The organism is Gammaproteobacteria bacterium, from assembly GCA_037388465.1.
Taxonomy (GTDB): domain Bacteria; phylum Pseudomonadota; class Gammaproteobacteria; order SpSt-1174; family SpSt-1174; genus JARRKE01.
The window spans coordinates 1-54,876 of the sequence record JARRKE010000013.1 but is presented as its reverse complement, the minus strand read 5'-3'; the positions used below and the strand labels follow the sequence as shown (position 1 = coordinate 54,876).

The following is a 54,876-nucleotide window of genomic DNA, read 5'->3' as shown; positions in this document are numbered from 1 at the left end:
GTCCAGCCCGGTGGTGGGCTCGTCCATGAACAGGATGCACGGATCGTTGATCAACGCCACGGCTAGCAGCACGCGCTGGCGTTGGCCGCCGGATACCCGGTGCGTGTCGCGATCCAGGAATTCCTGCAGGTCGCAGACCTCGACCAGCTCTTCCAGCGGCATGGTGCGCGGATACAGGCTGGCGAACATGTGCAGCACCTCGCGCACCGTAACGTGTTCCTGCAGGGCGGTGTGCTGGAACATGATGCCTGCCTCGTTGCGGAATGCCCGCCCCGGCGGAGCGCCGCGATACAGGATCTGCCCGCTGTCGTAGGGCGTGATGCCTTCGAGGATCTCGACGGTGGTGGTCTTACCGGCCCCGTTGGGGCCGAGCAGCCCGAAGCAGTTCCCTTCGGGGATGCGGAAGCTGATCCCGTCCACGGCCCGTACGCCGCGGTAGGTCTTTACCAGGTCATGGACTTCGAGCAGTGATGTCATGCGGCGGGCCGGGACAATGGTGCCGTTGCGCCGAACAGCCGGCGGCGTGCGCTAGCAGTGTAGAGGGCGCATCCATGCGCTGCAATCGAGCCATTCAAGGCATGAGTTTGCGGATCATCGCCATCGACGCCGGCGAGTTCCAGTCGCGGGCACCGAAATGGGCGTAGCGAATCCTGCCGTCGGGGCCGATCAGGAAGTTCGTGGGATAGGCGTAGACACTCCAGGTGCGTACGGCGTGTCCGTCCGTGTCGTGCAGGACGGGGAAGTTGATGCCTTCCTGGTCCACGAAGTCGCGGACCACATCGGCCTTGCCGCCCACTTCCACCGACACGATGGTGAAGTTCTCGCCGCTCAGTTGCTGGTAGAGATTGATCAGGGTGGGCAGTTCCTCGCGACACGGCGGACACCATTTGGCCCAGAAACTGACCAGCACCACCTTGCCGCGCAGTGCCGCGAGGTCCACGGGCTGTCCCTGCAGGTCCTTGAGTTTAAGCGGCGGGGCGGGCTGGCCGGCTGTATTGAGGTCGTCGGCGTGGGCCTGCTGTTCGCCTGTGGGCCTCACCATCGGGCGCAGCTGCGGCGGATGGGCCGATCGCGGGGTGTGCTCGAGCAGGAATGCCGCCTGATGGATCACGGTCGGGAAGTCCTTGCGCGCCTGGCGGTCCCCGGTCGTGAGCATGCCGTCGGGGCGGGAGATGAAGCCGTCCTCGATTCCCGGGATGACCTTGGTATACACCGCGGCGCCTCCCTGGCGCAGGCTGGCCTGCAGTGAGGACAGGCGCCAGTAACGCGAGGAGTTTTCCGGCTGGATCAGGAATACCGGCAGGTTGGTGGCATAGGTGGCCGGCACGTAGGCCACTTCGGTACCGGGGGCCGGCCGGTGCACGTACAGGTAGGGGTGCAGGAGGATGACCCCCTGGAGCGCGCCCGCCTGGTCGGGGTGTTTCACCTGCCAGGCATGCGCCGCCTCCAGGGTGGCGCGTGCGCCCCGTCCGGCGCTGATCAGCAGCAGGCGTTTGGCTCCGGCGTCCAGCGCATCCTGCATCAGGGCCAGGATGTCTCCGGTCTTGTAGGCCTTCACGCTGTCGCGGTCGGCCGGAACGAAATAACCCGTCTGCAGGTCCGCCAGCCAGGTGGTGAAGCCCTGTTTCGCGATGCCCGTCGCGGCCTGTTCCATGCCCGTGCGCAGGCCGTGTTCGGAGGGAATCCACAGCAGCGTGGTCCGGCTTTTGGCAGCCGCGGCGACATGGACCGGGATGCTGGCGCCGCTGGGGACGGTGAGATCGTGTTCGACGAGGTCGGCATGGGCATACAGCGGTAGGCAGACCATGCCCAGGAGCAGGGTGAGGCGTAGCAGCGTCATTGGGATGCGTTATTTGGGGTGAGCCGGGTGATGAATCGTTACGAATACGGTCAGAAAGTTTGACCTTGGCGGTCAGGAACCTTGTCTATCATACATATGACTGTCTGGGGCATGATTTATTCCACCTACCACTGAGGAAGCATAAGGAGAAAATTGATGAATACCTATTATTTGCTGGTCAGCCGGATTTTACTGTCCCAACTGTTTCTGATCGCCGGTATCGGCAAGATCAGCGGTTATGCGGCCACCCAGGGTTACATGCAGGCCTTCGGCGTCCCCGGCATGCTGCTGCCGCTGGTGATCCTGCTCGAGGTCGGCGGCGGGCTGGCGCTGCTCGTCGGCTGGCAGACCCGGTGGATCTCCTGGGCCCTGGCGATCTTCAGCGTGGTGGCCGCAGCGATTTTTCATCATAACTTCTCCCAGCAGATGGATATGATCAATTTCATGAAGGACTTCGCCATCGCGGGCGGCCTGATGGCGCTGGCGGTGCACGGTCCGGGTGCTTGGAGCTTCGACCGCCGTCCGGCCTGACACCTTTGTGCCTGTTCGTTGTCAATCGTTCAGGCAAGGTTAAGCAATTAGCGGTTAGGATAGGCCCGGCGTCCCCTTTGGGGGCGCCGGGTTTCTGAATAACCAATAACATCTTGCGAGCGAAAGGAGTTGAACATGCGGGCAACCAATACCGCCACCGAATACGGTTGGGTCACACGCGTTTTGCACTGGCTGATGGCCCTGTTGATTCTCGGCATGATCGCGCTGGGGGCCTTTATGGGTGACGTGCCCAAGACCGACAGCTCGAGGCTCGTCCTGTTCACGCTCCATATGTCGACCGGCGTGGTGCTGCTGGTCCTGATTCTGTTGCGCTCCGGCTGGCATCTGTACACCAAACCGCCCAAAGAGGCCGAAAACCTCTGGCCCTGGGAACACCGACTCGCCTGGGTGATCCAGCGCCTGATGTACCTGTGTATGCTGCTGGTGCCGATTGCGGGATACCTGATGGTTTCCAGCGCGGGGCACAAGATTCCCTTCTATGGCCTGCTGCAGCTGCCGGAGGCGCTGCCGAAGGTCGGCTGGGTGCACGAGTTTTTCGAGGGGGCGCACAGCTTCCTGGCGTACAGTCTGCTGGTGTTGGTGATCGTGCACGTGGCCGGCGCGATCAAGCACCGCTATATCGACGGCAACGACGTAGTGGAGCGTATCAAGCTCTGGTAGTCGTGCATCCGGGGCCGCCCGGTCGGTCCCCGGCGTTTGAAAAAACAGCCCCGCCTTGGCGGGGCTGTTTTTTTATGGGGCTGGTGGGTGTCAGCGCCGGGTTCTGGCCTCCCATTGTTCGATGGGTTCCTGGCTGCCGTCGGGGGAGCGGCGGATGATGCGCTGGAAGAACAGGTTGTTGGGGATGGCGAGGATGTTGCCGTCGTCTTCCCTGACCTCGGTGAACATCATGTTGCGGTCCACCGCCCGGCCCTTGAAGCCCTCGGGCAGGATTTCGATCTGCTGGCCGAGTTCGTAGGGACGCCAGATCCAGATGAACAGGCTGGCAGTGATGTTGCTGATCATGGTCCAGACTGCCAGCAGGCCGACCCCGATCACGGCCAGCACGCTGACCAGCATGGCCCACAGCCCGCTGACGTTGATGCCCCACAGGTGCAGCAGAAACAGCAGCAGTACCGTCCACAGCACGCCGGCGCTCAGGCGCTGCAGGACGAGTACGGTATCCAGCGAGAGCGGGATGCGCCGTTGCAGCCGCGCCAGCGATTGGCGTACCAGACGCTGAATCACCGCAATGCCCAGGCTCCCGCCGACGAGCAGGATGATGGTGGGAATACTGGCGCGGATGAAATCGGGGAGGGCGTCGTACAAGCTGCTCAGGCTTTCCATCGCGAATCCTCCAGAGACGTGGGTTGGCTTCAGGTGTCCTGCCCGTCACCCTCGAAACGCAGCGCGGCAGAATTGATGCAGTAGCGCAGGCCGGTGGGCTGTGGACCGTCTTCGAAGACGTGTCCGAGATGGGCGTCGCAGCGGGCGCAGCGCACCTCGGTGCGGGTCATGCCGTGGCTGTGGTCGGTATGCCGGATGACGGCGTCCTCCGTCACCGGTTGCCAGTAACTGGGCCAGCCGCTGCCGGAGTCGAATTTTTCCACGGAGCGGAATAACGGTGCGTTGCAGCAGATGCAGCGATACAGGCCGGGTTCGTGATGGTCGTAGTAGACGCCGGTGAACGGCGGTTCGGTGCCCGCCTTGCGGGTGACCTGGAATTGTTCCGGTGTGAGTTCGGCACGCCATTCCTCGTCGGATTTGCGGATCTTGTCGCTCATGGGGTAGAGCCCTCCGACCAGTAACGTTCGGTGGTGATGTGTCCGGGGTCGCGGCGGCGGTTTTTGCGAAAGCCGCGTTCGCCGAGGACCGCGGTGGTGTCCTTCAGCATGCCCGGATTGCCGCACAGCATGAATTGCGCGTCCGGCGTGAATTCGAGTCCGGCGCGTTGCTCCAGCTGTCCCTCGCGGATCGCGTCCGGGATGTGGCCGGACAGGGCGAAATCGGTTTGCTCACGGCTTACGAAAGGAATGTACTGAAACCGGTCGGCATGGCGTTCGGCAATCCGGTCGATGATATCGCGATAGACGAGGTCCTGGACGCGGCGTACGGCATGCACCAGGACCAGCCTGTCGAAGCGACGCCAGGGTTCCTCGGTGCGCAGGATGGACAGGAAGACGCCCAGCGCGGTCCCGGTGGAGAGCATCCACAACTGGGACCCGTCCGGTACTTCGCCGAGGGTGAAAAATCCCTGCGCCCTGGAGGCGACGAACAGGGTATCGTCCGGTTCAAGCGCCGGCAGGCGGTTGCTCAGCGGGCCTTCGGGAATGATGTCGTAGTAGATCTCGAGCACGGGGTCCTGCGGCGGGTTCACGCAGGAGTAGGGACGGGCGATGCGTTGGCCGTCGATATCCAGGGCGACGCGCACGAACTGGCCCGCCTCGAAGGGTTCTATGGGGGCTTCGAAGCGCAGCGAATAATGGTGCTCCGTCCATTGCTTTTGTTCGATGACCTTGCCTTCCACCCAGTCAGTCATGTTCGTCTCAGGGTTGCCGATAGGGATGCGTTGACGGTCCGGCCTTAACCGGACGCCGCGGCACATTCCTAATGCTTCAGGCTCGGCGGGCGGAAATCAAGCCCAGGCCGTGTAGGCTTATCTCCGTTCAGCCCTGGGCGAGCAGGTGCGCGCGCCAGGCCGCGAACAGGCCTGCATCGCGTGCGGCGATGACCGAGCGCGGTGCCAGCGTGGGTTTGAAGACGGGTTCGCCGTCCAGCGTGCAGCATGAACCGCCGGCGCGATTCAGGATCAGGGTGCCGGCGGCATGGTCCCAGAGCTTCATGCCGCCGTGCAGGTAGAGATGTCCGCGCCCGGCCGCGATCCAGCACCATTCGAGGGCGCAGGAGCCGAAATTGCGTTGCGAGCTGTAGGGCGGTTCGGCGGCAAGCCGGCCCGTCAGGGCTTTCGGCAGGCGCTTGAAGTCGACCAGCGCCGTGCAGCGCGACAGCTCGGCCCGCCGCGGCGTGGCCTGCAGCGGCTTGCCGTTCAACGCGGCGGGGCCGTCGGCGGTGGCGGTGAAACATTCGTCACGCAGGGGGTCGTAGGTGACCGCCACGGTGGGCGCGCCCGCCTCGATGAGGGCGAGCGAAACCGCGAACAGCGGCAGGCCGGCGGCGAAGTTGCTGGTGCCGTCCAGGGGGTCGAGACACCAGAGCGGGCCGCCCGCCTCGAGCAGCCGTGCCTGTTGCGCGGCTTCCATTTCCTCGCCCAGGAAGGCGATATCGGGCCAGTGGGCCTTGAGCGTCTCCTCCAGGGCCGCCTGGGTGGCGAGGTCGGCCTCGGTCAGCAGGCTGCCGTCCGCCTTCACGTCGTGGCCGACGCGCATGAAGCGTGGCAGGATGTGCTCGCGTGCCGCTTCCCGGATGATCGGTACGAGTTGTTCGGGGGGCGGTCGCATGGTGCTATGGAGATTCGATGGGGTTGTCACGTTTTCAGTATACCGGGGTGATCGTTGGCGGGCAGTGAGACGACCTTGCTGCTAGTCGTGCTGGCGCTGGCCGCCGTGGGCTGGTTCTGGTACGACAGCCTGCGTGCGCGCGAACACGCCATCACGGCCAGCCTGCGCCTGTGCCGCGACATGGACTTGCAGTTCCTGGACGAGACGGTGGGCCTGGTGGGCCTGCGTTTGCGGCGCGACCCGGCGGGGACGGTGAGGTGGCAGCGCGTGTACGGCTTCGAGTTCTGCCTGCCGGACGGGCGCCAGCGGTTTCCCGGCCGCGTGGTCATGCTGGGTCCCTGGGTCGAACGGTTGTGGCTGGATCATCCCGCCGGCGAGGTGATCGTGCCCAGCCGCGGGCCGCGCGCATGATGTCCCTACAGGCATTGCGGTAGCATTCCGGTCCGGCTTGGTGAAATAATGAAAAAAACCGAGTCCTGTACTCGGAGATACCATGTCCGCATCCATATTCGAACAATCACTGGCCGCCGCGCCGGCCGTTGTCATTCCCTCCGCGACGCGGGTGGTGCGTCTGCCCGACCCCTTGCCCATGAAGCTTGGCGGGGTGCTGGAGGCGGTCGACATGGCCTACGAGTCGTGGGGCGAGCCGAACGGCGCCAATACCGTTCTCCTGTTCACCGGGCTTTCGCCGAGCGCCCATGCCGCCTCGTCGCCCGAGGATCCGGAGCCCGGCTGGTGGGAGGACATGATCGGCCCGGGGCGGGCGCTGGATACCGGGCGCTTTCATGTGGTGTGCGTGAATTCGCTGGGGAGCTGCTTCGGCTCCTCGGGTCCCGCGTCTCCGGATCCGGCGACCGGCCGGGTCTACGGGACGGATTTCCCCGAGCTTTCCCTGGAGGATGTCGCGCTGGCCGCGCGCCGGCTGCTGGACGTGCTCGGCATCGAACATCTGCATACCGTCATGGGCGCCTCCATGGGGGGTATGAGCGCGCTGGCCTTTGCGCGCGCCAACCCTGAAAGGTTCGACAATCTGTCGCTGATCTCCACGGCCGCCGTGCCTTCGGCCTACGCCATTGCCCTGCGCTCCCTGCAACGCGAGATCGTGCGCAGCGACCCGGCCTGGCAGAAAGGGGCCTACCCGCCGGGTGCCGGCCCGCGCCAGGGCATGTGCCTGGCGCGCAAGCTGGGTATGACGACCTACCGCGCCGCCGAGGAGTGGGAGCAGCGGTTCGGGCACAAGCGCATCGATGCCCTGCGGCGCCGCGCCGTACCCTTCGCCATGGAGTTCGAGGTGGAATCCTATCTCGAACATCAGGCGCAGAAGTTCTGCGACCAGTTCGATGCCAACTGCTACCTGTATCTGTCGCGTGCGGTGGACCGTTTCGATCTGTGCGAGGACGGTTGCGACGTCACCGAGTTGTTCGCCGGGGCCGCGCCGCGTCATGTACAGATCATCGGCGTGCATACCGACACACTGTTTCCGCCGTCACAGCAGGCATGGCTGAGCGAGGCCTTCGGGCGCGCCGGGGCGCAGGTCGATGTCAGGGTCCTGGACTGCCTGCAGGGCCACGATGCCTTTCTGGTGGATACCGAGCAATTCGGACGCATAATCGGCGAGTTCTTTGCCGCGCTTTAGGGCGCGGGCAACGCCGTTTCCCCGATCACGTTATAATTCCCCCCGATCTTGGGCCGGTATGCCGACCTGAAGGATCCTGACTTGTCCGACGCAAAACAATCTGCACACAAACTGCTGGCCGATTCCGTGATCTACTACCAGGGTGAACCGGTAGGAACGGTCGCGAGTCTGGACCGTAACGCCCCCGCGGAGAATTACGCCGAATGCTTCGTGCGTGATTTCGTTCCTTCCGCCCTGTTTTACCTCCAGGACGGGAAACCGGACATCGTCCGCAACTTTCTGAGCCTCACGCTCCAGACCCGCGATATGCAGGAGGAGCTGGAAGGGCACCGGCATCTGCCGCGCGTCATGCCCGCGAGTTTCAAGGTCACCGAGGACGAAAACGGCAACGAAACGCTGTCGGTGGATTTCGGCGACCGCGCCATCGGCCGCGTCGCACCGGTGGACTCCATGATGTGGTGGCTGTTGCTGCTGCAGGCCTATGTCAGCAAGACCGGCGATACCGAGTTCATGGTGCAGGACCAGGTGCAGCGCGGTATCCGCATGATCGTCAACATCTTCCTGCAGGACCGTTTCGAGGTCTTCCCGACGCTGCTGGTGCCGGATGGCTCGTTCATGATCGACCGGCGCATGGGCGTCTACGGCCACCCGCTCGAGATCCAGGCCTTGTTCTTCGGCGCCCTCAACGCGGCCCGGTTCCTGCTGGACAAGGACAACGAACATCACCGCTATCTGTCCGATGCGCTGGACAAACGTCTCCAAGCGCTTGTCGAGTACGTACGCCACTACTATTGGGTGGATTTTGCGCGGCTTAACGAAATACATCGCTACGAGACCGAAATCTTCGGCCACGAGAGCGAGAACATCCTGAATATCTATCCGGACAGCGTGCCCACCTGGGTGCTGGAATGGCTGCCCGAGGATGCGGGCTATCTGGTCGGTAACCTGGGTCCCGGGCGGATGGATTTTCGCTTCTTTTCCTTCGGCAACCTGCTCGCGATCATTTTCGGGCTGGCCACGCCGGAGCAGTCGGACCGTATTCTGGACGTCTTCGAGGGACGCTGGGACGACCTGATCGGGCGTATGCCGGTGAAGATTCTGTACCCCGCCCTGGAAGGTCCCGAATGGAGCCTGCTTACCGGCTCCGACCCCAAGAACGTGCCGTGGTCCTATCACAACGGCGGCAACTGGCCGGCGCTGCTGTGGGCCTTCGTCGCGGCGGCGCTGCGCAGGGGGCGGCGGAGTCTGGCCGGGAAGGCCTTTGAGCTCGCCGAGCACCGTTTGTCCTATAACAGTTGGCCGGAGTATTTCGACGGCATCAACGGCCGTCTCATCGGGCGGCGTGCGAATTTTCAGCAGGTCTGGTCGGCCACCTCATTTCTGCTGGCCGATATGGTGCTGAAGAACCCGGACTCCATGATGGAGCTCGGCTGGAGTCGACAACAAGAAGAATAAAGACGTCATGCATGTATCAAGGTTGAAACGACGGGAGAAGGAGTGAGCGCAAAGAAATCCGGCAGTAGAGGCGGTTTATACATCGTATTGATCAGTGTTCATGGCCTGATTCGAGGCCGTGAACCCGAACTCGGTCGGGATGCCGATACCGGCGGGCAGGTGACCTATGTGGTCGAACTCGCCCGGGCACTGGCCGCTCTCCCCGATGTCTGGCGGGTCGACCTGCTGACCCGTCAGATCTTTGATGCCAAGGTCGGCACGGATTACGCGCAGCCCGTTGAGGCTATCTCCGAAAACGCCAACATCGTCCGCATCCCTTTCGGCCCGCGCCGCTACCTGCGCAAGGAAACGCTCTGGCCCTACCTGGACTGTTTCGTCGACAACACGCTTAAGCATTTCCGCAGCGTCGGCAGGTTGCCCGACCTGATTCATACCCACTACGCCGACGCTGGTTACGTCGGCGCGCATTTGTCCAGCCTGCTGGGCGTGCCGCTGATGCACACCGGTCATTCGCTGGGGCGCGTCAAGCGCGAACGGCTGCGGGAAAAGGGGTTGGATGACCAAGCCATCGAGTCGCGCTACAACATCGGCCGGCGCGTCGAGGCGGAGGAAGCAGTGCTGGCGGCGGCGAATCTCGTCCTGGCCAGCACCCGACAGGAAGTCGAGGAACAATACGCCATGTACGAACATTACCGTCCGGAACGCATGTTCGTGAACCCGCCGGGAACGGACATAGAGCGTTTTCATCCACCGCAGCGCGGCGAACGCTTTGATGATTTGCAGGCGATGCTGTCGCGCTTCCTGGCCAATCCCAAAAAACCGATCGTGTTGGCCATCTCGCGGCCGGACGAGCGCAAGAACATCACCAGCCTGGTGCGCGCCTTTGGCGAAAACCGCCGCCTGCGCGAAATGAGCAACCTGGTCATCGTCGCCGGCACCCGTCACGACATCGTCAACATGGACAAGGGCTCGCGCGAGGTGCTCAACGATGTCCTGTTGCTGATCGATTATTACGACCTGTACGGCCAGGTCGCCTACCCCAAGCATGTCGACAGCGAGGATGTACCGCGTGTGTATCGGTTGGCCGCCAGTACCCGCGGTGTATTCATCAATCCGGCCCTGACCGAACCGTTCGGGCTCACGCTGATCGAAGCGGCCTCCAGCGGACTGCCCATCGTCGCCACACATGACGGCGGCCCCCAGGATATCGTGCATTTCTGCAAGAACGGCGAGCTCATCGACCCGCTCGACATTCCCCGTATGGGCGAGGTGCTGGTGGAGATGCTGAGCGACAGGGAGCGCTGGAAGAAACTTTCGGACAACGGGGTCAAGGGCGCCCGCCAGTATTTTTCATGGCGGGGACATGCCGAGAACTATGTCTCCCACATCAAGAAGCTGATCGGGCCGCGCCGCAGCGGGCGCAGCACGGCCGAACTCTGGCGCCGTCTCCCGTTCAACGACCGCGCGCTGATCTCCGATATCGACAATACCCTGATCGGGGATCGTGCCTCGTTGCGCGAACTGCTGTCGGTTCTCAAGGCGCATCGCGACAAGGTGTCCTTCGGTGTGGCGACGGGCAGGCGTGTGGAACTGACCCTCGAGGCGTTGCGGGAATGGTCGGTGCCGGTGCCCGACGTCATGATCACGTCGGTGGGCACCGAGATCTACTATGGTCCCAATCTGACCCCGGACAAGGGGTGGGCGCAGCACATCGACTACCGCTGGGAGCCCGAACGACTGCGCCAGTTACTGGATGAGTTGCCCGGCCTGGATCTGCAGCCGCAGGTCGACCAGCGTCGTTTCAAGGTGAGTTACTTCGTCGATGTCGGCCGCGCCCCGCCCATGGATGAGATTCGTGGTTTGCTGCGCAAGCACGACCTGTACGCGAACGTGATCTTTTCACATAACGCCTTCCTGGACCTGCTGCCCGAACGGGCCACCAAGGGGCACGCGGTACGTTATTTCGCTTCCAAGTGGGGCATCCCCATCGAACATGTGATGGTCGCCGGCGATTCGGGCAACGACGAAGACATGCTGCGGGGCAGCACGCTCGGGGTGGTGGTAGGCAATCATTCCGGCGAGCTCGATCACCTGCGTCGCTACAAGCGGGTGTTCTTCGCGGGGCGCTCCTATGCCGGCGGTATCGTCGAGGCCTTCAAGCACTACGACTTTCTGGGGCGCTGCAACCTGCCCGAGCGGAGCCGGCGGGAGGGCGACAGGAACGAGGATTGATTAACGGGTTTCGTTTTTGACGGCCCCGCAGCGCTCGCAGCGGTAGATCGTCACCAGCTTCCCTGCCTTCACGTCGAAGACGTTGTCCTTTTCGACCCGCCATTTGTGAAAGCCGCTGCGGCACAAGGTCTTGCCCTTGTGTTTTTCGGCGGCGGTCTTGCGCCTGAAGGGCAGGACCTCGCCCACTATTGTCCCTTGCCGCCGCCCAGGCAGGGCGGGGAGTCGGGTGCGCGACCGGCCTTGTCGAAGTATTCGTCGGGCGTCATGGTATGCAGGGCGAGGGCATGGACCCCGCCGGCAAGCTCCTCCGCCAGCAGGGCATTCACCATGCGATGACGCTGGACAAGCCGCTTGCCTTCGAACTCACCGCTGACCACCACGACCTTGAAGTGCGATTCCGAGCCGGGCGGCACGTTGTGCATGTGGCTTTCGTTGGTGACTTCCAGCACCTCGGGGGCGAGGCCGCTGGAGAGCTTTTGCTCGATCTGCTGCTGCGTGTTCATGGTGCTGTCGTCGATATTTTCTTACCGGTAAGCATACAACAGCCGTGAGGCAACGGAACCCGGGACGGATTGGGGGTATTCATTCCTCGGATTCCAGGCCGTAGAAGGCCTCGCTGGTCGCACGCGTGGCCGCGGCGACCTCGGCCTCGGGGCGGCCGATGGCGGCGGCCACGGTTTTCAGTATGTGCGGCAGGTACATCGGTTCGTTGCGGCGTGTCGAGGGCTTGGGATCGAGGTCGCGCGGTAAAAGGTAGGGTGCATCGGTTTCGATCATCAGGCGATCGGGCGGCACCTTGTGCAGAAACTCCTTGAGGTGATGACCGCGCCGCTCGTCGCAGATCCAGCCGGTGATGCCGATGTGCAGGTCGAGGTCGAGATAGGCCTCGAGTTCCGCCTCGGTGCCGGTAAAGCAGTGGACCACGCCCTGCGAGAAATCGCTGCGGTAGCGGCGTATGGTTTCGATGAAGGTCTGATGCGCGTCGCGTTCGTGCATGAAAAGCGGCAGCCCCAGTTCGCAGGCCAGTTCGAGCTGCGTCTCGAAAGCGCGCTGCTGCTGTTCGGGCGCGGAATAGTTGCGGTTGAAATCCAGCCCGGCTTCGCCGATCGCGCGGACCTTGGGGTGGGCGGCGAGTTCGCGCAAACGTGACGTGGTGTGAGCGTCCCAGGTGCGCGCCAGATGGGGATGCACGCCGACCGTGGCGTAAAGGTTTTCCGGATAGCGTTCGGCGAGTTCCACCGCAAACTCGCTGTCTTCCAGGTCGGAGCCGGTGACCAGCATGCGCGTCACACCGCTGAGCACGGCTCGCTGCAGGGTGCGGATCTCGTCCTGTCGGTACGAGCTGTGGGTGAAGTTGAAACAGATGTCGATCAGTCGGTGCATGACGGATTCATGGTGCGGACGCAGGAAAGCGATTGTCCGGACTCAGGCGTCGGGCGCAAGGGGTGACGATATAATTCGCCCGGTAATGACGGGAAGACTATGGAATACAACTTCAAATCCATCGGTGTCGTGCGTTCGTGCTTCGACGAGAAATTCGGCATTCCGCGCCAGAGCGGGCTGGTGCCGGCGGCACAGGCGCGGATCGAACTGGACCCGCCCTACGGTTGCGCCGAGGCGCTCGGCGGACTGGAGACCTTTTCGCACGTCTGGATCCTGTTCGTGTTTCACGCCAATCGCGATACGGCCTGGCGTGCCACGGTGCGCCCGCCGCGCCTGGGTGGCAACAAGCGGGTCGGGGTGTTCGCCTCCCGCTCCGGTTATCGTCCCAATCCCATCGGTCTGACCCGGGCGCGTCTGGAGGCTATCGGCCATGCCGGGCGCCGCTGGTGGATCGATGTCAGCGGTGTCGACCTGCTGGACGGCACCCCGGTGCTGGATATCAAGCCCTACCTGCCTTATGCCGACGCCGTGGCCGATGCGCACGGCGGCTTCGCTGAGGACCGTCCCGAGGGTTATCTGGAGGTGCGGTTCACACCCCAGGCCCGGCGTGCCTGTGAAAGCGATCCCGGCCTGGCCGAACTGGTGACCCAGGTGCTGGCGCAGGACCCGCGCCCCGCATACCGCGAGGGCCGTGAGCCGTCGGGGAGCGAATACGGCATGCGGCTGGCCGGACATGAAGTGCGTTGGCGGGTCGAGGGTGAGGTGGTGGAGGTAATTGGGGTTGAGGTGGTTGGTGAGGGGTGAGGGGTGAGATGTGCGTGGATGGAACTGATTCTGCGTTTCTCTGCTACGTTTGACGGGTTTTGATTAGAGATGTGGATGCTGGGGTTTCGCGCTCTTTAGGTTTTCAGTATTTATCTAACGCGTTCGTACAGCGCGAGGTACTTTCTCTTGCGTGCCCAAGAGAAAGTACCCAAAGAGAAGGGCACCCCAACCGCCTTGGCCTTCGGCTGCCCTCGCAACCAATGACTTGGCCGACGCGCTACCTCCCTGGCGCGTCGGCATACTGTCCATCCCTGGACATACTCCGGGTCGGTTCGACACGACGTCCTCGGCAACTGCTCCTGCGTTGCTCTACCTCCTGCATCCATGCAGTCGTGTCGCGGCGAACCTCAGCCCGGCGTCCGTGCCGGGCTGACCCTGCAAGCCCTCGGCTGCTCGGCAAGGCGGAACGGGGGAATGTGGTAAGGCGCAAGAAGTGAGGGGCGAGGCGATAAAACATGATTCCCCCTCACGCCTCACGTTTCTAAAACTGTGTATTCGACCCCGCGTAATACTTGACCTCCTTCTGTCCCGGCGCCCAGGCGATATCCAGCCGCAGGTCGGTGTTGACCAGGAAGCGGATGCGCCAGCGGGCACCGACCCCGACGCCGTATTTGAGTTCGTCCAGCTTGGTTTTGCCGTATCGCCAGGCGTTGCCGATGTCGGCGAACAACGCCCAGCGGAATTCCGGGAACCGGTTGATGGGGATCAGCAGGTTGGTGTTGTAGAGCATATACCAGTCACCCTCGATGCTGGCTTTGTCGTAGCCGCGCAGGCTGTCCGCACCGCCGATGGCGTAGCTGGTGCCCTTCAGGTCGGGGCCCGAAGCGGCGCCGAGCTGGAACCGGGAGTTCCAGTTGATCGCCGGGTAAGCGCCGATCGGGTAGTAGCGGATGTACTGCAGGTTGACGGTCTGGCTGTTGTAGCGGGAGCCGAGCGGCTGGATGCCGAGCCCCAGGTTGATGCCGTAATAACCACCCTGGCGCGAATAGCCGGTGTCATCCACGGTGGTGAAGGTCAGCCCGGTGCTGTAGGTGATGTTGGTTTTGTCTTCGGCGAGGCCGGGGGTGCCGGACACGTAGTTGTATTCCGTGCGCCCCCAGTTGACGCCGCCCGACCATTGCAGGCCCTGGTTGGGCCTGATTTCCCTGATCCAGCGCGAGGTACCGAGACTCCAGCCCAGGCTGCGGTATTTGTAGACGCCGCTCTGGGTGTCGTTCTCGCTGGTAACGGTCTCCTTGGAGCTGTCCTGGTGGATGGAGAGGTTCATGCCCCAGGTGGTGCCGACGAAGCGCGGCACGTTGTATTCGAACTGTGTGCGGGTGACGGTGCGATTGTCCGCTTCCTCCTTATTCTCCACCTTGAACCGCAGGCGCTGATTGAGCCCGGCGACGTTGTCCCAGGTGAATTCGCCGCCGTAGCTGAACAGGCCGTCCGGACTGCGTGAAGCCGTCGGCAGCGGCAGGATGTAGATTTTTTCCTTGACGCGGATTTCGAGAATCGGGCCCTTGGGATCCGGGAGCAGCTGCGTCTTCACCGATTCGAACAGCCCCAGATTCATCAGGGTCTGCTGGCATTGCGCGATGGCGCTTTCGTCGACGGGGTCGCCGGCGACGGGACAGCCCTGGTCCTCCAGCAGCTTGAGGCTGGTGACAGCGTTGCCGACGAAGCGGACCTCGCTCAGTTTCTGGCCACTGAAGTCCGGCTTTTTGTCTGCCGCATGTCCGGGCAACACCCAGCACAGGGCCAGGAGCAGTGCGGGCAGGTGGGTGCGCATTCGCCGCACTCAGCGGACCCAGATCGTCTTCGCGTTGACGAACTCCCGAATTCCATGATGGGAAAGTTCACGTCCGTAACCGGAGGCCTTGACGCCGCCGAAGGGCAGACGAGGGTCGCTTTTCACCAGCCCATTGACGAACGCGCAGCCGCATTCCAGGGCGCGGGCCAGGTGTTCGCCGCGCGCAGGGTCTGCGGTCCACACGCTGCCTCCCAGGCCGAAGCGGGTGTCGTTCGCAAGACGCAGCGCCTCTGTCTCGTTGCGTGCCCGTAGCACGATGGCCACGGGGCCGAACAGTTCTTCCTCGTAGGCGCGCATTCCCGGCTGCACCCCATCCAGGATCGAAGGGGCGTAGAACGCGCCGGGGCGGTCCAGCGGCGCGCAGCCGGTTACGGCCTGGGCGCCGGCCTGGACGGAATCCTGCACCTGCCGGTGCAGTTCATCGCGCAGGTCGAGGCGCGCCATGGGTGCCAGCGTCGTGTCGTCGGCTTCCGGATCGCCGGGCACGAGTGCTTCTACACCCTCGCGGAAACGGGACAGGAAATCCTCGGCGACGGCCTCCACGACCACGAACCGTTTGGCCGCGATGCAGCTCTGCCCGGCGTTCATGTAGCGGGAGGTCACAGCCTGTTCCACCACCAGGTCCAGGTCGGCGTCCTCGAGAATCACGAACGGGTCGGAGCCACCCAGTTCCAGCACGCTTTTTTTCAGGCAGGCGGCGGCCGCCGAGGCGACGGCCCGGCCGGCCGGTTCGCTGCCGGTGAGGGTGACCGCGTGGACGCGATCATCCTCGATGACCGCCTTGACCTGGGAGGCGGAGATCATGAGGGTCTGGAAAACCCCGGCGGGGAAGCCCGCTTCGGTGAAGACCTCCTCGATGGCAAGCGCGCACTGCGGGACGTTGGAAGCGTGTTTCAGCAGGCCGCTATTGCCCGCCATAAGGGCCGGTGCGGCGAAGCGGAACACCTGCCAGAAGGGGAAGTTCCAGGGCATGACGGCGAGTACCGTGCCGAGCGGCTGGTAGGCGACCAGGCTGCGGTCGGCGTCGGTCTCGATGAACTCATCAGCCAGGAAGGCAGCGGCCTGTTCGGCGTAGTAGTCGCAGACCCAGGCGCATTTTTCCACCTCGGCCTGGGCCTCGCGTTTGAGCTTGCCCATCTCCTGCGTGATAAGGCGCCCGTAGCGGGCCTTGTTGTCCCGCAATACAGCGGCAGCGCGTTTCATGAGCGTCCCGCGTTCCTCCAGCGAGGTGCGGCACCATGCGCTGCGGCTGCCGGCTGTCTGATTCAGGGCCTGATCGATGCGTGCTTCGTCCCATGCCGGGTAAGTGGCCTGGGTTTCACCGGTGTAGGGGTTGATCGATTCGAAGGCCATGCGTGATCTCCGTTGGGTAGCGGGCAGGACTTTGCGGCAAGGTACATCCTGCATCGCGTTGCAGGTCCTTGTCATCCGTTTGCCGCATATCCGCTATGTTCTTCGGGTAGGGCATCATCATATCGCGCGGCCGCGGCGTTGCCGTCGTTGGCCCGGCAACGCGGTTCGCAGGGTATGATGAGACAGGCTAAGCCATTATTTCTCCAAGTCTGATCGAACGGGTCAAGAATGAAAATAAACTCGGTTTGTGTTCTGGGTGGCACCGGTTTCGTCGGCCACCATGTTTGTGCGCAACTCGTGGACGCGGGCTACCGCGTAACGGTTCTGACGCGGCGCCCCGATCTGCACCGTGACCTGCTGGTGCTGCCGACGCTGAAGCTGGTAGAGGCCGACGTGCATGAGCAGGCCGAACTCGAAAAGCATTTCCAGGGTATGGATGCGGTCATCAACCTGGTGGGAATCCTCAACGAAAAGGGATTCGACGGCAGCGGGTTCCGTCATGCGCACGTCGAGCTCGCCAAGAAGGTCGTGGCCGCCTGCCGCAGCCGCGGCGTACGGCGCCTGCTGCACATGAGCGCGCTCAACGCCGATGCCGCCAACGGTCCCAGTTATTACCTGCGCACCAAGGGCGAGGCCGAAAACCACGTGCATACCTTTTCGGGGGGGAGTCTGGCGGTGACGAGCTTCAGACCTTCGGTCATCTTCGGGCCGGGCGACAGCTTCATCAACCGCTTTGCCAATCTGATGCGCCGTATCCCGTTCGTGTTTCCGCTGGCCTGTCCTGATGCGCGCTTCGCGCCCGTGTATGTCGGCGACGTGGCCGAGGCCTTCGTTCGCGCACTGGAGGATCGCGGCAGCTTCGGGTTGCGTCTCGACCTGTGCGGTCCGCGAGCCTATACGCTGCGCGGCCTGCTCGAGTACACCGCGCGAACCCTGGGGCTGCGCCGCTGGATCGTCGACCTGCCGGACTGGCTGTCCTACACCCAGGCGGTGGTCATGGAACACCTGCCCGGCAAGGTGTTCACAGTGGACAATTACAACTCGCTCAAGCTGGACAGCGTGTGCACCCACGGTGCGATGACCTGCCGCACCGCCGTGGAGGCCGTGGTGCCGCTTTACCTCGGCAAACATGGCCGGGATGCGCGATATCAGGCCTACCGCCGCGAGGCGAAGCGCTGAGCGGGGCCGGCTGACTTAGAATGGCGGCATGAAGTGCTATCTCGTAGGCGGCGCCGTACGCGACCGGTTGCTGGGGCGAGAGCCCAAGGAGCGCGACTGGGTGGTGGTGGGTGCCACGCCGGAGCAGATGCGTGCGCAGGGGTTTCGCCAGGTGGGGCGGGATTTTCCCGTTTTCATTCATCCCGAAACGGGCGAGGAATACGCGCTGGCGCGTACGGAACGCAAGACGGCGGCCGGTTACCACGGCTTCGTGGTGCATGCGGACCCCGACGTCACGCTTGAGGAGGACCTGCGCCGCCGTGACCTGACCGTCAACGCGCTGGCCGAGGATGAATCGGGCCAGGTGATCGATTATTACGGCGGGCTGCAGGATCTCGAACAGCGCGTGCTGAGGCATGTTTCGCCGGCCTTCGTGGAAGATCCGGTGCGGGTGTTGCGGGTGGCGCGTTTTGCGGCGCGTTATGCCTCGCGGGGCTTCCGCATCGCACCGGAGACCCTGGCGCTGATGCGGACCATGGTCGAGGACGGAGAGGTCGATGCGCTGGTGCCCGAGCGCGTCTGGCAGGAGACCCAGCGGGCCCTGTGCGAACCTGAGCCGGCGGTTTTTTTCGAGGTGCTGCGCGATTGCGGCGCCCTGCGGGTGATTTATCCCGAACTGGACGCGCTGTTCGGCGTTCCGCAGCCGCAGGAACACCATCCCGAGGTCGACACCGGCGTGCATACCCTGATGGTCCTGACCCAGGCCGCGGGCCTGAGCGAGGACCCCGAGGTGCGATTCGCCGCTCTCATGCACGACCTGGGCAAGGGCACGACCCCGGCTGACATCCTGCCGCGGCATGTCGGACACGAGGAGCGCGGCGTGGCCCTGGTGCGGGTTGTCTGCAAGCGGCTGCGCGTACCCAACGCCTATCGCGACCTGGCGCGGCTGGTCGCCGCCCATCACGGTCTTTGTCATCGGGCGCTGGAGCTGAAATCCGCCACCGTGCTGGAACTGCTGGAAAAGGTCGACGCACTGCGCCGTCCCGCCCGTTTCGAGCAGTTCCTGCTGGCCTGCGAGGCCGATTCGCGCGGGCGCACGGGTTACGAAGAGCGGCCGTATCCGCAGGCGGGTTATCTGCTGCGCGCCTTGAAGGTAGTGAACGGGGTCGAGGTTGCGCCCTTGCAGGCCGAAGGGCTGGCGGGGGAGGCCCTCGCCGTGGCGATCAGAACGGCCCGTATCCGGGCGTTGGAGGCTTACAAGAAGCGGGAGGCGGAGGCGGGTCAGCGTACGCCGACGGCGGGTTCCAGCGGCGAGCCGTAGAAGCTGCCCTGGGCCCAGCGGATGTCGAGTTCGCGGACCAGCTCGTCGGTTTCGGCATCCTCCACCTTTTCGGCGATGGCATGAAAGCCGAGGTCCTCGGCCATCTGGCGGATACCGATAATGACCGGGCGCATGCGTGGTTCGTGGATCGCGCGGCGCAGCAGTTCGCCTTCCACCTTGATGTAGTTCACCGGCAGGTCGCCCAGATAGCGCAGCGAGGCATAGCCCGAGCCGAAGTGATCGATGGCCAGCTGCATGCCGAAGTCGATCAGGGGCGCCAATGCCTCGCGCGCCTTGAGGGTGTCGTTCAAAAACTCGCGCTCGCTGAGCTCGATCACCAGGGGCTTTTGCGAGCCGACCTCTCCGCCGCAGCGTGCGCAGCTCTGCTCGGCATGGGCGAGCATGTTCAGGACCAGTTCGGGGCGGCGCAGCAGGTCCGCGGACACGTTGACGAAGTGCAGCTGCGGTGTGCCCGACAGCAGGGCCTCGGTGCAGTGCCCCATCGCCAGCGGGATCATCATGGCGTCGATGTGATGCAACAGGTGCAGATGCCTGGCGGCGTCGATGAAAGAACCGGCCTGGTAGCGCTGCCCCTTTTCGTCCCACATGCGGGCCAGTGCCTCGCTGCCGACCTGGGTGCCCGTCGCCACATCCACGATGGGTTGAAAGGCGAGACCCAGCCGGCCCAGGCGCAGGGCCTCCTGGAGACGGGCCGCCATGCTGATCATGCCCAGTCCGGCCTGCCTTTCCCGCCAGACCTGATTACGCCCCGAGCGCTTGGCTTCGTAAAGGGCGGCGTCCGCGCGCAGCAGCACGGCCTCCGCATTGTCCTGGGGATCCATCAGGCTGCTTACGCCGATACTCACGCTCAGCGATACCCGGGAACCCTGATAGGTGATGTCGAGCGTTTCCACGGCGTAGCGAATGCGTTCCGCAATGTACGCCCCTTCGTCGCCACCGGTGCCGGGCAACAGGCACAGGAATTCCTCGCCGCCCCAGCGGGACAGCCAGTCGCCTTCACGCAGGTCGGAGCGGATGGCGCGCGCGACCGCCTTGAGCGCCTCGTCGCCGAGGGCGTGCCCGTAGTGGTCGTTGACGATCTTGAAGTGGTCGAGATCGATCAGCAGCAGGGTATAGGGATCGTTGCGCCGCATGGCGCGGGCATGCTCGCGCGCCAGGGCCTCCTGCATGCTGGCGCGATTGCTGAGGTGTGTAAGCAGGTCGTGATTGGCCTGATAGGTCAGCTTGGCCTGCAGGGCGCGTTCTTCGCGGACGTCGCGCAGCACGATTACGCAACCGCCGTCTTCCCTGCCGTCATCGTCCGCCAGCGGCGAAACCGTCACGTCGATGTCGGTGAGTGTTCCGTCGGCGCGGATCAGGCGGGGATGGCCGCTGATGGTGAGCGTTTGCCGCCGCTTGAGGCTGTCGGCGATGGTTTCCATCAGATCGGTGCCATCCAGGCGCAGGACGTCGTTTGCCGGCTGTCCAATGCTTTTCGCCTCGTCCAGTCCGGTCAGTTCGAAGGCGGCCGCATTCATGAATTCGATGCGCAGGTCGGCATCGAGGGTGATGACGCCGTCCGACAGGGCGGTCAATGCGGTGCGGGCCCGCTGGCGTTCCTTTTGCAGCGTCTCCTGAAGCTGGATGCGCTCGCTGATGTCGCGCAGGGTGCCCACGCTGCCCAGGGGGTTGCCATCGGCGTCGTAGATCAGGCGAACGTCGACCTCCACCCAGGCCACGCTGCCGTCCTTGCGGATCAGGCGCTTGGTGTGCCGGGAGGCGGGAGTGCGTTCCGTTGCAAGGCCTTCCCTGATGTTGTCGTTGCGGACGCGATCATCCGGGTGAACCAGGGCCAGGATGCTTTGGCCCAGCGATTCTTCAATGCCGTAGCCGGTCAGGGTTGTCCAGGCGGGGCTGAGATAGGCCCAGCGGGCGTCCCCGTGTGTGGTACGAAACACGACATCCCGCAAATGAGGGATGAGCTGTTCCAAGTCTTCGCCGTCCTGCTCGGAGATTGTCACCGCCAAGTCGGTTCTCCCTGTACGCCTTTGGGGCGGTACTAACGTTTAATTATCTGTCCTTAATATTGACGAATCGCCGCAAATTGGCAATGAGCGCACTTTTGGGTGTGTATGAACACCCCGGTGTCTACAGGAACCAGTAAAGCAGGAAAGCGCCCAGCAGAACCCGGTAGACCACGAACACCAGCATGCTTGCGTGCTGGATGTAGCGCAAAAAGAAGTGGATGCAGAGATAGGCCGTGATCGCGGACAGCACGGCACCGAGCAGGAATTCCCCCCACTGGGGCGGTACCCGCTGGCGGACCAGGTCGATGATCTCCAGACTGCCGGCGAGCACGATCACCGGGATCGACAGCAAAAACGAGTAACGTGCGGCCGCGGCGCGCTTGAGGCCCAGCATGCGCCCGGCGGTCATGGTGATGCCGGAACGTGAGGTCCCCGGGATCAGGGCGACGGCCTGGGCGCAGCCGATGATCAGCACGTCCTTCCAGGTCAGGCCGTGTTCGTCGCGTACGCGCTTGCCGGTGGCGTCCGCCCACCACAGCAGCAGGCCGAACCCCACGCTGGCGAAACCGATCACCACCGGCGTGCGCAGCTGGTGCTCGACCAGGTCCTTGAGCAGCAGCCCCGCCAGCCCGACCGGGATGGTGCCGAGCAGCACGGCCCAGGCCAGTCGCGCGTCGGGGGTCATGCCCCGGCCGACCAGCGATCTGGTCCATTCCCGCGCCATGCTGACCAGTTCGTGCCGGAAATAGATCACCACCGCCGCCAGGGTCCCGACGTGCAGGGCGACGTCGAAGGCCAGGCCCTGATAGTGCCAGCCCAGGAGTTCCGGCATGAGCACCAGATGGGCGTCGCTGGAGATGGGCAGGAATTCGGTCAGGCCCTGGACGATGGCGAGCACGACGATATGCAGCAGCGGCATGTGGATCCCCCTGATTTAGAGACGATAGGTCTGGTTGTTTAATGCAAATCCGGCCAGGTCAGGTGCGTAGTCTTTGCCGAACGCGATTGCCTGAAAACGCTCCCCCATCTCACCCGGCAGCGTGAGGGTTTTCATCTGCTGCGCCAGGGCGTAATCGTGCGCGGCATCGCCGTTCAGTGCGGCCTGGTAATGTTGTTCCAGACTGCAGCCGAGCAGAAACCAGGCCTGGCTGGTGTAGCCCAGCAGATCCAGTCCGGCATCGGCGCCGGCCTCCGCCACGGCGGTGAAGTCCACGCTGGCGGTGATGTCGGTCAGGCCCGGATACAGAAACGGATCCTCGTGCGCGCGATGGCGGTAATGGCAGAGCAGGGTGCCCATGTGCCGCTCCGGCAAATAGTATTCACGGCGCGGATAGCCGTAGTCGATCAGCAGCGCCACGCCCTGCGTCAGCATGTCGGCTATGCCTTGCATCCAGCCCGGCAGATTGGGGTTGAACTCCGACGTATAGCCTTGCGGCAGGATCATGCCCAGGGCGTTGACGCAGTCGGCGATGGCCGCGTCGGCTGGTTGTTCGCACCAGGCCGGTTCGTCCCCGTTCAGGCATACGCGCCGTTCCATCAGGGCGCTTTCGCGTTGGACAAAGCAGGTGACCGGCATGGCGTCGAGCACCTCGTTGCCGATCGCCATGCCGGTGAAGGTCTCGGGCAGGCGGTCGATCCAGGTGACGCGTTCGAGCAGCTGCGGGCAGTGATCACTCAGTGTCTGGTGCTGCACCTCGCGCAGGCCGGCGCTGAGCTCCATGATGAGATAGCGCGGGGGCAGGGCGTCCTCCGCCTCCAGTGCCGTCAGCAGGTCGGCCGCCATGCGTCCGGAACCGGCACCGAATTCCAGCAGGTCGCCGCCGGTGTGCGTTAGGACCTCGGCGCATTGCCGGGCCAGCGCGCGCGAGAACAGGGGTGAGATCTCGGGGGCGGTGACGAAGTCGCCGGCGGCGCCGAACTTGTGCGCGCCGCCGCTGTAGTAGCCGAGGGCCGGTTCGTACAGGGCCATTTCCATGTAGCGGCGAAAGCCGATGCTGCCGCCTGCGGTACGGATTTCCTCGCGAATGCGGGCCTTCAGCCGTTCACTGACGGTCAGGGCGTCCGGGTCGGGTGCGGGCAGATCTAGCGGGGTTCTGAACGGCATCGGGTCGGACCGGCTGTGTTACATTGCCGCACGAATTCGGCGACGTTGTATTCCATCCATCGGGCAAAGGCCGTGCAGAATAACCCACTCCCTCTGGCTGGCAAAACCGCCCTGATAACGGGCGGCGGGCGTCGTATCGGCGCAGAGATCGTGCGCCAGCTCCATGCCGCCGGCATGAACATCGTGCTGCATCATCGCGTGGCGGTGAGCGAAGCGCAGATCCTGCAGGCGGCGCTGGAGGCTGAGCGCCCCGAATCGGTCAGCCTGCTGCAGGGCGACCTGCTGGATACCGCGGCACTGCCCGGCCTGGTGGAACGGGCGCACGCGGTTTGGGGGCGGCTGGACGTGCTGGTGAACAACGCATCCACCTTTTATGCCACGCCGGTGGGGCAGATTACCGAGGCGCAGTGGGACGACCTGGTCGGCACCAATCTCAAGGCCCCGCTGTTCCTGTCCCAGGCGGCGGCACCCTGGTTGCGCGAAAGCGGCGGCTGCATCGTAAACCTGGTCGATATCCACGCCCTGCGTCCGCTCAAGGGCTATCCCGTGTATTGCGCCGCCAAGGCGGGGCTGGCCATGCTGACCCAGTCGCTGGCCCGGGAGCTGGGGCCCGAGGTGCGCGTCAACGGCGTGGCGCCCGGGGCGATCCTGTGGCCCGAGGACAGCGCCAATGCCGCCATGCATCAGGAACTGATCCGGCGTACGGCCCTGCGGCGGGAAGGTTCGCCGGCCGATGTGGCGCGCGCCGTGCTTTATCTGGTGCGTGATGCCGGCTATGTCACCGGGCACGTGATCCCGGTGGATGGCGGCCGTCTGCTCAATCAATAAGCGCGCTTTCTTCCCAGCCCAGCGGATAGGGCTGCAGGCGCAGGCCGTTGAATTCGGCCTGCCACCACAGTTCGGCGAAGGTCTTGCGCAGCACGGGGTGTTCGACGTTCGGCGCCAACTCCGCGAGCGGCTTGAGCACGAAGGCGTATTGCAGGATTTCCGGACGCGGCAATACCAGCCCCGCCTCGTCACAAACCATGTTGTCGTACAGCAGCAGATCGAGGTCCAGGGTGCGGGCGCGGAATCCGCGGTCCCGTGGGCTGCGGCCATGCTTCATTTCTATCGCCTTGAGGTATTCGGCGAGTTGGGAAGGCGTCAGGTCGGTGTCGAAACCGGCCGCCAGATTCAGGAAGGGATCCCCTTCAAAGCCTTCCGCTGGACATTCATAGACCGTGGAGAGTCGCAGGTCGTCGAACTCGCCGCGCAGAACGGCCACCGCGGAGCGGAGATGGCGCTCGCGGTCGATATTGCTGCCCAGGCTCAGGTAGACGCGCGGCATCAGGACTGACGCTCGATGACGACGCCTACTTCCGCCGCGTCGCGCACCGCGCCGGGCTTGGAAACGGTCAGGCGCAGCCAGGGCAGGGTGAATTCCTTCAGCAGCAGGTCGGCGAGGCGTTCGGCCAGGGTCTCGACCAGCTGGAACTCGTTTTCCTCGGTAAAGGTCTGCACCCGTTTGGCGACCGCCTTGTAGTTGACCGCGTCCTCGATGGCGTCGCTGGCGGCGGGGCGGCGGTTGTCCATCCCCATTTCCAGGTTGATGCGCACGCTCTGGCGGATGCGGCGCTCCCAGGGGTAGATGCCGATGATGGTCTTGACGCGAAGGTCGCGGATAAAAACGGTGTCCATGCTGCTCTCCGAGGCAGGAACCGCTATCATACCGGCTGTGGCGCGCAGGCCAAGCGCCATGGACGCGCTGCTTGCCAGAACGGCACATGTTTGCTATCTTGCGCGCCTTTTCACCGATACCCTCTGGATTTCACGGAGTTAAGGACCATGGCTCGAGTATGCCAGGTGACGGGCAAGCGTCCGGTCACGGGGAACAATGTATCCCATGCGAACAACAAGACCCGGCGTCGCTTTTTGCCGAATCTCCACACCCACCGCTTCTGGGTGGAGAGCGAGAACCGCTGGGTGAAGCTGCGGGTGTCCTCCAAGGGCATGCGTATCATCGACAAGAAGGGCATCGATGCCGTGCTGGGCGACATCCGTGCGCGCGGCGACAAGGTTTGAGGTAGACGATTATGGCCAAGGGCGCACGTGACAAGATCAAGCTGGTTTCCTCCGCGGGAACCGGTCACTACTACACGACCACCAAGAACAAGCGCAACATGCCGGAAAAGATGGAGATCAAGAAATTCGATCCCGTCGTTCGCCAGCATGTGATCTACAAGGAAGCGAAGATCAAGTAAGTCTGCGTTTCTGCGGTAGCCATAAAAAAACCCGGCCTTGGCCGGGTTTTTTTATGGCTGAGTGCGCGGCTCAGCCGGTCTTGAGGGTCAGGCCGCGCAGGCTGGCGGCGAATTCCTGCAGGGCCTGGATGCCGCTCGCTTCGGCGCGCTGGCACCACTCCTGTAGGGACTGCAGCAGTTTTTCCTGGTTCGCGTGGGTCTTGTCCCAGGTTTCCTGCAGCTGTTTGCGATAGTTGTAAACCGTCTCCAGCATCGCATTGTGGTGCAGGGCGTTGTCCAGGCGCTCGCGCAGCCGGCTGGTCATGCGCGATTCTTCACGGATCAGGGCATGGCGGGCGCGGACCAGCAGGGCCTTCATGCCGCCGTCTTCCGTCTGGGCGATTTCCTGGCGCAGCACGGGCCGGATCACCTGCCGCGCGTAATCGGCCATGATGTGCATGCGACCGGAGATGATGGCGCGCGCCGTCTCCAGGTCGATGTGCTCCTTGCTCGTCTCGTGTGCGAGGCGCGGTGCGGTGCGCCGCACCTTGGCCAGGCCGAGCAGGGACAGGATGCGGATGTAGAACCAGCCGATGTCGAATTCCCAGGGCTTGACCGAGAATTTGGCCGAACTCGGGAAGGCATGGTGATTGTTGTGCATCTCCTCGCCGCCGATCAGGAAGCCGATATTGATCAGGTTGGTCGAGCCGTCGCGGGGTTCGAAGTTGCGATACCCCCACCAGTGACCCAGGCCGTTGATGATGCCCGCGGCCCAGAACGGGATCCACAGCATCTGGATGGCCCAGATGGTGATGCCGTAGAAACCGAACAGCAGGAAGTCGATAACGGCCAGCAGCGAGACACCCCAGAAATTGCGCTTGGAATACAGGTGGCGCTCCAGCCAGTCGTTCGGCGTGCCATGCCCGTATTGTTCCAGGGTTTCGGCGTTGTCCGCCTCTTTGCGATACAGTTCGGCACCCTCGAGCATCACCTTGTCGATACCCGCCACATGCGGGCTGTGCGGGTCTTCCGGGCCTTCGCATTTGGCGTGGTGCTTGCGGTGCACGGCGACCCACTGTTTGGTCACCATGCCGGTGGTCAGCCACAGCCAGAAACGGAAAAAGTGGCTGACGACGGGGTGCAGGTCCAGGGCGCGGTGCGCCTGGGCGCGGTGCAGGAACAGGGTCACGCTGGCGATGGTGATATGGGTCAGGCCGAGCGTAACGAGGATGTAGCCCCACCATGGGAGCTGGATAAAGCCGGAAATCAGGGACATGAAATTACTCAGGTTAGGGATAATCAGTTATTCAATGGGGGCTTTGAATCCCCTCTGCAAGCCACTATAGGCCATCCGGTCGAACCCAGTCCATGACTATTCGCAATTCCCTGCGGGTGTCATGAGGGGGGTAGTGTGGCCAAAGATAATCCAGAAAACCGACGGTTCAAGCGAGGAGGCAGTGATGGCCGATGTGCGTACCCTGGAAGTGGCCGCCTACGGGTGGCAACAATCCGCCTGGGTGGCGCGCTGGTATCCGGAAGACCTGCCGCCCGAGTGGCGCCTGGGCTATTACGCGAACGCTTTTAGAAGCGTGCTGATGCCCGCTGAGGCATTCGCCGCCGCCGGCGAGGACCAGCTGCGCCAATGGGCCGGGGATGCCGGCGAGGGATTCGCCATCTACGTGGAACTGCATGCAGAGCAAACAGGGGATGCGGGCCATGCCGGGACGTTGGCCTGTCTCCGGGCATTGGGCGAACGGCTGGCGGGTCTGGTGGTGGATGCGGGCGCCCTGGAGGGACGGACCTGGCTGAGCGGGGAATTCGCGGGGCTGCCGATCGTGCCGCGCGAGGTCGGCAGCGCGCCGGACTGTCTCTGGCAGGGTGGGTTGGTCGAGGGGAGTGCGCCGCTCGGACTGCTGCATCTGGATCAGTTGCCGCCGCCGCGCGCCATCCGGCAGCTGCTGGAGGACTTTGCGGCCTCGGCGCAGGGCGACCAACTGGTGCTGTTTGTCGAAGGCCCGCCGGAAGTAATGGAGTCGTTGGAAACCCTGGCGCGTTTGCTGGGTCTGTAGACTGGCGTGTTGACAGGTTTATCGATATCCACACACACTCTCCCTTTTAGTCATCCCACCGTCTTATGTCAGCAGAACACAGGCCCTTGATAGAGGTGCAGGACCTGCACTTCAGCCGTAACGGAAGACCGATCTTCGCCGGGCTCGATCTCGAAATCGGTGCCGGTCAGCTTACGGCCGTGATGGGGCCGAGCGGGACCGGCAAGACCACGTTGCTGAAGCTGATCGGCGGACAGCTGCGCCCCGAGCGCGGCCGGGTGCTGGTCGATGGGCAGGACGTGCACCGGCTGAAGACCGGCGAGCTGTACCGGTTGCGCAAACGCATGGGCATGCTGTTTCAGACCGGTGCCCTGTTCACGGACCTGAACGTCTTCGAGAACGTGGCCTTTCCGCTGCGAGAGCACACCCGCCTGCCGGAGGAGATGATCAGCGACCTGGTGCTGCTCAAACTGGAGGCGGTGGGCCTGCGCGGTGCACGCGACATGATGCCGGCCGAGCTGTCCGGCGGCATGGCGCGTCGGGTGGCGCTGGCGCGGGCGATCGCGCTGGATCCCATGATGATCATGTACGACGAACCGTTCACCGGCCTCGACCCGATCACCATGGGTACCATCGTGAGCCTGATCAAGAAGATGAACGACGCCCTGGACCTGACCAGCATTGTGGTCTCGCACGACGTGCCGGAGACGGTTTCCATCTCGGATTACATTTATCTGATCGCGGACGGGCGCGTCATCGCCCAGGGCACGCCACAGGAACTGGATGCGACCGGTTCGCCCTGGGCGAGGCAGTTCATGCAGGGGCTGCCCGACGGGCCGGTTCCCTATCACTATCCCGCGCAAAGCCTGGAGCGCGACCTCGGTCTGGAGACAACACAATAATGGTCGATATGTTGCAGCGGTTGGGCAGTTGGGCGCTGGGGTCGTTCGAACGCCTCGGGCGGGGCGGTCTGTTTTTCCTGTTTACCCTGGGTGGCCAGCCGGCCCTGCTGCCGCGCCCCGGCCTGGTGCTGCGCGAGCTGTATTCGGTCGGAGTCCTGTCCATGGTCATCATCGTGGTCTCCGGACTGTTCGTGGGCATGGTGCTGGGGCTGCAGGGTTACAATACACTGGTGACTTTCAATGCCGAGGAGTCGCTCGGCACGGTGGTGGCGCTTTCCCTGGTGCGCGAACTCGGGCCGGTGGTGACGGCGTTGCTCTTCGCCGGGCGGGCCGGTTCGGCGCTGACTGCCGAGATTGGCTTGATGAAGGCCACCGAACAGCTGTCGGGGATGGAAATGATGGCGGTCGATCCGATGAAACGGGTCATCGCGCCGCGTTTTCTCGGCGGCGTGCTGGCGATGCCGTTGCTGGCGGCAATGTTCAGTGCGGTGGGCGTGCTGGGCGGCTGGTATGTGGGGGTCGGCCTGCTGGGTGTCGACGACGGGGCGTTCTGGTCGCAGATGCAGGCTCACGTGAGCCTGCGCGAGGACATCATGAACGGCGTCATAAAGAGTCTGGTGTTCGGCGTGGTGGTGACCTGGATCGCGCTGTTCGAGGGCTATGACTGTATTCCCACCTCCGAGGGGGTGAGCCGGGCGACCACGCGAACGGTAGTGAACAGTTCGCTGGCCGTCCTGGGCTTGGATTTCGTCCTGACCGGACTCATGTTCAACAAATGACCGAGGACTTATGGACTCGAAGCGAAAAATAGAAATCTGGGTCGGCCTGTTCGTGGCCGCCGGCTTCGCCGCGCTCTTCATGCTGGCCATGAAGGTGAGCAACCTGAGTGCCCCGGGCGATGCCAAGGGCTACACGGTAACGGCGGAATTCCAGAATATCGGCGGACTCAAGGTGCGTGCGCCGGTGACCATGGCGGGGGTGACCATCGGTCGCGTGACCGGGGTGAATTTCGATCCCAAGAGCTTCAAGGCCAGGGTCACCATGAACATCGAGGATCGCTACAATTTCCTGCCGGCCGACAGCCAGGCCAGCATTTACACGGCCGGTCTGCTGGGCGAGCAGTACATCGCCATTCAGCCCGGGGCCGAGGATGCGGTGCTCAAGAACGGTGGCCAGATCATGTACACCCAGTCCGCCGTGATCCTGGAACAGATCGTCGGCAAGATTCTGGTCAGCCTCACGTCCAAGTAATGCCGAAGGAGAGCGGAATGAAGACTTTGATCAAGCGCAGTCTGGCGGTCTGGTTGGTTGCGGCGTTTGTTTCGGTCAGCGCCTGGGCCGGCGATGCAAGCGCACCGCAGGCGCTGGTCAAGCAGACCGCGGACAAGGTCCTGAAGATCCTCAACGACAACCCCGGCAAGGCCAAGAACGATCCCCAGTTCCTGTATGGCCTGGTGGACAAGGTGATCCTGCCGGTGGTCGACTTCAACGCCATGTCCAAACTGATCCTGGGCGTGAACTGGCGTTCGGCGACGCCGCAGCAGCGCAGCGATTTCCAGACGGCGTTCCAGACCCTGCTGGTGCGCACCTACACCCGCTCGTTGGCCGAATATTCCGGCAAGACCATTCGTTACCTGCCGTCGCGGCCGTCGAGCAATCCGCGTTTCGCTCAGGTGGATACCGAGATCCTCCAGGGCAGCGGCAAGCCCAATCTGCCGGTGACCTATCGTCTGATCAAGACCCGCTCCGGGGACTGGAAGGTCTACGATATCGTCATCGACGGCCTGAGTCTGGTAACCAATTACCGCAGTACCTATCAGCAGAAGATCGCCACGGAAGGGCTGGAGGCCCTGATCAAGGAGATTCAGGCGCTCAACAAAAAGGCGGCACAGGGCAACTCCGGTCATTCCGGCGGTTCGGCAACGGCCCAGAAATGAGCATCCGCCTCGAGCAGGTCGGGCCCGGCCAGTCCCGCCTGGTGGGAGCGTTGAGCTTCGAGACCGTCCCTGAGTTCTGGCGGCAGTTCGACGCCGCCGGCCTGTTCGAGGGGGGCGGCGACGCCGCCCTGCAGGTTGATCTCAGCGGTGTGACCCGCGCCGACAGCGCCGGCATCGCTCTGCTGCTGGCGCTGATGCGCGAAGCACGCGGGGCGGGGCGGCAACTGGTTTTCGCCGGTTTGCCCGACCAGCTGGCGCGCATGATCGAGGTCTCCGATCTGGAATCCGTCATCCCGCGGCAGATTGCTTGAGGTCGCGCCGGTGCCCTGAGGGGCGGATTTCCTATATCATCCCCGCTTTTCCCCCGGCAGGGGGCGCGCCCTCTGCCCTCAGGTCCCGATTTCGATGGAAAAGCTGATCATTCACGGCGGTAAGCCGCTTTCAGGCGACGTGCGCATCTCCGGCGCGAAAAACGCCGTATTGCCCATTCTGGCCGCCACCTTGTTGGCGGATACCCCCATGCAGGTGGGCAACGTGCCTCATTTGCACGACGTCACCACCACCATGGAATTGCTGGGGCGTATGGGCACCACCCTCACCGTCAACGAGCGCATGGTGATCGAGGTGGATCCACGCACCATCAATTCGTTCCGCGCACCTTATGAGCTGGTCAAGACCATGCGCGCGTCCATCCTGGTGCTGGGGCCGCTGCTGGCCCGTTACGGCCGGGCCGAGGTTTCCCTGCCGGGCGGCTGCGCCATCGGTTCGCGTCCCGTCGATCTGCATATCAGGGGGCTGCAGGCGATGGGGGCCGACATCAAGGTGGAGAACGGCTACATCATCGCCGAGGCCAAGCGTCTCAAAGGCGAGCGCATCGTCATGGACCTGGTATCGGTGACCGGCACCGAAAACCTGATGATGGCGGCGGCCCTGGCCGATGGGCGTACGGTGATCGAAAACGCCGCCCGCGAGCCCGAGGTGATCGATCTGGCCAGATGCCTGAACGCCATGGGTGCGGACGTGAAAGGGGCGGGGACGGACACCATCGTCATCGACGGTGTGGAGCACCTGATGGGCTGCCAGTACGACGTGCTGCCGGATCGTATCGAAACCGGCACCTTTCTGGTGGCCGCGGCCATGACCGGCGGTCAGGTGCGGGTGCGTCATGCCGATCCCTCGCTGCTGGACTCCGTGCTGCAAAAACTTCACGAGGCGGGCGCCAATCTCAGCATTGAAGGCGATGCCATCGCCTTGGATATGAAGGGCAACCGTCCGCGGGCGGTCAGTGTGCGTACGGCGCCGTACCCGGCCTTCCCGACGGACATGCAGGCGCAGTTCACGGCCATGAACAGCGTCTCCGAAGGGTCGGCGACCATCACGGAGACGGTGTTCGAAAACCGCTTCATGCATGCCGAGGAGATGCGCCGCATGGGGGCCGATATCCATATCGAGGGCAATACCGCCTTTACCCGCGGTATCGAGCAGCTCAAGGGGGCGCAGGTCATGGCGACCGATCTGCGTGCCTCCGCCAGTCTGATCCTGGCCGGCCTGGTGGCGGAAGGGGAGACTGTGGTCGATCGTATCTATCACATCGACCGTGGTTACGAATGTATCGAAGAAAAACTCGCAACCCTGGGTGCCTCCATTCGCCGCGTCCCGGACTGAGCCGATTATGAGCGACACGACGCTGACCATTGCCCTGTCCAAGGGGCGCATATTCAAGGAAACCCTGCCGCTGCTGGCGGCCGCGGGCATCGTGCCCCAGGACGATCCGGAGACCAGCCGCAAGCTGATCCTCGACACCAACCTGCCAGCAGTTAAACTGGTCATTATCCGTGCCACCGATGTACCGACCTATGTCCAGTACGGCGCGGCGGACCTCGGCGTTGCCGGCAAGGATGTGCTGATGGAGCACGGCGGCGAGGGGCTGTACGAGCCGCTGGACCTGCGTATCGCCCGCTGCAAGCTGATGGTGGCGGGGCCGGAAGGTTCGCCGGCGACGCGCGGGCGGATGCGTATCGCCACCAAATTCGTGAACACCACGCGGCGTTACTATGCCGAGCAGGGCCGCCAGGTCGAGATCATCAAGCTGTACGGTTCGATGGAACTGGCGCCGCTGGTCGGTCTGGCGGACCGCATCGTCGACCTGGTCGACACCGGCAATACCCTGCGGGCGAACGGGCTGGCGCCGCTGGAGCATATCGCCGACATCAGTTCGCGCCTGGTCGTGAACAAGGCGGCCATGAAGATGAAGGCGTCGGTTATCAAGGACCTTCTCAGTCAGTTGAAAGATGCTGTAGAATCAAAAAATTAGTACTTAAATTAGACTACGTCCAAGACATGAGGTACGCCACAGACGATCTGCGCATTCAAGGCATCCTCGAGGTGACGCCGCCGGTGCGGTTGCACGAGGAATTGCCGATTACGGATGCCGCCTCGGAAACCGTATTCAGCGCCCGCAAGGCGGTGCAGGACATCCTGCATGGGCGGGACGATCGCCTGCTGGTCATCTGTGGACCCTGTTCGATTCACGACGTGGACGCCGCGCTGGATTACGCCGCGCGTCTCAAGGCGCTGAACGAGCAGTTGTCGGATTCGCTGTTCGTGATCATGCGCGTGTACTTCGAAAAGCCACGCACCACCGTCGGCTGGAAGGGGCTGATCAACGACCCCAACCTGGACGGCAGCTTCCAGATCAATCAGGGCCTGCGCAAGGCGCGCGGCCTGTTGCTGTCCCTCGCCGACATGGGCATGCCGGCGGCGACCGAATACCTGGACCTGATCAGTCCCCAGTACGTGGCCGACCTGGTCAGCTGGGGCGCGATCGGGGCGCGCACCACGGAGAGCCAGGTGCATCGCGAGCTGGCCTCCGGCCTGTCCTGTCCGGTGGGTTTCAAGAACGGTACCGACGGCGGGCTGCAGATCGCCATCGACGCGATCCGTTCCGCCTCGCAGCCGCATCACTTCCTGTCGGTGACCAAGGAAGGCCGTTCGGCGATCTTTTCGACCTCGGGCAATCCCGACTGCCACATCATTCTGCGCGGCGGACGTGAGCCGAATTACGACGCCAAGTCCGTCCAGGCGGCGACCGCCAAGCTGGTCAGCAGCGGTCTCGAGCCTCGCCTCATGGTCGATCTGAGTCACGCCAACAGCCGCAAGCAGTACGAGCGCCAGGTGGTGGTGGGGCGCGACGTCGCCGACCAGCTGGCCAGCGGCGAGCGGGCGATTACGGGGGTGATGATCGAGAGTCATCTGGTCGCCGGCCGCCAGGACAACACCCCCGGCGAAGAACTGGTCTACGGCCAGAGCATCACCGATGCCTGCCTGGGCTGGGACGCTACCGAACCCCTGCTGATGGAGCTGGCCGAAGGAGTACGCCAGCGCCGTGAACTGCTCAACAAGGGCGGCCGCGAAAGCGCCTGACCTTACCCGCAGCGGAGCCTTTCGCAATGACCGACGCCACGCTCAATATTCGCCGTCTCGATGCCGGCGCGCCCGATTTCCGCGCCCGGCTCGACGCCCTGCTGGCCTGGGAAAGCGTATCCGATGCCGCGGTGCTGCAGACGGTCAACGAAATCATCGCCCGGGTTCGCGCCGAGGGCGACGCGGCGGTGCTCGACTACACCGAACGGTTCGACCACCTGACGGCGGATACCATGGCGGAGCTTGAGCTGCCGCGCGCGCGCCTGGAACAGGCGCTGGCCGCGATCGACGGCGAGACCCGCAGCGCCCTGGAGCGGGCGGCGGAACGGGTGCGCGCCTATCACGAACACCAGCGGTTGGAATCCTGGCGCTACACCGAGGCGGACGGCACGGTGCTGGGGCAGCAGGTGACACCGCTCGACCGCGCAGGCCTGTACGTGCCGGGCGGCAAGGCGGCCTATCCCTCGTCGGTGCTGATGAACGCCATCCCGGCCAAGGTGGCCGGGGTGCCCGAACTGATCATGGTGGTGCCCGCGCCCGGTGGCGAGCTCAACGAGCTCGTGCTGGCCGCCGCCGCCGTGGCCGGGGTGGACCGTGTGTTCACCGTCGGTGGCGCCCAGGCGGTGGCGGCGCTCGCCTACGGGACGCAGACGGTGCCGCAGGTCGACAAGATCGTCGGACCCGGCAACATCTACGTAGCCACGGCCAAGCGCATGGTGTTCGGTGCGGTCGGCATCGACATGATTGCCGGTCCCTCCGAGATCCTGGTGGTCTGCGACGGCCAGACCGACCCCGACTGGATCGCCATGGACCTGTTCTCCCAGGCCGAGCACGACGAGGACGCCCAGTCCATTCTGGTGACGCCCGATGCCGCTTTTGCCGACCGGGTGCTGGCCAGCATGCAGCGCCTGCTGGCCGACATGCCGCGCGCGGACATCATCCGTGCCTCCCTGGAAGGGCGGGCTGCGCTCATCACGGCGCGCGACATGGACGAGGCCATCGAGATCGCCAATCACGTCGCGCCCGAACACCTGGAGCTGTCGGTCGCCGACGCCGAGGCGGTCGCGGGGCGCATCCGCCACGCCGGTGCGATCTTCATGGGCCGCTACACCGCCGAGGCGCTGGGCGATTACTGCGCGGGCCCCAATCACGTGCTGCCCACCTCGCGCACCGCGCGGTTTTCCTCCCCGCTGGGCGTATACGACTTCCAGAAACGTTCCAGCCTGATCGGCTGCTCGCCGACCGGTGCCGCCACCCTGGGCAAGACGGCGCGCGTGCTGGCCGAGGGCGAGGGTCTGTACGCACACGCAGCTTCCGCAGCGTATCGTCTGCAAGACTGAGCCATGAGCCGCTACTGGAGCGACGTGGTGCAGCGCCTGACGCCCTACGTCCCGGGCGAACAGCCGAAGGTCGACGACCTCGTCAAGCTCAACACCAATGAAAATCCCTACGGCCCGTCGCCGCGGGTGCTCGAGGCCATCCGCGCCGAGGTGAGCGAGTCGCTGCGGCTGTACCCCGATCCCGAGTCCGAGCGCCTCAAGCAGGCCGTGGCCGACTACTACGCCATTCGTCCCGGGCAGGTCTTCGTCGGCAACGGCTCGGACGAGGTGCTGGCGCATGTGTTTCATGGCTTGCTGCAACATGCCGAGCCGCTGCTGTTCCCGGATATCACCTACAGCTTTTATCCGGTGTACAGCGGCTTGTACGGCATCGACTACCGCACCGTACCGCTCACCGGGGATTTCCAGATCCGCGTCGCCGACTACCTGCAGCCCAACGGCGGGATGATCTTTCCCAATCCCAACGCTCCCACGGGATGCCTGCTGCCGCTGGCCGACATCGAATGGCTGCTCGAGCGCAACCGCGATACGGTGGTGGTGGTCGACGAGGCCTATATCGACTTCGGCGGCAAAAGCGCGGTGGCGCTGATCGAACGCTATCCCAATCTGCTGGTCGTGCAGACCCTGTCCAAGTCCCGCTCGCTGGCCGGACTGCGCATCGGCCTGGCGCTCGGGTCAAGAACAGCTTCAATTCCTATCCGCTCGACAGGCTGGCCGTTGCCGGCGGGGTGGCCGCTTTCGAGGACCGCGACTATTTCGAACGGACCCGGCAGACCATCATCGACAGCCGGGCGCAGGTCGCGGCGGGACTGCAGGCGCTCGGCTTCGAGGTCCTGCCCTCGGCGGCCAATTTCGTGTTTGTCCGCCATCCCGGCCACGACGCGGGCGCCCTGGCGAGCGGATTGCGGGAGCGGCGGGTGATCGTGCGGCATTTTCGTGACGGGCGCATCGCGCAGTTCCTGCGCATCACCATCGGCACCCCGCAGGCCAACGAGCGGCTGCTGGCGGCGCTGGGCGAACTGATCGGCGGCGTGATGGCGGCACTGCAGGACATCGTTGACTATTGCGATGCCTTGCTGGAGCCGTGGCGGTTTCAGGATTACTGCCCTAACGGGTTGCAGGTCGAAGGGCGCGAGCGGGTGGCCCGCATCGTGTGCGGCGTGACGGCCAGCCAGGCGCTGCTGGACGCCGCGCTTGCGGAAGGCGCTGACGCCGTTCTGGTGCATCACGGTTATTTCTGGCGCGGCGAGGACCCGACCCTGCGGGGCATCAAGCGGGCGCGGCTCGCCACTTTGCTGAACAACGACATCAGCCTCATTGCCTACCATCTGCCGCTGGATGCCCATCCCGAAGTGGGCAACAACGCCCAGCTGGCCCGGCGTCTGGGGCTGGAGGTGCTCGGCACACTCAATGCCGAAGGGGTGGGCAGCCACGGCCGTTTGCCGGGCGCGGTAACCCCGGAGGGGTTCGCGTCGACCCTGGCCGGTGCACTGGACCGCACGCCGTTGCATATCGAGGGTGGACCGGCCTCGATCCGCACCGTCGGCTGGTGCACCGGCGCCGCCCAGGGGTACATCGAGCAGGCGGTCGCGCTGGGGCTGGATGCCTTCGTCAGCGGCGAGATTTCCGAGCAGACCGTCCATGTCGCGCGTGAGGCGGGAATCCACTACTTTGCAGCCGGTCATCATGCCACCGAACGTTACGGCGTACAGGCGTTGTCAGGGCGTCTGGCGGGGGAATTCGGGGTGGACTGGGAGTTCGTGGAGATCCCCAATCCCGTCTAAAAGGTTTCGCTCCAAGGCGCAAACCGTAAATCAATAGCTTAGCGGCCGACGGCCTTGCATGGGGAACATGGGGAGTATTTGGCTGTCGTATCGCGCGCGACGTCCTTCCAGGAAAAACAACCCTGCAAAACTTGACCTCAATGGGAAGTTAGGGGATTCTACCGGGCTTTTGGCGGGCCCTGCTTGCGGTTTCGCCTGGGGCAACATTCTTAAACAACGCCCTCTACAACGCATTGAGAAAGATCAACAGCCTCCATAATAAGTCCTCTCGGGAGAGTGATGATGTCTGAGCAAGCCGTAGATAAAGGCCGGCGTCGGTTTCTGATAGCCGCCACTAGCGTCGTCGGCGGCGCTGGCGTCGTGGCGCTTGCGGTGCCATTCGTATCCTCGATGGAGCCGAGCGCCAAAGCCAAGGCGGCCGGTGCCCCGGTCGAGGTGGATATCTCCAAGGTCGAGCCGGGTCAGCTGCTGCGCGTAGCCTGGCGCGGCAAGCCCATCTGGGTGGTGAACCGCACCAAGCAGATGCTGGAGAACCTGCCCAAGAATGATCCCCGCCTGCGCGACCCGCATTCCAAAGAACCGCAACAACCCAAGTACTGCCAGAACGACCAGCGGTCCATCAAGCCTGAGTACTTCGTGGTTATCGGTATTTGTACGCATCTCGGGTGTTCACCGACCTACCGCCCCGAGATCGCCCCGCCGGACCTGGGCCCGAACTGGCTCGGCGGCTGGCTCTGCCCCTGCCATGGTTCGCTGTACGATCTGGCGGCCCGCGTCTTCCAGGACGTGCCGGCACCGCTGAACATGGTGGTTCCGCCGCACAACTATCTGTCCGATATGCGCATCCAGGTGGGTGTCGATCCTAAAGGAGCTGCCTGATGAATAAGACTCTGACTGCCCTGCTGGGCTGGATCGATGCGCGCTTCCCGCTGACCAAGACCTGGGAAGAGCATCTCTCCAAGTACTACGCCCCGAAGAACTTCAACTTCTGGTACTTCTTCGGTTCGCTGGCACTGCTGGTGCTGGTGATCCAGATCGTGACCGGTATCTTCCTGACCATGAACTACAAGCCGGACGGTGCTCTGGCCTTCGGTTCCGTCCAGTACATCATGCGTGATGTGAACTGGGGCTGGCTGATCCGGTACATGCACTCCACCGGCGCGTCCGCGTTCTTCATCGTCGTCTACCTGCACATGTTCCGCGGGCTGATGTACGGCTCGTACAAGAAGCCGCGCGAACTGGTGTGGATCTTCGGCATGCTGATCTATCTGGCGCTGATGGCCGAGGCCTTCATGGGCTACCTGCTTCCCTGGGGGCAGATGTCCTACTGGGGCGCCCAGGTCATCATCTCGCTGTTCAGCGCCATTCCCGTGGTGGGTGACGATCTCGCGCTGTGGATTCGCGGCGACTTCGTCGTGGCCGACGCCACGCTGAACCGCTTCTTCGCGTTGCACGTCATCGCGGTGCCGCTGGTTCTGCTGCTGCTGGTCGTGGCGCACGTCATCGCCCTGCACGAAGTCGGATCCAACAACCCCGACGGCGTGGAAATCAAGAAGAAAAAGGACGACAAGGGCATTCCGCTGGACGGCATCCCCTTCCATCCGTATTACACGGTGAAGGACATCGTCGGCGTGGTGGTGTTCCTGATGTTCTTCTTCGGCGTGGTGTTCTTCGCCCCCACCGGCGGCGGCTACTTCCTTGAAGACAACAACTTCATCCCGGCCAACCCGCTGAAGACCCCGCCGCATATCGCGCCCGTGTGGTACTTCACGCCGTTCTACACCGTGCTGCGTGCGGTGCCTGACAAGTTCCTGGGCGTGGTGGCCATGTTCGCCGCCATCGTGCTGCTCGCGCTGCTGCCCTGGATCGATCGCAACCCGATCAAGTCGGTACGCTACCGCAACGTGATGTTCAAGTGGCTGCTGGGCGCCTTTGTCCTGGACTTCGTCATCCTGGGCATTATCGGCGTGAAACCGGTGACCACCTTCTTCAAGGAGATGGGTGTGCGCTGGGCCGAGGTCTACTTCCTCTGGTTCTTCGTGATGTGGGCCTATACCAAGCAGCGTTCCAAGGGCTTCGGCATTATCAGCTGGGGCGTGCTGCTGGGCCTCGTGACCCTGTGGGACTTCATGCGCTATACGCCTGATACCCTGCACCTGATGATGAAGGCCTGGTTGATCCCAGCCGTCTTCCTCACCGTGTTCCTGCTGTTACCGGCACTGTTGAGCCGCGTTACTGCCGAGAAAACCGTACCGGAGAGGGTGACCTTCAAATGAACAAGAAACTGATTGCTGTACTGCTGGCCGCCCTTCTGCTTCCGGCGCTTGGCCGTGCCAGTGAGGAGAATGTTCACCTCGACAAGGCCAACATCGACGTGTCCGACAAGGCCGCGCTGCAGCGGGGCGCGAAGTACTTCGTCAACTACTGCCTGAGCTGCCACTCGGCGAAGTACATGCGCTACAACCGGCTGGTCAAGGATCTCGATCTGACGCCCGAGCAGGTGAAGCAGAACCTGATCATGACCAACCGCAAGATCGGCCAGACGATGGAAGTCGCGCTGCGTCCCGTGGACGGCAAGAAATGGTTCGGCAACCCGCCGCCCGATCTGAGCGTGATCGCGCGCCAGCGCGGTGCGGACTGGCTGTACACCTATCTGCGCAGCTTCTACCTGGATCCGTCGCGTCCGACCGGCGTGAACAACGTTGTGTTCCCCAAGGTCGCCATGCCCGACGTGCTCTGGGAACTGCAGGGCTGGCAGGAGCCGGTGTACAAGACGGTGGAGCTTGAGGATGGCCAGAAAGAGCAGGTCATCGATCATCTGAAGCTGGTTGCGCCCGGCAAGATGACGCCGCCGCAGTACGACCAGATGGTGCGTGACCTGGTGACCTACCTCGCCTACATGGGCGAGCCCCGGCAGGTGCTGCGTAAAGAAATGGGTGTTTGGGTGCTCCTCTTCCTGGGCCTGCTGTTCGTGGTAGCCTATCTGCTGAAGAAGGAATACTGGAAAGACCTGCATTAAGGAATCGCGGGGGGCAGGGACGCCCCCTTTCCCGTTCCGATACCTGAGCAGCAGAACAAGGGGAGCTGAACATGGCGTTGATCGCCAATCGTAGATCTGTGATGACCCTGTTTTCGGACCCCCTTTCGGCCGAAAGCCACAGGGCGCGCATTGTACTGGCGGAGAAAGACATCACCGCCGACGTCATCGACATCGACCCGGACAACAAACCCGAGGATCTGGTCGAACTCAATCCCTACAACACCGTGCCGACCCTGGTCGATCGCGACCTCGTTCTGTACGAGACCCGGGTGATCATGGAATACCTCGACGAGCGGTTTCCGCATCCGCCATTGATGCCCGTCGATCCGGTATCCCGCGCGCGCGCGCGTCTCGCGCTGTACCGTGTCGAACGTGACTGGTACGGCATGCTCGACGAGATGGACAAGGCGGATGCGCGTCAAATGCCGCAGCTGCGCAAGATCATGAAGGAAAGCCTGCTGTCGTCGGTGGATGTGTTCCGCGCCAAGCCGTTTTTCCTGAGTGACGAACTGACTCTGGTGGATTGCACCATCGCGCCGGTTCTGTGGCGCCTGCCGCACTACAATATTGATCTGCCGCCTCAGGCCAAGTCCATCGAGGAATATGCCGACAGGCTGTTCAAGCGTCGCTCCTTCCAGATCAGTCTCTCCGAGGCAGAGCGGGAAATGCGCTGACCGCGCCTGCTGATACTGATACCGCTTTGTGCCTACCGTCTACACTCTGGGGACGAACGTTTCGGTTCCCGGGATGAATTGCCGATGACCTCCAGCCGTCCCTATCTTATCCGCGCCATTTACGAGTGGGTTGTGGATAACGGAATGACGCCCTATCTCCTGGTCGACGCAGCCAACGAGGATACCCTGGTACCGCGGGAATTCGTCGAGAACGGCAAGATCGTGCTCAATGTCGGACCCATGGCGGTCAACGGACTCACGCTGGGTAACGACGAAGTCAGCTTCAATGCCCGGTTCCGCGGCGAACCGATGCAGGTGATCGTCCCGGTGCAGCATGTGCTGGCGATCTACAGCCGCGAGAACGGCCAGGGGATGATCTTTTCCGAGGACGGCGACGACGAACCGAATCCGCCACAGGGTGGTGGGAAGGATCGCGGCGACCGGCCGAAACTTCGGGTGGTGAAGTAGCGCTTCGTGCCGCCGCGTGGCGGCGGATTCAGTCTTTGTTGTCCTTGCCGGCCAGGATGTGCTGGTCGATCAGATCGCACAGGCAGTGTATGACCAGCAGGTGCACTTCCTGTATCCGGGCGGTTGAATTCGCCGGCACCCGGAGTTCCACGTCCTGCTGCTCCAGCAGGCCGCTCATCGTTCCCCCGTCGCGTCCGCACAGGGCGATCACCTTCATGCCGCGCTCATGGGCCGCCTCGACTGCATCGTTCACGTTCGCCGAGTTGCCGCTGGTACTGATCGCGAGCAGCACGTCGCCCTTGCGCCCGAGCGCGCGCACCTGTTTGGAAAACACCTGGGTGTAGTCGTAGTCGTTGGCGATCGATGTCAGCGTGGAGCTGTCCGTGGTCAGGGCGACCGCGGGCAGGCCGGGGCGCTCCATCTCAAAACGGTTGAGCAGTTCCGAAGAAAAATGCTGGGCGTCGCCCGCCGAGCCGCCGTTTCCGCAACTGAGGATCTTGCCTTCTCCCTCAAGGCACTCGATCATGACGGCGGCCGCCTGTTCGATCGGTTCCGCCAGTTGCGTGAGCGATCGTTGTTTGGTTTCTATGCTCGCCATGAAATGCTGGCGAATACGTTCTTGTGCACTCATTCGTTCGAATCCTGTGGGTTCTATGCAAACGCATCCCTGACCCATTCCGGTTCGGAACGGTCCGAGAAGGCAATCACGTCGAAACGGGCGGCGGCCTGCGGCGCATGATGCTGAAGATAGTGTAACGCGGCAGCGCGCAAGCGCGCCTGCTTGGCGGAGTCGACACTGACCGCCGCGCCCCCGTAACGTGGATTGCGGCGCTGGCGCACCTCGACAAAAACCACCTGCTCGCCATCACTCATGACCAAGTCTATCTCGCCCTGGCGGGTTCGATAGTTGCGCGTCAACAGGCGCAGGCCGCGGGTTTCGAGATAGCGGTATGCCTCGTCTTCGATGGCGCTGCCGGCACGCTGGCTCGGTGACGGGCTCACGGCTGGCCGTTGCTGCGGTCCGTTGGAATGGGTGCGTTGTCCTCTTCATCCTGCGCGGGCTGTTCCTGGGCGGCACCGGCCAGCTTGGGGCGACCGCCGACGAAATGTGCCCACTGCAGTTCGCGGTGCAGGCGATGCTGCGGATCCATGTGCAGGTTTCCGGTCAGTCCGGAGAAATGCTCATAGTTCTGTTTCGCAAGCCGTTTCAGATAGGGGATGACATCGTAGGCATCGACACCGAGCGCCACTAGGCGCGGGAACTGAGTGTCTGCACGGGGCAGCAGCCTGTCCAGTTTCTGATGCAACGCATGCAGGCCGGCATTCTGGCCCGGCAGCACCCAGGGGATGTCGCAGAACTCCAGCCCGTTGAGGTCGCGGTCGGCCTGGGGATCGGGCACGCCGGCATAGGCGTGGGAGGTCGCGTACACCGGCAGGCCGATGGCGTGGTGAAACTTGATCTGGGGGCGCAACAGGCGGGCGTTGCGCGGTGCGCCGGCGATGAAGACCATGTCGATATCCTGGCGCCGACGCGGTTCGAACTTGGGCGCCACGTGAATGGTGGCCACCAGCTGCGCATAGCGGGTTCTGCTCTGGTCGATGTTGAACGCGCGGCGGATCTGCCGGGAATAGTCGGCACTGTTCGGGTCGTAGTATTCGGTGGCGAGCACCGAGCCGCCCAGGGCTTCGAAGCGTTGGGTGAACGCCTGGGCGAGACGCTGCCCCCATTCGGTCTGGGGTACGAGGACCACCGCCTTGTCATGTCCTTCGATAGAGGCGCGTTCGGCGACCTGGCGGGCCTCGTCCTCCGGCATGAGGCCGAACTGATAAAGATTGGATATGGGGCTGCCGGAGGTGTCACCCTGGCTGGCGTAGTTCAGGGAAAGCACCGGTACGTCGAGGGTGCCCATGGCGGCGAGGGAATCGACGGCGTCGCGGTCGAGCGGGCCGATGACGAAATCGGCGCCGTCCTGTATGGCTTGCCGGTATTTGGTGACGGCGTTGCTCGGGTCGCTGCCCGTGTCGTAGATCTGGATCGCTGGCTTGCTGTTCTGGGGGTTGGACCGGTAGTAGGCGGCCAGAATGCCGTCCAGTACGGCTTCCGACACATGCTGGTACTTGCCGGAGAGCGGCAGCAGGACGGCGATGCGCTGCGGATAGGTTTCGAGTTCCTTCCACTGTGCCTGGAGCTCGCCCGTGATCAGGGGGCTGGCCGGGTGACCGGGGTTTTCCTGCGCCCACAGCGCCAGCTGTTTCTGCAGCGCGCTCAGTTGCGGGGGCGCCGTCTTGCTGATGTAGGCGAGTTCCAGCCAGCCGCGCAATTCACCGCTGGGCGTCTGCGCCGTCCAGTTGAGCAGGTCCTGGGCGGTTGCCCCGGCGAGCAGCTTCCAGATAGCCTTGCGGTCTGCTTCCAGCTGGTCGGCGGGCAGCCGTTTTTCCAGTTCGATGCGGGTCTGTACCGCGGCCAGCACCTGCTGGGCCATCGCCTGGGCGCGCGCCGTGGTATCCAGGATACGGGTTTGCGTGTCGGCAGGCTGGTTGGGACTGACCTGCGGGATGACGTTGAGAGCCGCCAGGGGATGGTGATCGAGCAATTCGAGTTCGGCTTCGAGCAGGCGTTTGTCGATCAGCTGCGCTGGCGTCAGGCGCTTTTCGTCGATCTTGCTCAGATACAGGTGGGCGAGATCGCTGGTTTGGGGCGTCAGGGCCGCGGAAACGGCCTTGAGTTGCAGGTTCTCGCGTTCGGGTGAGCGCGCCTGGTCGGCGAGGCTCATGTACATTTTTGCGGCCTGTTCGGCATAACCCTGCGCCGCCAGCCGCTGCGCCTGTTCGGCGGTGCTGGGCCCGGCGCCCGGGCGCGGCGCCATGCCGGCGCAGGAGGCGAGCAGTAACGAGGTCAGGACAATGAGGAAGCCGCGCTGCAGCGGACGGAGGATGATCATAAGTATCGATACGTATGCATGCGGGTTGAGCGCCACGGATTGTTCCGGCGTCGAGACGACGCAGTATCTTGAACGTCGCCGGGGGTGTCAATGAAGTCCGGAACCTTGTACGTCGTGGCGACGCCGATCGGCAACCTCGGCGATATCACGTCCCGCGCGCTGGAGGTGCTCGAAGCCGTCGATCTGGTGGCCGCCGAGGACACCCGGGTCAGCGGGCGGTTGCTGAAGCATTTCGGGGTGAAGACCCCGTTGCTCTCGGTGCACGAGCACAACGAGCAGGCCCGGATCGAGGCGTTGCTCGGGCGTCTGGAGCAAGGCGAATCGATCGCCCTGATCAGTGATGCGGGTACGCCTCTGGTCAGTGACCCGGGTTATCGTCTGGTGCGTGCGACGCGTGCGGCGGGCTTCCAGGTGGTGCCCATCCCCGGGGCGAGCGCGCTGCTGGCCGCGCTGAGTGCGGCCGGTTTGCCCACCGACCGGTTTGTCTTCGAAGGGTTTTTGCCGCCCAAGCCGGCGGCGCGCCGTCAGCATCTGCAGGGCCTGGCGCGGGAGCAGCGCACCCTGGTGTTCTACGAATCCGCTCACCGGCTGTTGGCCAGTGTTGGCGATATGGCGCAGGAGCTGGGACCGGCGCGGCGTGCGGTGCTGGCACGGGAACTCACCAAACTGCACGAAGAGTTTCACGGAGATACGCTGGGAAATCTGGGGGCGTGGATCCAGGCCGACGCCAATCGACAGCGTGGCGAGTTCGTTATACTGGTCGCAGGGGCGGATGAGGCCGGCGTCGCCGAAGAGGCGCTCGATCCGGATGTGGTGCTGGCGACGTTGCTGGACGAACTGCCGGTCAAGCAGGCCGTACGTATTGCGGCCAGGCTGACGAGCGTGGCGCGCAACGATCTCTACCAGCGGGCCCTGAAGATGCAGCAGCAGAAGGATGGCGCTCCCTAGGGGACTCGAACCCCTGTTTCCGCCGTGAGAGGGCAGCGTCCTAGACCACTAGACGAAGGGAGCGTCGGGTTGGCTATTATAGCGAGCCCCGTCTCCCAGGCAAGGAAATCGACGGGTTGATACAACAACCAGGACACCTCCCGGGAGTAGGCATGGCCGAGAACCACGATAAGGATTTCGAGGAAGGGCGCAAGTTCTTCGAATTCGGAAATTTTGAGGTCGCGGAGGATTTTTTCAGCGAATTGGTCGAGGAGGTCGCCCCCGGCGATCCCCGGTGGGCGCTTTATCGTTCCTGGTTGGGGCTTACCCGTGCCATGCAGAATGACCGGGGTGGGTTGGTGCTGTGCCGCCTTGCGGTGAAGGAAGGGGGTACAGGCCCCGAGTTGCATCACAATCTGGCGCGTGCCGAACGCAAGTTCGGCAACGTCAGCAAGGCGTTACGGGTGATCGAGGAAGGCTTGTCGGCCTATCCCGACGATCCGCCGCTGCTGGACCTGTTGCAGCGCTATGATCGGCGCCGGCCGTTGTCCATCAGTTGGCTGAGGCGGGATCATCCCTTGAACCGATGGCTGGGTGTGGTCAGTTTCCGCTGGCACCGGTATCAGCGTAAAAAGAGGCAGGTCGAGTAAACCACCCTGTGGTATCTTACTTATCCACAGGAGCCGGTCAGGCAGTCGCTGCACCTTCGGGTGTGGAGGAAAGTCCGGGCTCCACAGGGCAGGGTGCCAGGTAACGCCTGGGCGGCGCGAGCCGACGGAAAGTGCAACAGAGAGCAGACCGCCGATGGCCCGTCAGGGTACAGGCAAGGGTGAAAGGGTGCGGTAAGAGCGCACCGCGCGGGTGGCAACACGCCGCGGCACGGTAAACCCCACCCGGAGCAAGGCCGAATAGGGACGCTATGGTGTGGCCCGCACCGCGTCCGGGTAGGCTGCTTGAGGTCGGCAGAGATGCCGATCCCAGATGAATGGCTGTCCACGACAGAACCCGGCTTATCGACCGGCTCCTGATTTTTTATGTACACCTGCTTATGAATATATGTAATCCGCCGGCATGGATTCCCTGCCGGCGCCTTGGCTATACCTCAAGTAATTTCTAGCTTCTGCTCTCAACCCGCTGATTGTTAATACCCTCAGCCAGGTTTGGACTGGATATTTCCCACCTGTAGATGTTTCGCTAAGTCGTTGTCATACAAACAACTTTTACATATTTCTTCCTTGACAGCGCAGGGAATTGCTTCCTATAGTGTGGCGAAGTGGGGAAAAGTGGGGATCGGTGGGGAAATTACCCCGGGTGAGCTGAGCGATGGTTTTTCGCGGCGTCAACAACCTGAACCTGGATGCCAAGGGGCGGCTGGCCATGCCCGCGCGCTACCGTGAGCAGCTGGCCGACACCTGTGGCGGCAACCTCGTCGTGACGGTCGACCCCGACCGTTGCCTGCTGATCTATCCGCTTCCCGAGTGGCTGCAGATCGAACAAAAAATCATGTCGCTGCCCAACATGAACCGTCAGGTGCGCGCCCTGCAGCGCTTGATGCAGGGGCATGCGACCGAGGTCGAATTCGACGCCCAGGGGCGCATCCTGTTGCCGGCCGCACTACGTGAATACGCCGGCCTGGAGAAGCGTGCGGTCCTGGTCGGTCAGGGAAACAAGTTTGAGTTGTGGGACGAAGAGACCTGGAACGCGCAGCGTGAGCAGGTTCTGGGCAGCGAAGCTGACGAGCTGAACGACGCGCTCGCGACCTTATCGATCTGATGGCGCGCGAGGCGCATTTGCCGGTCATGCCCGCCGAGGTGCTGGAAGCACTGAGGCCGGAAGGGAACGGGGTGTTTATCGACGGCACCTTCGGCAGGGGCGGCCATGCGCAGCTGATATTGGAGCGCCTGGGGTCGGCGGGCCGGGTGATCGGAATCGACCAGGATCCGGAGGCGGTGGCGGAAGGCGAGCGACTGGCGTCGGAGGACAAACGGTTTGTAATCGAGCGGGGGTCGTTTGAGATGCTGGCTCGGGTGGCGCGAAAACATGACTGTTTGGGCAGGGTCGCGGGCATTCTCCTCGACCTGGGGGTTTCCTCGCCCCAACTGGACGAGCCCCTACGGGGCTTTAGTTTTATTCAGGACGGCCCGCTCGACATGCGCATGGACCCCGACCGTGGCCCGAGTGCGGCGGACTGGCTTAATACCGCCCCGGAGCGCGAGATCGCCGATGTGCTGTGGCGTTACGGTGAGGAGCGTTATTCGCGACGCATTGCGCGCAACGTGGTTCAGGCCCGGACGACCACGCCGCTGACGCGGACCCGCCAGCTGGCCGACCTGATCCGGCGTTCAGTGCCGCGTCCGGACCCGCACAAGCATCCGGCCACGCGCAGCTTTCAGGCGATTCGCATATTCATCAACGCCGAACTGCAGGCGCTCGAGGCCACTTTGCCGCAGGCGCTGGAGGTGTTGGCCATTGGCGGTCGGCTGGCGGTGATCAGTTTTCACTCGCTGGAAGACCGGATCGTCAAACGGTTCATGCGCGATGCATCGCGACCGCCCCAGGCCCCGCGCGGATTGCCGGTGCCGCAGGCCGCAGAGGTCGTGCCCTTGCGTCTGTGCGGCAAGGCGCGACGGGCGAGCGAAGACGAGATCGCCCGCAATCCCCGTGCCCGCAGTGCGGTGCTGCGGGTCGCGGAGCGTGCGGCATGAGCCCGAAGTGGCAATTGGCCGCCGCCGGTTTGTTGTACGCCGGCTGCGTAGCCAGCGCGCTGGGGGTGGTGGTGAGTCAGTACGAGAGTCGCCAGGCCTTCGCGCAGCTGCAGCAACTGAACAAGGCGCGTGATCGATTGAACGTGGAATGGGGACGCCTGCTGCTCGAACAGAGCACCTGGGCCACCCACGGTTATATCGAAAAGCGGGCCCGTGAGGAGCTGCACATGGAGCTCCCGAAACAAAAGCGGATGGTGGTGGTGAGCCAGTGAGTCAAGGCGCAGCGACAAGCAGCTACCGGGGACGGCGTGTGCTGGTCCTGGTGTTCTTTGCGACCGGGATGGTCGCATTGATCGTGCGCGCCTTCGATCTGCAGGTCGTGGAACGGCATTTTCTGCAGCAGCAGGGCGATGCACGGCATCTGCGCGTGGTGACGATGCCGGCGCACCGCGGCATGATCACCGATCGCAACGGCGAGCCGCTGGCGATCAGCACGCCCGTGGATGCCGTCTGGGCCAACCCCCAGGAAACGCTCGCCGCCCGTAAGCAGTTGCCGAAGCTCGCCAAGCTGCTCGGCATGAAGTACGGCGAGCTTTACCGGCGGCTGAGCGATTTCTCGACTCGCGAATTTGTTTATCTCAGGCGGCAGGTGCCGCCCGATCTCGCCCGCCGGGTCATGGATCTGGGCGTGCCCGGCGTTGCGCTGCAGCGCGAATATCGCCGCTATTACCCGCTGGGTGAGGTGGCCGGCCATGTGCTGGGCTTTACCAATATCGACGACCATGGCCAGGAAGGGCTAGAGCTCGCCTACGAGCACTGGCTGAGCGGAACGCCCGGCGCCAAGGAGGTGGTGCGCGATCGGCTGGGTCACGTGGTCGAGGAGGTGCGCCAGCTGAAGGCGCCGCACCCCGGCCGCGATCTGCGCATCAGCATCGACCGTCGTATCCAGTATCTGGCCTACCGTGAACTGAAAAAGGCGGTGCTGGCCGATCAGGCCCTGTCGGGCTCGGTGGTGGTGATGGACCCGCGTACCGGCGAGGTGCTGGCCATGGCCAACCAGCCGTCCTTCAATCCCAACAATCGTGACGACCTGGTCAGCCGATACTATCGCAACCGTGCGGTGACCGACGTGTTCGAGCCGGGTTCGACCATCAAGCCGTTCACCGTGGCGGCCGCGCTGCAAAGCGGGGCGGTGAATCCGTTGATCAAGATCAACACCTCTCCCGGCTACATCCGCGTGCAGGGCTATACCATCCGCGACGACCGTAATCTCGGCACGGTCGACCTCAAGACACTGCTCGAGAAGTCGAGCAACGTCGGGGCCACGAAGCTGGCGTTGATGATGAAGCCCGAAGACCAGTGGGCCATGCTGTCGCGCGTCGGCTTCGGCCATACGACCGGCAGCGGGTTTCCCGGCGAGCGCAGCGGCGTGCTGACCAGTTACCAGCGCTGGGGTGACGCCGATCGTGCCTCGGCCGCTTACGGTTACGGTCTGTCGGTGACGGCGCTGCAACTGGCCGATGCCTATTGCGTGCTCGCCGACGACGGCGTGCGCCATCCGGCGACGTTTTTGCCGGTGGGCAAGGATCATCCCAATCCCGGCGAGCGGGTGATGCGGGCTGGCATCGCGAAGCGCATCGATCGTTACTTGGAAGCGGTCGTCAGTCCGGTCGGCACGGCCTATGCCGCGCGGGTCGAGGGCTACCGGGTGGCCGGCAAGACCGGCACGGCGCACAAACCGGGCGAGAGCGGCTACGCGCGCGACCGGTATTTCGCCGTGTTCGCCGGTCTGGCGCCGGCGGAGGATCCCCGGCTGGTCGTGGTCGTGGTCATCAATCAGCCGAGCCGGGGCAAGTATTACGGCGGGCAGGTTGCGGCGCCGGTGTTCTCACACATCATGGCCGGCTCGCTGCGCATCCTGAACGTGCCGCCGGACAATCTGCCCAAGAACGTCATCAAGGTCGAGGCGCATCCGAATGGCCCGGGAGGTGCGGCTTGATGGCCGCGCGTCGTACCACCCGGCCCGTGCATACGCTGGCCGCATTGCTGCGCGGGGTGGCGTCGGTCGAATCACGCTACCAGGATGTCGCCGTGGCGGGCCTCGCCTTGGACAGCCGCGGTGTGGAGCCGGGTTACGTTTTCCTGGCCTGTCAGGGATTACATGCCCACGGCCTGACGTTCGCCGCCGAGGCGATTCAGCGCGGTGCCGCCGCCATCGTGTACGAGGCCGTGGACGGATTGCAGCCGCTGCCCGCCGACATTCCCGTGATCGCGGTACCGGGGCTCGGTCAGCGGGTGGGTGAGATCGCGGACCGGTTTTTCGAGCATCCCTCGCGGGCGATGACCGTCATCGGCATCACGGGTACCGACGGCAAGTCGTCCATCAGTCATTTTCTGGCCCAGGCACTGGATCTCGAGCGGGCGCGCTGCGGCGTGATCGGTACCCTGGGGTACGGTCTTTACGGCGAGTTGGAATCCGGAACGCATACCACGCCCGATGCGGTGCGCGTCCATCATGAACTGCGCCGGTTTGTCGACCGGGGAGCGCGCTGGACCAGCATGGAGGTTTCCTCGCATGCCCTCGAACAGGGGCGCGTCAGCGGGGTGGATTTCGACATCGCCCTGCTCAGCAACCTGACTCGCGATCACCTCGACTATCACGGCAGCCATGCCGCCTATGCCGATGCCAAGCGCCGGCTGTTCCACTGGCCGGGGCTGCGTCATGCCGTATTGAATCTCGACGATGCCTTCGGGCGTGCCCTGTATTCGGAGCTCGACGGTCAGGTGGACCGCGTGGGTTACGGATTGGAAGCATCCGCCGGCGATAACGCCGTGCGTGCCGTGGATATTCTCTACGGCCCTCAGGGATTCAGCGGCCGCGTGGAGACGCCCTGGGGCACTGGCGAATTTCAGGCGCCGCTGCTGGGACGCTTCAACGTCTACAACCTGCTGGCGGTGCTGTCGACCCTGCTGGCGCTGGGGGTCGAGCTCAATGACGCCCTGGAGCGCCTGTCGCACACGCGCAGCATTCCGGGACGCATGGAGGCCTTCGGTGGCGGGGCGGGCCAGCCACTGGTGGTGGTGGACTACGCCCACACGCCGGGTGCATTGGCCGCGGTGCTGGAAAGCCTGCGCCCGCTGGCCGAGGGGCGCCTGATTTGCGTGTTCGGCTGCGGCGGTGACCGGGATCGCGGCAAGCGGGCCGAGATGGGCGCCGTCGCAGCCAGGCTGGCCGATGCGGTAATCGTCACCGACGACAATCCACGCCATGAATCCCCCCAGCTCATCGTGGACGAGATCCTGGCGGGCATCACGGGCGATACGCCCGTTGAGGTTGAGCACGACCGGGCTATGGCGATCGCCCGGGCCGTTGCGGACGCAGGCGCTGGCGATGTGGTGCTGGTGGCCGGCAAGGGGCACGAGATTTATCAGCAATACGGTGCGACGCGACGGCCGTTCAGCGACCGCGAGCAAGTGAGTGCGTGTCTGGAGGTCTCCGCATGAGCTGGCTCACCACCGCCGAGATCGCGGCGCTCGCACAGGGTGAGCTGGTGGGTGCCGACGTGCCTGTCGACGGCGTGTCCACCGACAGCCGGCGTTGCGAGGTGCACCAATTGTTCATCGCGCTGCACGGGGATCGTTTTGATGCCCACGACTTCATCGACGGCGGCCTGCAGGCCGCCGCCGTATTGGTCGCCCGGCGCGTGGAGACCGATCTGCCGCAAATCGTCGTTGACGACACCCGTCTCGGTCTGGGGCGTCTGGCCGCGGGCTGGCGCAGCCGGCTGCATATGCCGGTGATTGCGCTTACCGGTAGCAACGGCAAGACCACGGTCAAGGAAATGATCGGCGCTATTCTGGCCACGCGCGGTCGGGTGCTGGTGACCGCCGGCAATCTCAACAACGACATCGGCATGCCGCTGACCCTGCTCGAGGCGCGGCCGTTCCACGACTACGTGGTGCTGGAAATGGGCGCCAACCATTTCGGCGAGATCGCCTATCTGACCCGTATCGCACGGCCGGACGTGGCGCTGATCACCAATGCCGGACCCGCTCATCTCGAGGGGTTCGGCGATGTGGCCGGCGTCGCGCGAGCCAAGGGCGAGATCTTCCAGGGGCTGACGCGCGACGGCGTGGCGGTCATCAACGCGGACGACGCCTATGCCGAGCAATGGCTGGCGCAGAACCGGGGCCGCAGGATCGTGCGCTTCGGGCTGACGCGGCCGGCCGACGTGCATGCCGCCTGGGCGGGAGACGGTATGCCCTTGCATATCGAGACGGCGCAGGGCGGCTGCGAGGTGCGCCTGCCCTTGCCGGGACGGCACAACGCCATGAACGCGCTTGCGGCATCTGCGGCCACCCTGGCGGTGGACGCCACGATCGAGAACGTCCGCACGGGATTGTCCGGCCTGACCAGTGTGCACGGCAGACTGGAGGTGCTGGCCGGGCCCGGCGGCCTGCGGCTGATCGACGACAGCTATAACGCCAATCCCGCCTCGGTCCAGGCCGCCATCCAGTATCTGGCTGCGCTGTCGGGGCCGCGTACCCTGGCGCTGGGGGATATGGCCGAATTGGGTGATGCCGGCGAGCAGCTGCACCAGCGCGTCGGCCAGACGGCGCGCGAGTCAGGCATTGAACGCTTGTATGCAGTCGGTCCCCTCAGCCGCCATGCGGTGGAGGCCTTCGGGTCCGGCGCCAGACATTTCGATGACATCCGGCAACTGATCGAGGCGTTGCAGGTGGAGCTTGCCCCCGGTGAGGCCTTGCTGGTCAAGGGCTCGCGCAGCATGCGCATGGAACAGGTGGTGGAGGCATTGCTGGGACGCACCAAAGAAACCCATCAGGGGCGTAACCATGCTGCTTAGCCTGTTCGACTATCTCGGCCATTACTACCGAGCCTTCAATGTCTTTCAGTATCTGACATTGCGGGCGATTCTCGGCGTCCTGACCGCGCTGGTGATCGCCTTTATCGTCGGACCGGGCATGATCCGCCGCCTGACCCGCTACAAGATCGGACAGCAGATTCGTACCGACGGGCCGCAAACGCATCTTTCCAAGGCAGGCACGCCGACCATGGGCGGTGCCCTGATCCTGATCGCGGTGGCCATCAGCACCCTGCTGTGGTCCGACCTCGCGAACCGTTTCGTATGGATCGTGTTCGGCGTGACCCTGTTGTTCGGGCTCGTCGGCGGCGTGGACGACTATCTCAAACTGCGCTATGGCAACTCGCGGGGCCTGTCGGCGCGTGCCAAATATTTCTGGCAATCGGTGATCGCCCTGGCGGCGGCGCTCATTCTTTATGCGACAGCGCAGGTGCCCGCGGAGACGGTGCTGATCGTGCCGTTTTTCAAGCACGTGCTGCTGCCGCTCGGCTGGGGATACATCGTGCTGACCTATTTCGTGATCGTCGGTTCGAGCAATGCGGTGAACCTGACCGATGGCCTGGACGGCCTGGCCATCATGCCCACCGTCATGGTGGCGGCCGCTCTGGGCGTGTTCGCCTACGCCACCGGCAACTTCAATTACGCCCATTACCTCGGCATTCCCTATGTCCCCGGCGTGGGTGAGGTGGTGGTGTTCTGCAGTGCGCTGGTAGGTGCCGGGCTGGGTTTTCTGTGGTTCAACACCTATCCGGCCCAGGTCTTCATGGGCGATGTCGGGGCGCTGGCGCTGGGCGCCGCGCTCGGCGTGGTCGCCGTGGTGGTGCGCCAGGAACTGGTGCTGCTGATCATGGGCGGGGTGTTCGTGATGGAAACCGTCTCGGTCATCCTGCAGGTCGCCTCCTTCAAGCTGACCGGACGGCGCATATTCCGCATGGCGCCCCTGCATCACCACTTCGAACTCAAGGGCTGGCCCGAGCCCAGGGTCATCGTACGGTTCTGGATCGTGACGGTGATCCTGGTTCTGCTCGGCCTGGCGACATTGAAACTGCGGTGACGCGATGACGGCGACGGCACTCGACATGACGCACGCGATCAACACCCTCATCATCGGTCTCGGAGAGACCGGACTGTCGGTGGCCCGCTATCTGGCCGGGCAGGGGGTGGCGTTCGCCGTGGCCGACTCGCGTCAGGTGCCGCCGCTGCTCGAACGTTTCGAAGCGGCGTATCCGGATGCACCCGTCTATTGCGGCGATTTCGATGCGGCGAACTTCACCGGCTACGGACAACTGATCGTGAGCCCAGGCGTGGCGGTCAGCGAACCGGCCATCCGGGCGGCTGCGGGCGCCGGCGCCGAGGTGCTGGGCGACATCGAGCTCTTCGCCCGGGCGGCACAGGCGCCCGTGATCGCGATCACGGGCTCGAACGGCAAGAGCACGGTCACCACCCTGGTCGGCGAGATGGCGCGCAAGGCAGATCTGGTTGTCGGCATGGGCGGCAACCTGGGTACGCCAGCGCTCGACCTGCTGAGCGACGAGATCGAGCTGTATGTCCTGGAGCTTCCAGCTTCCAGTTGGAGACCACTCAAAGCCTGGCGCCGCGCGCCGCGGTGGTGCTGAACGTGAGCCCCGATCACCTGGACCGTTATGCCGACGTGCCGGCCTATGCGGCCGCCAAGGGCCGCATCTACCACCACGCCGAACATGCCATCGTGAATCGGGAGGACAAGGTCGCCGCCGCGTTGGCGCCGGCATCCGCCGTGAGCTTCGGCCTCGATGCGCCGACCGACGGCAATTACGGCGTTCGGGAGGCCGACGGAGAATCCTGGCTGGCCTGCGGCGAAACCCTGCTGCTGCCGGCGCGCGAGTTGCGTATGGCAGGCCGTCACAACCTCGCCAACGCCCTGGCAGCGCTGGCGCTCGGCGAGGCGGCGGGCCTGCCGCGGACCATCATGCTGGACACGCTGAAGGACTTTGCCGGCCTGCCTCATCGCTGCGAACGCGTGGCGCAAATCGACGGCGTGGACTGGATCAACGATTCCAAGGGCACCAATCTCGGCGCCACTTTGGCAGCGCTGGCGGGGATGCCGGGCAAGGTGGTGCTGCTGGCCGGCGGATTGGGGAAGGGGCAGGACTTCACGCCGCTGCAGTCGGCGTTGCGCCGCAAGGGGCGGGCGCTGGTGTTGTTCGGCCGCGATGCGGGACTGATCGACGCCGCCGTGCACGGCGTGGTGCCCACCGTTCACGTCGGGTCGCTGGAAGCGGCGGTCGATGCCGCGGCATCGCTGGCGCAGCGTGGCGACACCGTGTTGCTGTCTCCCGCGTGCGCGAGCTTCGACATGTTCCGGGGCTACGAGCAGCGCGGCGAGATGTTCATGGAACTGGTGCGAAGGAGGGTGCAATGAGCATACAGGCAACCCGTAAGGACGATGCCAGCCTGACGCCCGTCATCCGGCGCGTGGACCTGCCG

57 protein-coding genes, 1 tRNA gene, 1 other RNA gene and 2 pseudogenes (1 of these 61 only partly in view) are annotated in these 54,876 nt (G+C 64.0%); 40 read left to right on the top strand and 21 right to left on the bottom strand.

Going from position 1 to position 54,876, the window contains the following annotated elements; all coding sequences use genetic code 11:
• Both P8Y64_04420 and P8Y64_04415 read right to left on the bottom strand, forming a co-directional pair.
• Positions 1–477: the 5' portion of an ABC transporter ATP-binding protein gene (locus tag P8Y64_04420; protein ID MEJ2059712.1), read on the bottom strand. Its footprint begins 405 nt before the window's first position; the window shows 477 of its 882 coding nt (coding positions 1–477); its start codon is at positions 475–477; its stop codon lies off the left edge, out of view.
• 94 nt (positions 478–571) lie between these two features.
• On the bottom strand, positions 572–1,840 hold the full coding sequence (locus tag P8Y64_04415) for a TlpA disulfide reductase family protein (protein MEJ2059711.1): 1,269 nt from the start codon (positions 1,838–1,840) through the stop codon (positions 572–574).
• A gap of 156 nt (positions 1,841–1,996) precedes the next feature.
• Here P8Y64_04415 and P8Y64_04410 point away from each other — a divergent pair, with 156 nt between their 5' ends.
• Both P8Y64_04410 and P8Y64_04405 read left to right on the top strand, forming a co-directional pair.
• The gene (locus P8Y64_04410; GenBank protein ID MEJ2059710.1) at positions 1,997–2,371 is read left to right on the top strand and encodes a DoxX family protein; all 375 of its coding nucleotides are present in this window, start codon (positions 1,997–1,999) and stop codon (positions 2,369–2,371) included.
• 135 nt (positions 2,372–2,506) lie between these two features.
• On the top strand, positions 2,507–3,052 hold the full coding sequence (locus tag P8Y64_04405; protein ID MEJ2059709.1) for a cytochrome b: 546 nt from the start codon (positions 2,507–2,509) through the stop codon (positions 3,050–3,052).
• Positions 3,053–3,142: 90 nt separating this feature from the next.
• On the opposite strand, the gene P8Y64_04400 is transcribed toward P8Y64_04405, so the two are convergent.
• From P8Y64_04400 to P8Y64_04385, 4 genes are all read right to left on the bottom strand, one after another.
• The gene (locus tag P8Y64_04400) at positions 3,143–3,718 is read right to left on the bottom strand and encodes a mechanosensitive ion channel family protein (protein ID MEJ2059708.1); all 576 of its coding nucleotides are present in this window, start codon (positions 3,716–3,718) and stop codon (positions 3,143–3,145) included.
• A gap of 29 nt (positions 3,719–3,747) precedes the next feature.
• The gene (gene msrB, locus P8Y64_04395; protein ID MEJ2059707.1) at positions 3,748–4,155 is read right to left on the bottom strand and encodes a peptide-methionine (R)-S-oxide reductase MsrB; all 408 of its coding nucleotides are present in this window, start codon (positions 4,153–4,155) and stop codon (positions 3,748–3,750) included.
• Complete coding sequence (locus P8Y64_04390; GenBank protein MEJ2059706.1) at positions 4,152–4,910, bottom strand: ferredoxin--NADP reductase; 759 nt, start codon at positions 4,908–4,910, stop codon at positions 4,152–4,154. The genes msrB and P8Y64_04390 overlap by 4 nt, the downstream gene beginning before the upstream one ends.
• Positions 4,911–5,037: 127 nt before the next feature.
• Positions 5,038–5,829 carry an inositol monophosphatase family protein gene (locus tag P8Y64_04385; protein ID MEJ2059705.1) on the bottom strand — a complete coding sequence of 264 codons (792 nt, stop codon included), beginning with the start codon at positions 5,827–5,829 and terminating at the stop codon, positions 5,038–5,040.
• 54 nt (positions 5,830–5,883) lie between these two features.
• On the opposite strand from P8Y64_04385, the gene P8Y64_04380 reads away from it, so the two are divergent.
• From P8Y64_04380 to P8Y64_04365, 4 genes are all read left to right on the top strand, one after another.
• Entirely contained in the window at positions 5,884–6,240 is a 357-nt protein-coding gene (locus P8Y64_04380) for a DUF3301 domain-containing protein (protein ID MEJ2059704.1), read from the top strand.
• Positions 6,241–6,322: 82 nt separating this feature from the next.
• On the top strand, positions 6,323–7,465 hold the full coding sequence (locus tag P8Y64_04375) for a homoserine O-acetyltransferase (GenBank protein ID MEJ2059703.1): 1,143 nt from the start codon (positions 6,323–6,325) through the stop codon (positions 7,463–7,465).
• 81 nt (positions 7,466–7,546) lie between these two features.
• Complete coding sequence (locus P8Y64_04370; GenBank protein MEJ2059702.1) at positions 7,547–8,920, top strand: glycoside hydrolase 100 family protein; 1,374 nt, start codon at positions 7,547–7,549, stop codon at positions 8,918–8,920.
• Positions 8,921–8,962: 42 nt separating this feature from the next.
• Positions 8,963–11,152 carry an HAD-IIB family hydrolase gene (locus tag P8Y64_04365; protein ID MEJ2059701.1) on the top strand — a complete coding sequence of 730 codons (2,190 nt, stop codon included), beginning with the start codon at positions 8,963–8,965 and terminating at the stop codon, positions 11,150–11,152.
• On the opposite strand, the gene P8Y64_04360 is transcribed toward P8Y64_04365, so the two are convergent.
• From P8Y64_04360 to P8Y64_04350, 3 genes are all read right to left on the bottom strand, one after another.
• On the bottom strand, positions 11,153–11,338 hold the full coding sequence (locus P8Y64_04360; GenBank protein ID MEJ2059700.1) for a hypothetical protein: 186 nt from the start codon (positions 11,336–11,338) through the stop codon (positions 11,153–11,155).
• Positions 11,338–11,655 (bottom strand): BolA/IbaG family iron-sulfur metabolism protein, encoded by a 318-nt coding sequence (locus P8Y64_04355; protein MEJ2059699.1) that lies wholly within the window; start codon positions 11,653–11,655, stop codon positions 11,338–11,340. The genes P8Y64_04360 and P8Y64_04355 overlap by 1 nt, the downstream gene beginning before the upstream one ends.
• 79 nt (positions 11,656–11,734) lie before the next feature.
• Positions 11,735–12,535 (bottom strand): TatD family hydrolase, encoded by an 801-nt coding sequence (locus P8Y64_04350; GenBank protein ID MEJ2059698.1) that lies wholly within the window; start codon positions 12,533–12,535, stop codon positions 11,735–11,737.
• Between the two features lie 99 nt (positions 12,536–12,634).
• Between P8Y64_04350 and tsaA the strand changes: the two genes are divergently transcribed.
• Positions 12,635–13,339: a tRNA (N6-threonylcarbamoyladenosine(37)-N6)-methyltransferase TrmO gene (gene tsaA / locus P8Y64_04345; GenBank protein ID MEJ2059697.1), complete on the top strand. Its 705-nt coding sequence runs from the start codon at positions 12,635–12,637 to the stop codon at positions 13,337–13,339.
• Positions 13,340–13,841: 502 nt separating this feature from the next.
• Here tsaA and P8Y64_04340 read toward each other — a convergent pair.
• Positions 13,842–15,134 carry a BamA/TamA family outer membrane protein gene (locus P8Y64_04340; protein ID MEJ2059696.1) on the bottom strand — a complete coding sequence of 431 codons (1,293 nt, stop codon included), beginning with the start codon at positions 15,132–15,134 and terminating at the stop codon, positions 13,842–13,844.
• A gap of 9 nt (positions 15,135–15,143) precedes the next feature.
• On the bottom strand, positions 15,144–16,508 hold the full coding sequence (locus P8Y64_04335) for an NAD-dependent succinate-semialdehyde dehydrogenase (GenBank protein MEJ2059695.1): 1,365 nt from the start codon (positions 16,506–16,508) through the stop codon (positions 15,144–15,146).
• Between the two features lie 228 nt (positions 16,509–16,736).
• On the opposite strand from P8Y64_04335, the gene P8Y64_04330 reads away from it, so the two are divergent.
• Positions 16,737–17,687 (top strand): complex I NDUFA9 subunit family protein, encoded by a 951-nt coding sequence (locus tag P8Y64_04330; GenBank protein MEJ2059694.1) that lies wholly within the window; start codon positions 16,737–16,739, stop codon positions 17,685–17,687.
• Between the two features lie 28 nt (positions 17,688–17,715).
• The gene (locus P8Y64_04325; protein ID MEJ2059693.1) at positions 17,716–18,987 is read left to right on the top strand and encodes a multifunctional CCA addition/repair protein; all 1,272 of its coding nucleotides are present in this window, start codon (positions 17,716–17,718) and stop codon (positions 18,985–18,987) included.
• Here the strand turns inward: P8Y64_04325 and P8Y64_04320 are convergent.
• From P8Y64_04320 to P8Y64_04310, 3 genes are all read right to left on the bottom strand, one after another.
• The gene (locus P8Y64_04320) at positions 18,948–21,008 is read right to left on the bottom strand and encodes a diguanylate cyclase (GenBank protein MEJ2059692.1); all 2,061 of its coding nucleotides are present in this window, start codon (positions 21,006–21,008) and stop codon (positions 18,948–18,950) included. The genes P8Y64_04325 and P8Y64_04320 overlap by 40 nt on opposite strands.
• A gap of 127 nt (positions 21,009–21,135) precedes the next feature.
• The gene (locus P8Y64_04315) at positions 21,136–21,933 is read right to left on the bottom strand and encodes an undecaprenyl-diphosphate phosphatase (GenBank protein MEJ2059691.1); all 798 of its coding nucleotides are present in this window, start codon (positions 21,931–21,933) and stop codon (positions 21,136–21,138) included.
• 15 nt (positions 21,934–21,948) lie between these two features.
• On the bottom strand, positions 21,949–23,118 hold the full coding sequence (locus tag P8Y64_04310) for an SAM-dependent methyltransferase (protein MEJ2059690.1): 1,170 nt from the start codon (positions 23,116–23,118) through the stop codon (positions 21,949–21,951).
• A gap of 72 nt (positions 23,119–23,190) precedes the next feature.
• Between P8Y64_04310 and P8Y64_04305 the strand changes: the two genes are divergently transcribed.
• Positions 23,191–23,946 carry a pteridine reductase gene (locus tag P8Y64_04305; GenBank protein MEJ2059689.1) on the top strand — a complete coding sequence of 252 codons (756 nt, stop codon included), beginning with the start codon at positions 23,191–23,193 and terminating at the stop codon, positions 23,944–23,946.
• Here the strand turns inward: P8Y64_04305 and folK are convergent.
• Together folK and folB are read right to left on the bottom strand one after the other, a co-directional pair.
• Complete coding sequence (gene folK, locus P8Y64_04300; GenBank protein MEJ2059688.1) at positions 23,936–24,445, bottom strand: 2-amino-4-hydroxy-6-hydroxymethyldihydropteridine diphosphokinase; 510 nt, start codon at positions 24,443–24,445, stop codon at positions 23,936–23,938. The two genes, P8Y64_04305 and folK, sit on opposite strands and share 11 nt — an antisense overlap.
• On the bottom strand, positions 24,445–24,795 hold the full coding sequence (gene folB / locus P8Y64_04295; protein MEJ2059687.1) for a dihydroneopterin aldolase: 351 nt from the start codon (positions 24,793–24,795) through the stop codon (positions 24,445–24,447). Before folB ends, folK begins: the two co-directional genes overlap by 1 nt.
• 147 nt (positions 24,796–24,942) lie before the next feature.
• Between folB and rpmB the strand changes: the two genes are divergently transcribed.
• The gene (gene rpmB / locus P8Y64_04290; GenBank protein MEJ2059686.1) at positions 24,943–25,179 is read left to right on the top strand and encodes a 50S ribosomal protein L28; all 237 of its coding nucleotides are present in this window, start codon (positions 24,943–24,945) and stop codon (positions 25,177–25,179) included.
• 11 nt (positions 25,180–25,190) lie between these two features.
• Complete coding sequence (rpmG, locus tag P8Y64_04285; protein MEJ2059685.1) at positions 25,191–25,358, top strand: 50S ribosomal protein L33; 168 nt, start codon at positions 25,191–25,193, stop codon at positions 25,356–25,358.
• Positions 25,359–25,428: 70 nt separating this feature from the next.
• Here the strand turns inward: rpmG and P8Y64_04280 are convergent, their stop codons facing one another.
• Positions 25,429–26,607 (bottom strand): fatty acid desaturase, encoded by a 1,179-nt coding sequence (locus P8Y64_04280; GenBank protein MEJ2059684.1) that lies wholly within the window; start codon positions 26,605–26,607, stop codon positions 25,429–25,431.
• Between the two features lie 190 nt (positions 26,608–26,797).
• Between P8Y64_04280 and P8Y64_04275 the strand changes: the two genes are divergently transcribed.
• The 17 genes and pseudogenes from P8Y64_04275 (at position 26,798) to P8Y64_04195 (ending at position 40,953) form a co-directional block, all read left to right on the top strand.
• Positions 26,798–27,406, top strand: coding sequence for a hypothetical protein (locus tag P8Y64_04275; protein MEJ2059683.1), 609 nt, complete (start codon positions 26,798–26,800; stop codon positions 27,404–27,406).
• Positions 27,407–27,471: 65 nt separating this feature from the next.
• Positions 27,472–28,287: an ABC transporter ATP-binding protein gene (locus tag P8Y64_04270; GenBank protein MEJ2059682.1), complete on the top strand. Its 816-nt coding sequence runs from the start codon at positions 27,472–27,474 to the stop codon at positions 28,285–28,287.
• Positions 28,287–29,066: a lipid asymmetry maintenance ABC transporter permease subunit MlaE gene (gene mlaE / locus P8Y64_04265; GenBank protein MEJ2059681.1), complete on the top strand. Its 780-nt coding sequence runs from the start codon at positions 28,287–28,289 to the stop codon at positions 29,064–29,066. The genes P8Y64_04270 and mlaE overlap by 1 nt, the downstream gene beginning before the upstream one ends.
• Before the next feature lie 10 nt (positions 29,067–29,076).
• The gene (gene mlaD / locus P8Y64_04260) at positions 29,077–29,538 is read left to right on the top strand and encodes an outer membrane lipid asymmetry maintenance protein MlaD (protein MEJ2059680.1); all 462 of its coding nucleotides are present in this window, start codon (positions 29,077–29,079) and stop codon (positions 29,536–29,538) included.
• Between the two features lie 17 nt (positions 29,539–29,555).
• Entirely contained in the window at positions 29,556–30,224 is a 669-nt protein-coding gene (locus P8Y64_04255) for an ABC transporter substrate-binding protein (protein ID MEJ2059679.1), read from the top strand.
• A complete protein-coding gene (locus tag P8Y64_04250; GenBank protein MEJ2059678.1) occupies positions 30,221–30,535 on the top strand; it encodes an STAS domain-containing protein in 315 nt (104 codons plus the stop codon). The genes P8Y64_04255 and P8Y64_04250 overlap by 4 nt, the downstream gene beginning before the upstream one ends.
• A 94-nt stretch (positions 30,536–30,629) precedes the next feature.
• Positions 30,630–31,889 carry a UDP-N-acetylglucosamine 1-carboxyvinyltransferase gene (gene murA, locus P8Y64_04245; GenBank protein MEJ2059677.1) on the top strand — a complete coding sequence of 420 codons (1,260 nt, stop codon included), beginning with the start codon at positions 30,630–30,632 and terminating at the stop codon, positions 31,887–31,889.
• 7 nt (positions 31,890–31,896) lie between these two features.
• A complete protein-coding gene (gene hisG, locus P8Y64_04240; GenBank protein ID MEJ2059676.1) occupies positions 31,897–32,538 on the top strand; it encodes an ATP phosphoribosyltransferase in 642 nt (213 codons plus the stop codon).
• Between the two features lie 26 nt (positions 32,539–32,564).
• Positions 32,565–33,647 (top strand): 3-deoxy-7-phosphoheptulonate synthase AroG, encoded by a 1,083-nt coding sequence (gene aroG / locus P8Y64_04235; protein ID MEJ2059675.1) that lies wholly within the window; start codon positions 32,565–32,567, stop codon positions 33,645–33,647.
• A gap of 26 nt (positions 33,648–33,673) precedes the next feature.
• A complete protein-coding gene (hisD, locus tag P8Y64_04230; GenBank protein ID MEJ2059674.1) occupies positions 33,674–34,987 on the top strand; it encodes a histidinol dehydrogenase in 1,314 nt (437 codons plus the stop codon).
• Positions 34,988–34,990: 3 nt separating this feature from the next.
• Positions 34,991–36,003 (top strand): annotated as a pseudogene (gene hisC, locus P8Y64_04225) (histidinol-phosphate transaminase).
• Positions 36,004–36,021: 18 nt separating this feature from the next.
• The gene (locus P8Y64_04220) at positions 36,022–36,771 is read left to right on the top strand and encodes a Nif3-like dinuclear metal center hexameric protein (protein MEJ2059673.1); all 750 of its coding nucleotides are present in this window, start codon (positions 36,022–36,024) and stop codon (positions 36,769–36,771) included.
• A 282-nt stretch (positions 36,772–37,053) separates the two neighbouring features.
• Positions 37,054–37,650: a ubiquinol-cytochrome c reductase iron-sulfur subunit gene (gene petA, locus P8Y64_04215; GenBank protein ID MEJ2059672.1), complete on the top strand. Its 597-nt coding sequence runs from the start codon at positions 37,054–37,056 to the stop codon at positions 37,648–37,650.
• Complete coding sequence (locus P8Y64_04210) at positions 37,650–39,047, top strand: cytochrome b N-terminal domain-containing protein (protein ID MEJ2059671.1); 1,398 nt, start codon at positions 37,650–37,652, stop codon at positions 39,045–39,047. The genes petA and P8Y64_04210 overlap by 1 nt, the downstream gene beginning before the upstream one ends.
• Positions 39,044–39,790 carry a cytochrome c1 gene (locus P8Y64_04205; GenBank protein ID MEJ2059670.1) on the top strand — a complete coding sequence of 249 codons (747 nt, stop codon included), beginning with the start codon at positions 39,044–39,046 and terminating at the stop codon, positions 39,788–39,790. The genes P8Y64_04210 and P8Y64_04205 overlap by 4 nt, the downstream gene beginning before the upstream one ends.
• Positions 39,791–39,861: 71 nt before the next feature.
• A complete protein-coding gene (locus P8Y64_04200; GenBank protein ID MEJ2059669.1) occupies positions 39,862–40,485 on the top strand; it encodes a glutathione S-transferase N-terminal domain-containing protein in 624 nt (207 codons plus the stop codon).
• 84 nt (positions 40,486–40,569) lie between these two features.
• A complete protein-coding gene (locus P8Y64_04195) occupies positions 40,570–40,953 on the top strand; it encodes a ClpXP protease specificity-enhancing factor (protein ID MEJ2059668.1) in 384 nt (127 codons plus the stop codon).
• 28 nt (positions 40,954–40,981) lie between these two features.
• Here the strand turns inward: P8Y64_04195 and P8Y64_04190 are convergent, their stop codons facing one another.
• Genes P8Y64_04190 through P8Y64_04180 form a run of 3 tightly spaced genes read right to left on the bottom strand, consistent with a single transcriptional unit; the run spans position 40,982 to position 43,895 of the window.
• The gene (locus P8Y64_04190) at positions 40,982–41,584 is read right to left on the bottom strand and encodes a phosphoheptose isomerase (GenBank protein MEJ2059667.1); all 603 of its coding nucleotides are present in this window, start codon (positions 41,582–41,584) and stop codon (positions 40,982–40,984) included.
• A 20-nt stretch (positions 41,585–41,604) separates the two neighbouring features.
• A complete protein-coding gene (locus P8Y64_04185; GenBank protein ID MEJ2059666.1) occupies positions 41,605–41,955 on the bottom strand; it encodes a YraN family protein in 351 nt (116 codons plus the stop codon).
• Entirely contained in the window at positions 41,952–43,895 is a 1,944-nt protein-coding gene (locus tag P8Y64_04180) for a penicillin-binding protein activator (GenBank protein ID MEJ2059665.1), read from the bottom strand. Before P8Y64_04180 ends, P8Y64_04185 begins: the two co-directional genes overlap by 4 nt.
• Before the next feature lie 90 nt (positions 43,896–43,985).
• On the opposite strand from P8Y64_04180, the gene rsmI reads away from it, so the two are divergent.
• Positions 43,986–44,843 (top strand): 16S rRNA (cytidine(1402)-2'-O)-methyltransferase, encoded by an 858-nt coding sequence (gene rsmI, locus P8Y64_04175; GenBank protein MEJ2059664.1) that lies wholly within the window; start codon positions 43,986–43,988, stop codon positions 44,841–44,843.
• Here the strand turns inward: rsmI and P8Y64_04170 are convergent.
• Positions 44,831–44,906, bottom strand: a tRNA-Glu gene (locus tag P8Y64_04170). The genes rsmI and P8Y64_04170 overlap by 13 nt on opposite strands.
• A gap of 89 nt (positions 44,907–44,995) precedes the next feature.
• Here P8Y64_04170 and P8Y64_04165 point away from each other — a divergent pair.
• The 10 genes and pseudogenes from P8Y64_04165 to murD all read left to right on the top strand — a co-directional run bounded on the left by P8Y64_04165 (position 44,996) and on the right by murD (position 54,811).
• Entirely contained in the window at positions 44,996–45,472 is a 477-nt protein-coding gene (locus tag P8Y64_04165) for a hypothetical protein (protein MEJ2059663.1), read from the top strand.
• A gap of 29 nt (positions 45,473–45,501) precedes the next feature.
• Positions 45,502–45,851, top strand: an RNA gene (gene rnpB, locus P8Y64_04160) — RNase P RNA component class A.
• A 294-nt stretch (positions 45,852–46,145) separates the two neighbouring features.
• Positions 46,146–46,595: a division/cell wall cluster transcriptional repressor MraZ gene (mraZ, locus tag P8Y64_04155; protein ID MEJ2059662.1), complete on the top strand. Its 450-nt coding sequence runs from the start codon at positions 46,146–46,148 to the stop codon at positions 46,593–46,595.
• Positions 46,595–47,527, top strand: coding sequence for a 16S rRNA (cytosine(1402)-N(4))-methyltransferase RsmH (rsmH, locus tag P8Y64_04150; GenBank protein MEJ2059661.1), 933 nt, complete (start codon positions 46,595–46,597; stop codon positions 47,525–47,527). The genes mraZ and rsmH overlap by 1 nt, the downstream gene beginning before the upstream one ends.
• Positions 47,524–47,799: a cell division protein FtsL gene (ftsL, locus tag P8Y64_04145; protein MEJ2059660.1), complete on the top strand. Its 276-nt coding sequence runs from the start codon at positions 47,524–47,526 to the stop codon at positions 47,797–47,799. The genes rsmH and ftsL overlap by 4 nt, the downstream gene beginning before the upstream one ends.
• A gap of 68 nt (positions 47,800–47,867) precedes the next feature.
• Complete coding sequence (locus P8Y64_04140; protein MEJ2059659.1) at positions 47,868–49,526, top strand: penicillin-binding transpeptidase domain-containing protein; 1,659 nt, start codon at positions 47,868–47,870, stop codon at positions 49,524–49,526.
• Positions 49,526–51,031, top strand: a complete 1,506-nt coding sequence (locus P8Y64_04135) for a UDP-N-acetylmuramoyl-L-alanyl-D-glutamate--2,6-diaminopimelate ligase (GenBank protein MEJ2059658.1) — start codon at positions 49,526–49,528, stop codon at positions 51,029–51,031. Before P8Y64_04140 ends, P8Y64_04135 begins: the two co-directional genes overlap by 1 nt.
• Complete coding sequence (gene murF, locus P8Y64_04130; GenBank protein ID MEJ2059657.1) at positions 51,028–52,392, top strand: UDP-N-acetylmuramoyl-tripeptide--D-alanyl-D-alanine ligase; 1,365 nt, start codon at positions 51,028–51,030, stop codon at positions 52,390–52,392. The genes P8Y64_04135 and murF overlap by 4 nt, the downstream gene beginning before the upstream one ends.
• Entirely contained in the window at positions 52,382–53,464 is a 1,083-nt protein-coding gene (gene mraY, locus P8Y64_04125; protein ID MEJ2059656.1) for a phospho-N-acetylmuramoyl-pentapeptide-transferase, read from the top strand. The genes murF and mraY overlap by 11 nt, the downstream gene beginning before the upstream one ends.
• 25 nt (positions 53,465–53,489) lie before the next feature.
• A pseudogene (gene murD, locus P8Y64_04120) lies at positions 53,490–54,811 on the top strand (UDP-N-acetylmuramoyl-L-alanine--D-glutamate ligase).
• The last annotated feature ends 65 nt before the right edge of the window (positions 54,812–54,876 follow it).

Coding starts and splice junctions, on each gene's coding strand:
- P8Y64_04415 (MEJ2059711.1), bottom strand. CDS start 1,840: ATGACGCTGCTACGCCTCACCCTGCTCCTGGGCATGGTCTGCCTACCG.
- P8Y64_04410 (MEJ2059710.1), top strand. CDS start 1,997: ATGAATACCTATTATTTGCTGGTCAGCCGGATTTTACTGTCCCAACTG.
- P8Y64_04405 (MEJ2059709.1), top strand. CDS start 2,507: ATGCGGGCAACCAATACCGCCACCGAATACGGTTGGGTCACACGCGTT.
- P8Y64_04400 (MEJ2059708.1), bottom strand. CDS start 3,718: ATGGAAAGCCTGAGCAGCTTGTACGACGCCCTCCCCGATTTCATCCGC.
- msrB (MEJ2059707.1), bottom strand. CDS start 4,155: ATGAGCGACAAGATCCGCAAATCCGACGAGGAATGGCGTGCCGAACTC.
- P8Y64_04390 (MEJ2059706.1), bottom strand. CDS start 4,910: ATGACTGACTGGGTGGAAGGCAAGGTCATCGAACAAAAGCAATGGACG.
- P8Y64_04385 (MEJ2059705.1), bottom strand. CDS start 5,829: ATGCGACCGCCCCCCGAACAACTCGTACCGATCATCCGGGAAGCGGCA.
- P8Y64_04375 (MEJ2059703.1), top strand. CDS start 6,323: ATGTCCGCATCCATATTCGAACAATCACTGGCCGCCGCGCCGGCCGTT.
- P8Y64_04355 (MEJ2059699.1), bottom strand. CDS start 11,655: ATGAACACGCAGCAGCAGATCGAGCAAAAGCTCTCCAGCGGCCTCGCC.
- P8Y64_04350 (MEJ2059698.1), bottom strand. CDS start 12,535: ATGCACCGACTGATCGACATCTGTTTCAACTTCACCCACAGCTCGTAC.
- tsaA (MEJ2059697.1), top strand. CDS start 12,635: ATGGAATACAACTTCAAATCCATCGGTGTCGTGCGTTCGTGCTTCGAC.
- P8Y64_04340 (MEJ2059696.1), bottom strand. CDS start 15,134: ATGCGCACCCACCTGCCCGCACTGCTCCTGGCCCTGTGCTGGGTGTTG.
- P8Y64_04335 (MEJ2059695.1), bottom strand. CDS start 16,508: ATGGCCTTCGAATCGATCAACCCCTACACCGGTGAAACCCAGGCCACT.
- P8Y64_04330 (MEJ2059694.1), top strand. CDS start 16,737: ATGAAAATAAACTCGGTTTGTGTTCTGGGTGGCACCGGTTTCGTCGGC.
- P8Y64_04325 (MEJ2059693.1), top strand. CDS start 17,716: ATGAAGTGCTATCTCGTAGGCGGCGCCGTACGCGACCGGTTGCTGGGG.
- P8Y64_04315 (MEJ2059691.1), bottom strand. CDS start 21,933: ATGCCGCTGCTGCATATCGTCGTGCTCGCCATCGTCCAGGGCCTGACC.
- P8Y64_04310 (MEJ2059690.1), bottom strand. CDS start 23,118: ATGCCGTTCAGAACCCCGCTAGATCTGCCCGCACCCGACCCGGACGCC.
- folK (MEJ2059688.1), bottom strand. CDS start 24,445: ATGCCGCGCGTCTACCTGAGCCTGGGCAGCAATATCGACCGCGAGCGC.
- folB (MEJ2059687.1), bottom strand. CDS start 24,795: ATGGACACCGTTTTTATCCGCGACCTTCGCGTCAAGACCATCATCGGC.
- rpmB (MEJ2059686.1), top strand. CDS start 24,943: ATGGCTCGAGTATGCCAGGTGACGGGCAAGCGTCCGGTCACGGGGAAC.
- rpmG (MEJ2059685.1), top strand. CDS start 25,191: ATGGCCAAGGGCGCACGTGACAAGATCAAGCTGGTTTCCTCCGCGGGA.
- P8Y64_04275 (MEJ2059683.1), top strand. CDS start 26,798: ATGGCCGATGTGCGTACCCTGGAAGTGGCCGCCTACGGGTGGCAACAA.
- P8Y64_04270 (MEJ2059682.1), top strand. CDS start 27,472: ATGTCAGCAGAACACAGGCCCTTGATAGAGGTGCAGGACCTGCACTTC.
- mlaE (MEJ2059681.1), top strand. CDS start 28,287: ATGGTCGATATGTTGCAGCGGTTGGGCAGTTGGGCGCTGGGGTCGTTC.
- mlaD (MEJ2059680.1), top strand. CDS start 29,077: ATGGACTCGAAGCGAAAAATAGAAATCTGGGTCGGCCTGTTCGTGGCC.
- P8Y64_04255 (MEJ2059679.1), top strand. CDS start 29,556: ATGAAGACTTTGATCAAGCGCAGTCTGGCGGTCTGGTTGGTTGCGGCG.
- P8Y64_04250 (MEJ2059678.1), top strand. CDS start 30,221: ATGAGCATCCGCCTCGAGCAGGTCGGGCCCGGCCAGTCCCGCCTGGTG.
- murA (MEJ2059677.1), top strand. CDS start 30,630: ATGGAAAAGCTGATCATTCACGGCGGTAAGCCGCTTTCAGGCGACGTG.
- hisG (MEJ2059676.1), top strand. CDS start 31,897: ATGAGCGACACGACGCTGACCATTGCCCTGTCCAAGGGGCGCATATTC.
- aroG (MEJ2059675.1), top strand. CDS start 32,565: ATGAGGTACGCCACAGACGATCTGCGCATTCAAGGCATCCTCGAGGTG.
- hisD (MEJ2059674.1), top strand. CDS start 33,674: ATGACCGACGCCACGCTCAATATTCGCCGTCTCGATGCCGGCGCGCCC.
- P8Y64_04220 (MEJ2059673.1), top strand. CDS start 36,022: ATGGCGGCACTGCAGGACATCGTTGACTATTGCGATGCCTTGCTGGAG.
- petA (MEJ2059672.1), top strand. CDS start 37,054: ATGTCTGAGCAAGCCGTAGATAAAGGCCGGCGTCGGTTTCTGATAGCC.
- P8Y64_04210 (MEJ2059671.1), top strand. CDS start 37,650: ATGAATAAGACTCTGACTGCCCTGCTGGGCTGGATCGATGCGCGCTTC.
- P8Y64_04205 (MEJ2059670.1), top strand. CDS start 39,044: ATGAACAAGAAACTGATTGCTGTACTGCTGGCCGCCCTTCTGCTTCCG.
- P8Y64_04200 (MEJ2059669.1), top strand. CDS start 39,862: ATGGCGTTGATCGCCAATCGTAGATCTGTGATGACCCTGTTTTCGGAC.
- P8Y64_04195 (MEJ2059668.1), top strand. CDS start 40,570: ATGACCTCCAGCCGTCCCTATCTTATCCGCGCCATTTACGAGTGGGTT.
- P8Y64_04190 (MEJ2059667.1), bottom strand. CDS start 41,584: ATGAGTGCACAAGAACGTATTCGCCAGCATTTCATGGCGAGCATAGAA.
- P8Y64_04180 (MEJ2059665.1), bottom strand. CDS start 43,895: ATGATCATCCTCCGTCCGCTGCAGCGCGGCTTCCTCATTGTCCTGACC.
- rsmI (MEJ2059664.1), top strand. CDS start 43,986: ATGAAGTCCGGAACCTTGTACGTCGTGGCGACGCCGATCGGCAACCTC.
- P8Y64_04165 (MEJ2059663.1), top strand. CDS start 44,996: ATGGCCGAGAACCACGATAAGGATTTCGAGGAAGGGCGCAAGTTCTTC.
- mraZ (MEJ2059662.1), top strand. CDS start 46,146: ATGGTTTTTCGCGGCGTCAACAACCTGAACCTGGATGCCAAGGGGCGG.
- rsmH (MEJ2059661.1), top strand. CDS start 46,595: ATGGCGCGCGAGGCGCATTTGCCGGTCATGCCCGCCGAGGTGCTGGAA.
- ftsL (MEJ2059660.1), top strand. CDS start 47,524: ATGAGCCCGAAGTGGCAATTGGCCGCCGCCGGTTTGTTGTACGCCGGC.
- P8Y64_04140 (MEJ2059659.1), top strand. CDS start 47,868: ATGGTCGCATTGATCGTGCGCGCCTTCGATCTGCAGGTCGTGGAACGG.
- P8Y64_04135 (MEJ2059658.1), top strand. CDS start 49,526: ATGGCCGCGCGTCGTACCACCCGGCCCGTGCATACGCTGGCCGCATTG.
- murF (MEJ2059657.1), top strand. CDS start 51,028: ATGAGCTGGCTCACCACCGCCGAGATCGCGGCGCTCGCACAGGGTGAG.
- mraY (MEJ2059656.1), top strand. CDS start 52,382: ATGCTGCTTAGCCTGTTCGACTATCTCGGCCATTACTACCGAGCCTTC.